A 57,671-nucleotide genomic window follows, 5' to 3' on the forward strand; every position below is an offset into this window, starting at 1 on the left:
CCGGTGATGTCTCCCAACGCCTTCAACAGCACCGGGACACATTCGCTGGCCTCCATGAACTGCCGATACCGATACTCGTGGAAGCGTTCCCGCGTGACGGACAGCAGCCTGACCAGATTCTCCGCACGCTCTCCGTACCGCCCCAGCCAGAACAGATCGGACAGCACGCGCGGTGAGCTGACCGCGTCCGATCCCACCGATCGCCCCGCGGGCAGATCCAGCGGAGCGACGGTGAGCGCGCGCTCGGTCTGATCACGATCCGGCTGTTGAACCCAAATATCCTTGGCAGCAAAGCTATTGAGCGTCGCACCCGAGTAACCGGTGGCTGCGACATAGCCGAGACCACCGATCATCGGCGCGTATCCGCCACGCTGCGCGACCGTGAACAGACGCATACCCACTGGCGCCGCGGTGAGTGCGCCGGAGCGCAGATAGGTGGGGGCCACCGACAGTTCGGGGAGTTCCTGGCCCACCCAACGCCAGGGAGCCGCCTCGATACGCGCCCGCAGTGTCTCCAAGGTCTGGACAGACTGCAATGGACCCGTGTAGACCTCTTCCCCCACTGTCGATTTCACCAGCAAGGAACCCAGGTGCGCGAGCAGATGCGAGCGCTCCGCGTCGATACCGCCCCACCAGGATTGAGCGCCGGGCAAGGCAAGTGGCTCGTCGAGCAGCCGCTGTGACAGACCCGGCAGGAAACGAGCCAATCCGGGATTTTCCAGCACTCCGCTGCCCAGCGAGTTGACGACGGTCACCGCGCCGCGACGGATCACCTCGACCAGCCCGACAACTCCCAATCGTGAGTCGGCCCGCAGGTCCAGCGGATCGGAATAGTCGGCGTCCACGCGGCGCAGCACCACGTCCACCCGGCGCAGGGTGCCCAGTGAACGCATCCAGAGCTTGCCGTCGCGTACCACCAGATCCGCGGACTCGACCAGCGGGAAACCCAGCACCGACGCCAGATAGGCCTGATCGAAGGACGTCTCCGAATGGATACCGGGGCTGAGCACCACCACCGCCGGATCCTCCACGGATTCTGGAGCGACGTCGATGAGCGCCAGCCGCAGTGTCTGCGCGAAGGATGAGGTCGGCCGCGGTGCCACCTTCTCGTACAGGTCCGGGGCGGCGTGTGCGACCACCCGCCGGTCTGCCATCGCATAGCCGGCACCGGACGGCGCCTGGGTCCAGTCCGCGTTCACCCGGAAGTCACCGGCGGCGGTGCGCCCGACATCGGACCCGAGCAAAAAGAGCTGATGCCGCCCGGGCAGCGCCATGCCGTGAGCCGCACGCAGGTATCCGGGATGGGCGAACAACAGCTGGGGCGGCAGCGCACCGGAACTGATCAGTTCCTGCGGACCGTAAAGGTCGCTGAGGATGGCGTCCAGCAGCGTGGCCCGCTGAGTGAGGCCGACCTCCAGGTGGTTCCAGTCCTCCGGGTCCAGCAGCAGTGGCAGCCCGTCCAGGCGCCAGGGCACCGGCACCGCCGGCGTGTCGGGTCCGGGCACGCCCCCCGCGACGCGCCGCGGATCCATGTAGGTGATGCCGTCGCTGTCGACGAGGGTGCGGACCCGGTCCAGCAGACGGTCCAGGCCGGGGCGGCCGCGCTGTGCGATGGCGTCAGCCAGGTCGGTCCAGCCCGGGCGGACGCTGCCGTCCGGCGCCAGGAACTCGTCATAGCCCGCCTGGGTACCCCGGCGCCCGACCTCGAACAGTGCTCCCTGGGCACGAGCACTGCGGTACTGCTCTATCAACGGGTTATCGTCCGAACCGAAGCCGGGTCCGATGGGAGCCCCCGAAGCAGGTGCTGCCACCGGCCGTACCTTCCTTCCCGTTCATGCGGTCCTACCTGCGTCCCACGGTTCTCGCACGGCGTAGATCCAGGATGCCGGGCGCCACCGCATCGGTGGACATGCGCGCTTGTTTCTCGCGCAAGTCTGACAAATCGACGCGCCCGGTGGTGTAACCGGTGGCATCGAAGCGCCGACCACGGCGTGCTTCGGCTGCCACCGCGTTGACGGGAGGGTCGTCGTAGGACCGGCCACCCGGGTGCGACACGTGGTACGTACAGCCGCCGCGAGACAGCGCGTTGGCCGTGTCGATGAGCTCGAAGCGCAGCGGTTCGTCGACGGTGATGCTCGGGTGCAGCGCGCTGGGCGGTTGCCACGCCCGGTACCGGACTCCGGCCACCTGCACATCCGGGTTGGCGGTGGAGAGCAACGGGATGGGTTCGCCATTACAGGTGACGACGTACCGAGAGCGATCGGCTCCGATCACCCGCACCTGCACGCGCTCGATCGAGGAGTCCACGTATCGCGCGGCGCCTCCCGCGGTGGCCTCCTCCCCCAGCACCCGCCACGGTTCGATGGCGCCGCGCAGTTCGATCTCGATACCGTCGAACACCGCGGTGCCGATCCGCGGGAACCGAAACTCGGTGAACGGATCGAGCCAGCTGGTCTCGAAGGCGATGCCGTGCGCGCGCAGATCGGCGGCGACCTGCGCGATGTCGTGAATAATGAAGTGCGGCAACAAGTAGCGGCCGTGCAGGTTTTCCCCGTGGCGGATCAACGGAGCACGCAAGGGCTGCTCCCAGAACCGGGCGACCAGCGCACGGACCAGTAGCGACTGCACCATCGCCATCTGGAAATGCGGCGGCATCTCGAACCCACGCAACTCGAGCAGGCCCAGACGTCCACGAGCGCTGTCCGGGCTGTAGAGCTTGTCGATGCAGAACTCGGCGCGATGGGTGTTTCCCGTGATGTCGGTAAGAAGGTGCCGCAGCGCCCGATCGACATGCCATGGTGAGGCGCCTGCGGAGCGGCCATCTTCGGATGCGTCGCCTGCGGAGCGACCATCATGATCAGGTGCCTTGGTCAATCTATCGATCTCAGCGAAGGCAATTTCCAACTCGTACAACGCCTCTTCGCGCCCTTCGTCAACGCGAGGGGCCTGCGACGTGGTGCCGACGAAGCGGCCGGAGAACAAGTACGACAACGCCGGGTGATGCTGCCAGTACGTCAGCAGGGATACCAGCAGATCGGGCCGGCGCAGCAGCGGTGACGTCGCCGGGGTACGACCCCCCAACGTGATGTGGTTGCCACCGCCTGTGCCGGTGTGGGTCCCGTCCACATCGAAAGACTCGGTGGTCAGCCGCGCTTTGCGTGCCTCTTCGTACAGCACCCGCAACTGCTCGGCCTGCTCGGCGAAGCTGGCGGTCGGGGTCACGTTCACCTCGATCACTCCCGGATCGGGGGTGATGCTCATGGTCTCCAGACGCGAATCGGGCGGTGGCCCATACCCTTCGATCACCAGCGGACAGGTGACTGCCGCCTCGATAAGTGCGATGAGATCCACGAAGTCGTCAACGTGTTCGAGCGGCGGCAGGAACAGATAGAGCAGACCGTCGCGGATCTCCGCGACCAGCGCGGTGGTGGGCGCGCCCTCGGCGGGCACCACCGCGGCCGCGGTGCCGGGGCGTTGTGCCGCGAGTTCCGCGGCGGCGCTGAGCGGGTCCGCCTCGGCCGGGTGCGGCGCCGGCTGCCAGGAGATCGCCTTCAGTGGGAGCCGCAGCCCGGCAGGAGAGTCGCCGTCTGCCAACACGATCCGGCCGCGGCGCAGTCTCCAGTCTGCGCTTTCCCAGCCGTCCTCGCCCCGATGCAGTGGCAGCACGTAGGCCGCAGGCTCGGTGACGGGCTCATCCAATCGATGCAACAGGTCCGAGCGCCGATCCGTCGCATCCTCGTGCGGCGCAAGATCATCGACCGCCGTCACCGGATCTCCCGCGGGGCGCCGGACCGATGCGGCCAGCCGACTCAGCGGGTCCTCGTATGCCGCGCGTACCTGACTGTCGGGCAGCCCGAGATCACCTGCGAGCGCGGTGAGCAGCGCGCGGTCGGCCCCTTCGGGGGTGGACCACTCGCGATCGTCGTCCCACGGGTCGGCCAGCAGCTCGGGGTCAGACCAGAGCGGTTGGCCGTCGCGACGCCAATGCAAACCGATCTGCCACCGCGGCAGGGGTTCGCCGGGATACCACTTTCCCTGACTGCGCTGCACCAAACCCCTTGGTGCCCAAACCTCTTTGAGGCGAGCAGCAAGGTCGCTGGCAAGTACCCGTTTGTGGTCCCCATCGGCCGCGGTGGTCCATTGTTCGGAGACCTGGTCGTCGATCGACACGAAGGTCGGCTCCCCACCCATCGTCAACCCGACCCCGGCCGAATCGAGCCGGGCGTCTATCTCCGCTCCCAGCGCGGTGACGGCCTCCCAAGCCGATGCGGCGTACGGCAGGGTCACGCGCGGATCTTCGTGGACACGGGTGACGGTGTTGGAGAAGTCGAGGGTGGACTCACACATATCGGTGGCGCCCGTGATCGCGGCGGACGTCGATGGGTGTGGGGTGGCCGACAGCGGTATGTGACCCTCGCCCGCGAGCAGTCCCGAGGTGGGATCCAGACCCACCCATCCGGCGCCCGGGATGTACACCTCGGCCCAGGCGTGCAGGTCGGTGAAATCGGCAACCGGCCCCGAGGGCCCATCGATTGCCGCGATATCCGAGGTCAACTGGACCAGATACCCGGACACAAAACGGGCGGCCAACCCCTTCTGCCGCAGGATGGACACCAGCAGCCAGGCGGTGTCGCGACATGAACCGATGCCTACGGCCAGCGTGGTGTCGGGGCTCTGAACCCCCGGCTCCAACCGCACTGCGTAACCGACGTCCGCACACAGCGCCTGGTTGAGCGTGACGAGATAATCGATGATGCGGGTGGAGGGTGCCATGGTGAAGTTGGCGACCCAGGCCCGAACCAATTCACCGGGCCCGGAGCCCGGATCGGATTCGTCCACCGGTTTGAGATAGGGCTCGAGATCGGCCAACAACGCGGGCGGATACCCGAATCCGATGTGCTCGGCCCATTCCTCGATGAAGAAGTCGAATGGGTTGACCGACTTCAGATCGGCGATAAGTCCGACGGTGATGGACAGCTGTCGGGTGCGGTTCGGAAATACGACGCGGGCAAGGAAATTGCCGAAGGCATCCTGTTGCCAGTTGATGAAATGATCTTCCGGAGCGATGCGTAGCGAGTACGCCTCGATGGGGGTTCGGGTATGCGGAGCTGGGCGCAACCGAATCTCGTGCGGGTGCACCTGCACGAGTCTGTCGAATGCGTAGCTGGTCCGATGCTCCAGCGCCACCTTGATGCCCATCGGCTGATCCCACCATAACCTGGGCTCACCCGCTTGGTCAGTGAATCAGGGCACGGCCCATCACCGTCCATCCGGCATGGTGCGGGGGCGACGGCATGTAGCTCGAGCGTGCGAATTCGGTCGAAAATCGGCCGAGAACCGACACCATGCGCACACTCGGTGCCACAGTTCCCGGCTAGCGGCGGCGCAGCTCGAAGATCGGGATGGCCCGGGCGGTCTTCTCCTGGTACTCCGCGAACACGGGAACCTGCTCAACCACCTTCGGATACAGCGCATCGCGCTCATCAAGCGAAAGCTCGTGCGCGGCGACGTCGTATCCGTCGGTACCAATGTCGATATGCGCATGTGGATTCGCACGCAGGTTGTGCACCCAGGCGGGGTCTTTGTCGGCGCCGCCGAAGGAACCGACAATATAGATCTTGCCGTCGATATCGAAGTAGGCCAGCGGATTTAGGCGTTTCTGCCCGCTCTTGGCGCCGGTGTTCGTCAGCAGCAAGATCGGCACGCCGGCGAACTGTCCGCCGACGTCGCCGCCATTGGCATGGAACTCCCGGGCAATCCCATCGTTGAATTCGTTGATCACGGCGGCGGGCTGCTCGTTGAAAGGTGTGTCATCGGTCACCCCACCAGAGTGCCACTGCTGCGCCGCGTTCTCAGGTTGCACTGTCAGGATGGCTGGGTGACGGTGGCCACTTCCCAGGATCGACGTTGGTTCGGTTCGACCGAAGTCCTGGTGGTGGCACTCATCTCGATGGCCCTGGCAGCGGGCTGGTTACGCGGGATCGTCGACGGCAACGAGAAGCTCGCCACCGCCGGAACCGTGTTCTGCGGGGTGTTCGTCCAGGCCGTCCCGTTCCTTGCGCTCGGCGTGATCGTGAGTGGCCTCGTCGCGACATTCGTCACCCCGGAACGACTGGCCCGGTGGCTGCCGAATCGGTCCGCCGCCGCGGTCGCGGTGGCCGGCATCAGTGGTGCCGCGCTGCCCGGTTGTGAATGCGGTTCGGTTCCCGTGGCGCGCCGGCTGTACGGACCCGGATCCGTCGGTGCGGCCGCGCTCACGTTCATGCTGTCGGCACCGGCCATCAATCCGGTGGTGTTGGTCGCCACGGCCGTGGCCTTCCCCGGTCAGCCGAAGATGGTGCTGGCACGCGCGGTGGCATCCCTGTTGACCGCGATGGTGATGGGCATGGCCTGGTCGCGCTGGGGCCGGGACAGTTGGGTGACGCGCAGGCTGCCGACCGCGCACGCCGGATCCTCTTCGCGCTGGACGACTTTCACCGAGGCGGCGCGGCACGATTTCCTGCAGGCGGCCTCGTACTTGGCCATCGGGGCAGTCGCCGCGGCGGCTTTGCATGTGCTGGTGCCCACTTGGGTGTTCGAGCATCTTGCGGGCAATCTGGTGGTCGGCGTGGTGACCATGGCTCTGCTGGCGGTGGTGCTGGCGTTGTGTTCGGAGGCCGACGCCTTCGTCGCCGCGAGCATCACGATGATGCCGCTGATTCCGAGACTGGTGTTTCTTGTGGTGGGACCGGCCGTCGACGTGAAGCTCATCGCGATGCAGTCGGGCATGTTTGGGCGGGCCTTCGCGGCCCGTTTCGCGCCGCTGACGTTCGTGGTGGCCACGCTCGTCGCCACGGGTGTCGGCGTCGCGGTGCTGGGGGCCTCATGAGACGCGATACCGAGAACACGCTGCTGATCCTGTTGGGGGTCAGCGTGGCGATGATCGCGGTGACCGGAACGTTCACCCGCTACGTCAAACCCGGGCTACTCCCGTGGCTGGCCGCGTCGGCGGTCGTCGTGATCGGTCTCGGGCTGGCCGCCGTCATCCGCGATGTCCGCAACGGCCACACCGACCACAATCACGAAGGTCACGATGGTCACGCCCACAAGCACGGCGCCACATGGTTTTTGGTGCTGCCCGTCGTTCTGCTCATCTTCATCGTGCCGCCGGCCCTCAGCGCGCGCTCCATCGCGCCGGCCAACATCACTGCGTCCGTCAACACGCCCCGGCGTGCCTTTCCCCCACTACCGCCGGGTGACGCGCCCACAGTGTCGCTGCCTGAGGTATTGATGCGCATCGCCGCCGGCTCCTCGGACACCCTGAAGGGCCGCACGATCACCGTCACCGGGTTCACGTTCAAAGAGGGTGAACGCACCGACCTCGCCAAGATCGTCATCGTCTGTTGTGCCGCGGATGCGCAGCTGGCGCGCCTGCAGATGTCTGGGCCCGCGGCGGTGTCCGCGTCTGCTCTTCCGGAGAACACCTGGGTGTCCGTGACCGGAACCGTACCGGACGGGCAGAGCTATCGCGGCCCCTCGTCGATTCCCGTCATCGAGGTCACCGGGCTAACTCGTACCGATCCGCCCAAGAGCACCTACTAGAGGGAGTCGCGTTGCGCTACAAGGCATACCTGTTCGACGTGCAGGGCACGCTGCTCGACTTCTTCGAGCCGGTGTCACACGCGGTTGCCGAGTACGCCCCCGACATTGACGCAGCGGCATTCACACGGGCCTGGCGCACAGACTATTTCGAGCGTGTCTCGAGTCTGACCCAGTCGGTCGACGACTGGACCCAGGTGCAGGATCTGTATGCGGCCGGTTTCGCCGATGTCTGCGGGACATTTGGACTGCCGCGCCCGGAGCGTGTCATCGCGAATGCGGTCGCGTCCAGCTGGCAACGGCTGGTTCCGTGGCCCGACGTGCCCGCCGGCCTGTCGGCCCTGCGGTCGCGGGCCGTCATCGCGACGTTGTCCAACACCGATATGGCCACCATGGTGAATCTGTTCAAACGCCTGGGCATTTCGTGGGACGCGGTGCTGACCGCCGAGGTGTTCGGGCACTTCAAGCCGCACCCGGTGGTGTACCGGCATGCACTGCGCTACCTGGGGGTGCAGCCCGGTGAGGCGGCGATGGTGGCGGCGCATCCTTATGACCTGCGGGCCGCACGGGACATCGGGATGGGCACCGTCTTCGTCTCACGGCCGGACGAATACGGTGACCCCGCTTTGGCTCATACCGATGCTGATGCCGAGTTCGATCAGCGAGTCACCGACATCGGCGAGATCGCCTAGCGCAGCCCTCGCGGCCGCACCAGTAGCACCAACACCCCGGCCAGGACGATGCCGAAAAGGTTGACCGCCAGCTGCAGCGCGGAAAGTCCGGCGATATCCCATTCCCCCACCGTGGCCGCCACCACCGCAAGCCCTGCCGCCGGCACTGTGGTGACCGAGATGAAAACGCCCACCAGGGCTGACGATTTCGCCGACATCAACGAGAGCATCCCCGCGGCGCCGGCCAACAACGCGACCACCAGAGAGAACGGCCCCACCTGAAACACGAAGTCGACCTGCTGCAGCTCACGCACACTCTTCAACGTGACCCACCCGGCGGCCTCGGCCGCCAACGTGCCAACGGCGGTGACCCCCATCGCCACCGGGAAACCGACAAGCAACGCCAGTAGCGACCGCCGGGCCAGCGACCATGTGCGCCGCACAATTGAAACCGCCAGCGCGGCAAGCGGGCCGAACTCGGGTCCGACCACCATGGCACCCACGATGGTGACCGGCGAATCGGTGACTACACCGACAGCGGCGATCAGGCAGGCCAGGCATAAGAAGGCCAGAAATGTCAGGTTGAGAGTGGACTCCTCGCGGGTGCGCCCGATCAGCTCGTCCCAGATGACGGCGTCGGCAGGGTCGCCTTCCGCGTCGTCCTCGGCCTCATAGGCGGTCTGCGAGATGACCGTGTCGAGCACCTCGGCGGTGATCGATCCACGCTTGTCGATATCGATCGACTTCAACCCGTCGAGCACCTCATTGGCGGTCTCGCGAGCGACATCGGCAGTGATGACGTCGCCGGCCGGGCTGATCGCAGCCTTGGGCACGCGGACGATGTGCGCGACGCCGGTGGTGGTGGACAGGAATTCCACCACCTGATCCGACAGATCGGTAGGCGCGATCACCCTGACGTGCAGCACGTGCGCTACGCGTCCGCCGGCTTATCCACCTTGTCGGCCTTGTCGGCCTTGTCGGGTTTGGCGTCGATCCCGGATTCCTTGCGCTGGGCCGCCGTGATCGGTGCCGGTGCGTCGGTCAGCGGATCCACGCCGCCACCGGACTTCGGGAAGGCGATGACCTCGCGGATCGAGGACGTACCGGCCAGCAACGCGGTCACCCGGTCCCAGCCGAAGGCGATGCCACCGTGCGGAGGCGCACCGAAAGCGAAAGCGTCCAGCAGGAACCCGAATTTCTCCTGAGCATCCTCGTTGCTGATGCCCATCACCTGGAACACCCGTTCCTGAACGTCGCGGCGGTGAATACGGATCGAACCGCCACCGATCTCGTGCCCGTTGCACACGATGTCGTAGGCGTAGGCCAGTGCCGACCCCGGATCGGTGTCAAAGGTATTCTCCGACTCCGGTTTCGGCGAGGTGAAGGCGTGGTGCACCGCGGTCCACGCGCCCGAGCCGACGGCCACGTCACCGGCGGCAGTCGCGTCACCGGCGGGTTCGAAGAGCGGAGCGTCCACCACCCAGGTGAAGGCCCAGGCGTCGGGGTCGATCAGCCCGAGGCGCTGCGCTACCTCACCACGCACCGAGCCCAACAACGCGCGCGAGGACTTGGCGGCGCCTGCCGAGAAGAAGATGCAGTCACCCGGGCTGGCGCCAACGTGCGCGGCCAGCCCGTCACGTTCCGCGTCGGACAGATTCTTGGCGACGGGTCCACCGAGGGTGCCGTCCTCGGCCACCAATACGTAAGCGAGCCCCTTGTGCCCGCGCTGCTTGGCGAACTCCTGCCAGCCGTCCAGCGTGCGGCGTGGCTGATCGGCGCCCCCGGGCATCACCACCGCGCCCACGTACGGAGCCTGGAACACCCGGAAGCTGGTCTCGGAGAAGTAGTCGGTGCACTCCACCAGCTCCAGCCCGAACCGCAGGTCCGGCTTGTCACTGCCGTATCGGCGCATCGCCTCGGCATACGTGATGCGGGCGATGGGCGTCGGCACGTGATAGCCGATCAGGTCCCACAGTGCGACGAGGATCTCCTCGGCCAGCGCGATGACATCGTCCTGGTCCACGAAGCTCATCTCGATGTCGAGCTGGGTGAACTCGGGCTGCCGGTCCGCGCGGAAATCCTCATCCCGGTAGCAGCGCGCGATCTGGTAGTACCGCTCCATGCCGGCGACCATGAGCAGCTGCTTGAACAGCTGCGGGCTCTGCGGCAGCGCGTAGAAGCTGCCCGGCTGCAGACGCGCCGGGACCAGGAAGTCGCGTGCTCCTTCCGGTGTCGAACGCGTCAGTGTCGGGGTCTCTACCTCGACGAAATCGTGGCGGGACAGCACCGTGCGTGCCGCGGCGTTCGCCTTGGAGCGCAACCTGATTGCATTGCCCGGCCCCTCGCGGCGCAGGTCTAGGTAGCGATACCGCAGACGCGCTTCTTCGCCCGCGGTCTCGTCGAGTTGGAACGGCAGCGGCGCGCTCTCGTTGAGCACCTTCAGTTCGGCGGCATTGACCTCGATCTGACCGGTGGCGATCTCGTCGTTGGCGTTGCCATCGGGCCGGACCTCCACGACACCGGTGACCTCGACGCAGAACTCGGCGCGCAACCGATGGGCCTGCTCCAGCACCGCGTCATCCCGGAACACGACCTGGGAGACCCCGGAGGCGTCACGCAGATCGATGAAGATGACGCCGCCATGGTCACGCCGTCGGGCTACCCAACCGGCAAGCGTCACTCTCTGCCCGGCGTCCGACTCCCGCAACGAACCGGCGTCATGAGTGCGCAGCACGAAACATCCCCTCTTCATGGGACCAATGGGCCTGCCCTGATGGCGAGCCCTTACGGCTACCGAGCCTAGCGGCCCGGGTCTCCAGCCCTGACGAGTGCGAGCCTCACGCGACTTTCGGACCGAATTTCCGCGCCAGGCTCGCACCCAAGCTCGAGGCTCAGTGCACCTGAGCCCAGGCGATGCGGCGCACCGAGTCCGGGTCTTCGATAGTGACATCGGATCGGGACCGGATGATCCGGGTTCGTCGACCGTCTGCGCCGTAGGTGGGCCAGTCCTGCGGCCCTGCTCCGGTGGCGAAGTCCAGCCAGGCCCGTTGCATGCGACGCCCGACAGACGGCATCATCCGCGCACCCAACGGACTCAACAACATGCCCACGAAGGATCCATAACTGTGCTGGACGTGCACGATCTCGCTGCCGTGGGTGGCGCCCAGGCCAAGGAGTTTGAGTCCCCACGCAGTGTGATCGAAGCGGTACATGTAGGTATCGACGAAGGCGCTGTAGGCATCGGCGAAAGCCCACATGGGGGCGGCGAACATGGCATCGGAGCCCACTGCGACGAGCGCCTGGCGGCTCGGATATCCCGGGTAGGAGGCGATGATCGCGTCTTGATACTCCGGGCCCACTCGGTTGAAGTAGCCGTTGACCGTCGGCTCCGTGGTGGGCAGCATCGGCGGTTTCACGCGGGCGAACATCGATGCCTCATGGCTGTTGGACCCGATGATGAGCGGCACCTGGTGCACCTCACCGCGCCGAGCCGCCTCGATCGGGTGATGCGGCAGCAGCTCGGTGCCGTGCGCGAGCCCGTATCCGAGGACCGGGGTCTCGGTCGCGCTCTCGATCTGCAGTTTGGCCGCACCGCGGCGCAGTTCGCGCTGCGGCAGGACCTTGAGCCTGCTCGGGTCGGTGACATCGAGTAGCTCAAGGTATCGATGCGCACGCCTGTCACGCAGTGCCTTGTCGGCGATCAGTGGCAGTGCCGGACTCTGCGCAATGGCACGGCCGAACAGTCCTTCCGCCGCCGGACTCGCCAGCAGCGCCAGCACCGATGTCGCCCCGGCCGACTCACCGAAGATCGTGACGTGATCGGGATCGCCGCCGAAGGCCGCGATGTTGTCCCGCACCCAGGTGAGCGCGGCGATTTGATCGCGTAGCGCCAGGTTGTCGTCGAAGCCCTCTCCCAGCGCGCTGAGCTCCAACCCGCCCAGGGCTCCGATGCGGTACGTGACATTGACGACGACGACGTTGCCGTTGGCGGCGAGCCGCGCCCCGCTGTACAACTCCAGCTGGCCGGCGCCGAACACGAAGGCACCACCGGGTATCCACACCATCACCGGGAGGCTGGCACGCACGTCCGGCGACCATACGGTGAGAGTCAGGCATTCTTCGCCGCGAATCTTCGGGTCATCGCGTCCGGCGCCCACGAACGATTTTCCTTGCGGGGGCAACGGAGCGTGCTCGATGGCATCGCGCACGCCGTCCCAAGGCTCCAACGGCACGGGTGCCAAAAATCGAAGCTGCTCGACGGGCTGCTGCGCATACGGCACCCCGCGCCAGACGGAAACCCCACCGTCGATGGTGCCGCGCAGATCCCCCAATGGCGTGCGGACGATTGTCGGTAGGGCGACGTCAACGGCCACGTATCGAATCGTAGTGCGGGTGGGGGCGAGCCGCCGGTGACGACAAGCCGAGCCGTGGGTGAAAAACTCGCCGACCCTCTAGCGACCCGAGCGTCGCTGGAGTATGCAAAGGTGGGCGGCAGCGCGAGCAACGATCGCCCCGGAACACATGGGAGTGGCAGACCAATGACCTTCAACGAAGGCATGCAGATCGACACCAGCACCACCTCGGGCGGCGGCATGGGCCGCGGCCCCAAGATGGCCATCGGCGGTGGCGTGGGCGGGTTACTGATCGCCGTGGTGGTCATGCTGCTCGGCGGCGACCCCAGCCAGGTTCTCCAGCAACAGGGCCAACAGCAGGTGGGCCCGGCCCAAGAGCAGACCCAGGATTTCACCCACTGCAAGACAGGTGCTGACGCGAACAAGGCATTGGACTGCCGCATCATCGCCACCGGCAACTCGGTGGACGCCGTCTGGACACAGATCCTCGGCCCGAAGTACCCGCGACCGAACGTCAAGCTGTTCAGTAACCAGGTGGACACCGGATGCGGTGCGGCCACCACCGAGGTGGGCCCCTTCTACTGCCCCGCCGACCGCACCGCCTACTTCGACACCAGTTTCTTTCAGGTCCTGGTTGACCAGTTCGGTTCCAGCGGAGGTCCGTTGGCACAGGAGTATGTGGTGGCTCACGAGTTCGGTCACCATGTCCAGAACCTGTTCGGCGTGCTGGGCAAGAATCATCGCTGCGCGGAGGGACAGGCCGGTGGCGGCGTCTGCACCGAGCTGCAGGCCGATTGCTACGCCGGTGTCTGGGCGAAGCACGCGTCGACCACCGTCCAGGAAGGCACCGGTGTCCCCTTCCTGAAGCCCTTGACGGATCAGGACATTCGCGACGCGCTGTCGGCGGCGTCGTCGGTCGGCGATGACCGCATCCAGAAGCGGGCGACCGGACGGGTCAACCCCGAGGCGTGGTCACATGGTTCGTCCGGGCAGCGTCAGCGGTGGTTCACACAGGGATACAGCACCGGCGATTACCGCACCTGCGACACCTTCAATGCCCAGAGCCTGAACTAGATTCAGGGACTCACTAGAACAGGGTGGGCTCCAGCACCGGCGTCGTTTTCGGTGTCCTCGCTGGAGTTTCCTCCCGGTGTGACGCCAGCCCGTATTTGTTCACCAGCGGCGCCACTCGCTCACGCAGCCATGCCCGATACTCCGCGGGTACGTATGCACCCTTGCGGTACAGCTCGCGATATCGGCTGACAAGCTCGGGGTGGGAATCCGATATCCAGGACATGAACCAGCCGCGTGTCGTCCCGCGTAAATGCAGAGGAAAGACCGTCACACCCGCCGCGCCCGCATCCGCGATGCGGCTCAACAGATCATCGAGATGTTCCACGGTGTCGGTGAGAAACGGAAGCACCGGCGCCACCATTACATGCGGTTCGAACCCGGCCTCGCGTGTCGCGGCGATCAGCGACAGTCGCGCTTGCGGCGAGGGCACCCCCGACTCGACTTCCTGATGTAGTACCTCATCGCCTATCGCCAGTGATATCCCCAGACTCACCGGTACCTGCTGGGCCGCCCCGGCCAGCAGCGGTAGGTCCCTGCGCAGCAGGGTGCCTTTGGTCAGAATGGATATGGGCGTGCCCGAATCTGCCAGCGCCGCAATGACTCCTGGCATCAGCTGATAGCGTCCTTCAGCCCTCTGGTACGGATCGGTGTTGGTACCGAGCGCGACCGTCTCACGGCCCCATGACTTGCGGCCCAGCTCTTTCCTCAGCACCGCAACCAGATTGGTCTTCACGACGATCTGGTTGTCGAAATCAGCTCCGCTGTCGAATTCCAGGTACTCGTGCGTCGGCCGGGCGAAACAATAGCGGCAGGCATGCGCACAACCGCGAAACGCATTGACCGTGAACCGAAACGGTAGCATCGACACGGCAGGAACCTTGTTGAGCGCAGACTTGCACAGCACCTCATGGAATGTGATGCCCTCGAATTCGGGTGTGCGCACACTGCGCACCAGACCGATGCGCTCCAAGCCAGGGAGCGCGCCATCCTCAGCGCCCAATGTCTGGCCGTCCCACCGCATGTCTCTATGCGAACATATGTTCGATGTCCTGTCAATCCCCCGCGTCATGTCAGAACACGAATCTAGGCTTGGTGTCATGAAGCAGCAGTTGCACTTTGGCACCATCGCCGCAACGGATCTGGATGCCACCCGCGATTTCTGTGGTGCGCTGGGCTAGGCCCCGTTACTGGATGTCGAGGGTGAAATCATCTTCTACCAACGCGCGCCGGGACAATTGCTGGGCTTCTTCCTCGCGGACAAGTTCAACGAGGACCTCGCCACGCCCGGCGACCATGCACAAGTCTCGGGAATCACGCTGGCGCACGACGTCGATTCCGCGGCAGATGTGAGCGCGTTGGCCGGCACCATGGCTGCCGCGGGCGGCACGATCCGCAAAGCGCCGCAGCCCGGGCAGTTCGGCGGCTGACACCATATGCGTCCCCGACGGCGGCCTGATTGACTTAGGGTGTGACGGATACCGCGACCGAACTCCTGTTTTCCTACGGCACCCTGCAACAGCCCGACGTGCAGCGCACCACCTTCGGGCAGGAGCTCGACGGGCATACCGATGCCATCGTGGGATTCGATCTGGACTACGTGACCATCACCGACCCGCATGTCATCGCGACCAGTGGCAGCGATCGCCATCCCATCCTGCGCCCGTCGGCCGATGCCGCGGCGGAGGTTCCCGGGACGGTTTTCTCCATCACTGCCGAACAGCTCGCCGCTGCCGACGAGTACGAAGTCGAGGACTACCGGCGCATTTCGGTGCCGCTGCGCTCCGGCGCGACGGCCTGGGTCTACGTATTCGCCGGCTGATCGAACATGATCACCTGACGGATGGCCAGCCCGTCGGCACGCTGATCCATTGCCTCGTTGATGTGTCCGAGTTCCATCCCGGGGCGAAATAAGTTTCTCCACAGACAATTTCCCCGCTCGCCACAGTTGCGCACAGCCCGAAATTTTCCGGGACGGCACAGCCGTCCCCTGGTGGCTCCCCACCACGGTGCGCGCTTCCACAGTCGGCGTCAGCGCACAGACGTACCCGCGCCGCCGGGACGGGCAGCCGGTCACCGCACTTCCCGTGTAGGCCCTTGCCCGCCCGGATTATTCAAGTATGGCGGCAGTGACCTTCATCGAGGTCACCGATTCCGTGCCAATGACTCGAATGCTTCATCGATGTCGGCGTCGGTGTGTGCGGCACTGAGGAACCAGTTGTCGTGCTCAAAGCCAGGGGTGCGACAGAGATTTCGAGTCGGGAACTAGTGAGTCACCACTTGCGCAGTGAACAGGTGACCGCGGTCTCCCCATCAGCCTGGGTGGCGAGAGTGCCGTCCACGTAGACCTCGCAGTGGAAGACGGGCGCGCCGGTAACGGCCTTGGCCGCCGCGCTGGCGCTCACGTATGCCCATTGCGTCGGGTCGTTCAGCGAGGTCTCGACAACGAAGGGCGCGTCGGGTGCGATGCGGGTCGAGTTGCGCACCAGGTACTTGCTCGACTCCGAGTCGTACGCAGCCTTGTTCGGCGGCTCGTTCTGCAGGACCAGGGTCTGCGACAGGAAGTCACGATCGGAGCTGATGACGTATTTCACCTGGTGCGGGGCTGCCTCCGCCATCGGGGCCATGGCCATCGACGACAGCGTCAGGGTTGCGGTACTTGCGGTGGCGAGCAGTGCTCCTGTGATACGTCCCATGCCTGTCATATCCGCGATGCTAGCCGCGCCGTTACTTCGCCGACAATCGAACCGATCGACACGGGCTGCTGCACGCCGTCGGCCAGCGTCTTGAGCTCAATGTTTCCCTCAGCGATTTCCCGATCCCCCGCGACGAGTGCAATCGAGGCACCCGAACGGTCCGCACCGCGCATCGCACCCTTGAGTCCGCGGTCTCCGTACGCGATATCGGTGCGAATCCCCGCACTCCGCAGCTGTGCCGCCACCTTCACCAGTACCGATTTGGCATCCTGCCCCAGGGGGACACAGAACACTTCGCAGCGCCCGCCATCTCCCACCGTGACACCCTCGGCGCGCAACGCGAGCAGAGTTCTGTCCACACCGAGCCCAAACCCGATACCCGACAACGACTGTCCGCCGAGCTGCGCCATCAGTCCGTCGTAGCGCCCACCGCCACCGATACCGGATTGGGCGCCCAGCCCGTCGTGCACGAACTCGAAGGTGGTCTTGGTGTAGTAGTCCAGGCCGCGTACCAGACGCGGGCTCACCACGTACTGCACCCCCAGCGCGTCCAAATGACCGAGGACCTGGTCGAAATGGGCCTTGGCTTCCTCGGAGAGGTGGTCGAGCATGAGCGGCGCGTTGGCCGTCATCTCGCGTACCTCGGGTCGCTTGTCGTCGAGCACCCGAATGGGGTTGATACGGGCGCGTTCCCGCGTTGCCTCATCGAGGTCCAGGCCGAAGAGGAATTCTTGCAACAGCTCTCGGTATTGCGGCCGGCAGGAGGCGTCGCCCAACGAGCTGATCTCCAGGCGAAAGCCCGTCAGGCCCAGGGAGCGGTACCCGGCATCGGCAATCGCGATCACCTCGGCGTCCAGCGCCGGATCGTCGACTCCGATGGCCTCCACCCCCACCTGCTGCAGCTGGCGGTAGCGGCCTGCTTGCGGACGCTCATACCGGAAAAAGGGCCCGGCGTAACGAAGTTTCGCCGGAAGCTGGCCGCGGTCCAGTCCGTGCTCGATGACGGCGCGCATCACCGACGCCGTGCCCTCGGGACGCAGCGTCACTGACCGATCACCACGGTCGGCGAAGGTGTACATCTCCTTGCTGACCACATCGGTGGACTCGCCCACACCGCGGGCGAACAGTCCGGTGTCCTCGAAGATCGGCAGCTCGATGTAGCCGTATCCGGCCAGCCGTGCCTGCTCCAGCAGTCCGTCGCGGACGGCCAGGAACTGCGCCGAATCGGGCGGTGTGTAATCCGGAATGCCCTTGGGGGCACTAAAGGTCTTTTCGCTCACTGGATTTCCTCGAGGAATGGGTTGGCGCGCCGCTCATCGCCGATGCTCGTGGCGTTGCCATGGCCTGGCAGCACGACAGTGGAGTCGTCGCGGGTCAGCAGTTTGGCTGCGATCGAGTCGAGCAGCTGCTGGTGGTTTCCGCCGGGTAGATCGGTGCGCCCGATCGACATCTGGAAGAGCGTGTCGCCGCTGAACACCACGTCGATGGGTCCGTTGTCGCTGTCCACTTCGATACCGAAGACGACGGAGCCGCGAGTGTGCCCCGGCGTGTGATCGACGGTGAGCGTGATCCCGGCGAGCTCGAGTTTGTCGCCGTCACCGATCTCGACGAGCTCCTTGGGCTCGGTGAATTCCTGGCCTTGAATGAACTGGCCCAGCCCCGGGCCGATCCCGGCGAGCGGGTCGGCGAGCATCGCTCGGTCGTCGGGATGGATGTAGACGGGAATCCCGTATTCGTCGGCAAGCGGCTGCGCCGTCCAGGTGTGATCCAGATGCCCGTGCGTCAGCAGCACGGCCGCGGGAGTGAGGTCGCGTTCGGCGAGGATCTCCTTGACGCCGGGGATGGCGTCCTGGCCTGGGTCGACAATGACGGCAGGGCCGCCCTCATGAGGCGCCACGATGTAGCAGTTCGTGGCGAACATGCCCGCGGGAAATCCGGTGATCAGCACCCGACCAGCTTAGGCGGCGGGTCCTGCACCTTCTCTCAGGTGTGGCTGGCACACTCTCTGGCGACCTAGATTCTTCATTGATTCTTCAACGGAAGCCCTAGAAGGAGAGACGGTGCCGACCAACGAGCAGCGACGTCAGACTGCCAAGCGCAAGCTGGAGCGACAGCTGGAAAACCGTGCCGAACGCGCCCGCAAGCAGCGGATCTGGGCGATCAGCGGTGTCGCGGTCGTCGCCGTCGTAGCCGCGGTAGCCATTACCGCGTGGTTCGCCGTCAACAAGGGCGATAAGCCGACCGCCCAGGCTGCGCCTGCCCCGTCGGCCGGCGAGGTCGAATGCACGTATCCGGCCGCCGGTTCGGCCGCAAAGAAGGTGGACCCGCCGCGCTCGGGCAAGATCCCCAACACCCCCGCGCAGATCAGCATGAGCATGAAGACCAACCAGGGCAACATCGGTCTGGAACTGGATAACGCGCGGGCCACCTGCACCGTCAACAGCTTCGTCAGCCTGGCCCAGAAGGGGTTCTTCGACAACACCACCTGTCATCGCATCACCGGCGGCGGCCAGCTTTCGGTCCTGCAGTGCGGTGATCCCACCGGGACCGGCACAGGCGGCCCCGGCTACCAGTTCACTGACGAGTACCCGGTGACACCGGGCGATTCGAGCAGCAGCCCCATCGACTATCCGGCCGGCACGCTGGCCATGGCCAACTCGGGGCCCAATACCAACGGCAGTCAGTTCTTCATGGTGTACGCCGACTCGAAGTTGCCGCCGAACTACACCAAATTCGGCACCATCGACAAGACCGGCCTGGACACCCTGGCCAAGATCGCCAAGAACGGCATCAAGCCGGGCGCACGTGGCTCGAGCGACGGCGAGCCTGCCCAGGAAGTGAAGATCATCGACCTGCAGCTCGACTGACATGATCTCGCGTCGCGCGGTGCTCGTCGGTGGTCTCTCGGCAGTCGGTGTGGCGGCCGTCGGTTGTTCACGCGCCGACGACCGCCAACAGAAATCGACCGAACTGGCCTCGCTGGAAAAAGATTTCGGTGGGCGCCTCGGCGTGCACGCATTGGACACCGGGTCCGGTGACACGCTGAGCCACCGGACCAATGAACGTTTCATCATGTGCTCGACGGTGAAGACGTTCATCGTGTCGGCCATCTTGCACCGTCGCCTCAGCGAACCGGGCCTGTTGGACAAGCGAATTCAGTACACGCAGGCCGACATCATGGAGTGGGCGCCCATCGCTTCCCAGCACGTTGGCGAGGGCATGACTATTGCGGAGTTGTGCGATGCGACGATCCGCTACAGCGACAACACCGGCGCCAATCTGCTGATCGCCGAGCTCGGCGGCCCGAAGGAGACGGAGAAATACGTCCGAAGCTTGGGCGACAACGTTTCTCGCATGGATCGCCTCGAGGAGGATTTGAACATCCCCGACGGCGATTTGGACACCTCGACGCCATTGCAGCTGGCGACCAATCTGCGCAGGCTGGCCCTCGACGAAGGGTTGGATGCGCAGGGGCGCGATCTGCTCACCGACTGGTTGAAGCGCAACACGACCGGTGACCAGTCGGTCCGCGCCGGAGTTCCCGCCGGATGGACTGTCGGCGACAAGACCGGCGGCGGGTTCAAGGGTGAAACCAACGACATCGCGGTGATCTGGCCGCCGGGACGTGCGCCGATTGTCGTTGCGGTGCTGGCGATTCCTGACGATCCGAAGTCTACGAAAGGTAAGCCGACCATCGCCGCGGCCACCCGGATCGCGCTCAAGGCATTCAACGCCTAACCGCGCGGTTAGGCGGCGCTGGTCACCCGGTACACGTCGTAGACACCCTCGACATTGCGCACCACGTTGAGGACATGGCCGAGATGCTTGGGGTCGCCCATCTCAAAGGTGAACCGGCTGATGGCAACTCGATCGTTTGAGGTGGTCACCGAGGCCGACAAGATGTTCACTCGTTCATCGGCCAAGGCCCGGGTCACATCGGAGAGCAGCCGGTGCCGGTCCAGCGCCTCGACCTGGATGGCCACCAAGAACACAGAGGACGCCGATGGCGCCCAGTGCACCTCGATGATCCGTTCCGACTGCTGCTGCAGCGATTCGGCATTGGTGCAGTCGGTGCGGTGCACACTGACCCCCCCGCCGCGGGTGACGAACCCGAGAATCTGGTCCCCCGGTACCGGGGTGCAGCACTTGGCAAGCTTGGTCAACACGCCCGGCGCCCCGGGCACCGCCACCCCGACATCCTCGGAACGCCGCTGCCGGATAGGCATGGTCGACGGGGTGGAGCGTTCCGCCAGCTCCTCCTCGGCGCTGTCCACGCCACCGAGCTGCGCGACAAGACGCTGTACCACGTGCCGGGCCGAGACATGTCCCTCGCCGACCGCGGTGTAGAGCTGTGACGTGTCCTGGTAGCGCAGCTCTCGGGCCAACGAGGCCATGCCCTCGCCATTGACCAAGCGCTGCAACGGAAGACCACCGCGGCGCACCTCACGCGCGATGGCATCCTTACCGGCCTCGAGCGCCTCTTCGCGGCGTTCCTTGGCGAACCACTGGCGGATCTTGGCCTTGGCGCGCGGCGACACCACAAAGGTCTGCCAGTCCCGCGAAGGTCCGGCGTTGGCGGCCTTGGAGGTGAAAACCTCCACCACTTCCCCGTTTTCGAGCTTGCGTTCCAGTGCCACCAACCGGCCGTTGACACGTGCACCGATGCAACGGTGACCCACCTCGGTGTGCACCGCGTAGGCGAAGTCCACCGGTGTCGATCCGGCGGGCAGGGTGATGACGTCGCCCTTGGGTGTGAATACGAAGATCTCCTGCACCGCCAGGTCGTAGCGCAGCGACTCCAGGAACTCGCCGGGGTCGGCCGCCTCACGCTGCCAGTCGAGCAGCTGACGCATCCACGCCATGTCGTCGATCTCGGCGGCGGCATGGGTGGGCGGAACCGCGTTGCGGCCCTTGGCCTCCTTGTATCGCCAGTGCGCGGCGATGCCGTATTCGGCAGTGCGGTGCATATCCCGAGTGCGGATCTGCACTTCCAGAGGCTTGCCCTCCGGACCGACCACCGTGGTGTGCAAGGACTGGTAGACGCCGAACCGTGGTTGGGCGATGTAGTCCTTGAATCGGCCCGCCATGGGCTGCCACAGCGAGTGCACCACGCCGACAGCGGCGTAACAGTCGCGAATCTCGTCGCACAAGATGCGCACACCCACCAAGTCGTGGATATCGTCGAAGTCGCGACCCTTGACTATCATCTTCTGGTAGATCGACCAATAATGCTTGGGACGCCCCTCAACGGTGGCGCTGATGCGCGAACCATTGAGGGTCGCAACGATTTCCGCACGCACCTTGGCCAGATAGGTATCGCGCGACGGTGCCCGGTCTGCCACCAGGCGCACGATCTCTTCGTACTTCTTGGGGTGCAGGATCGCGAAGGACAGGTCTTCGAGCTCCCACTTGACGGTGGCCATACCCAGCCGGTGCGCCAGCGGGGCAATCACTTCCAGCGTCTCGCGGGCCTTGCGGGCCTGTTTCTCGGGCGGCAGGAACCGCATGGTGCGCATGTTGTGCAGCCGATCGGCCACCTTGATGACGAGCACCCGCGGATCGCGCGCCATGGCGATGATCATCTTGCGAATGGTTTCGCCTTCGGCGGCGTTGCCCAGCACCACCTTGTCGAGCTTGGTCACACCGTCCACGAGGTGGGCCACCTCGGTGCCGAATTCGACGGTCAGCTGCTCCAGGCTGTAGCCGGTGTCTTCGACGGTGTCGTGCAGGATCGCGGCTACCAGCGTGGTGGTATCCATGCCCAGCTCGGCCAGGATGTTCGCCACGGCGACCGGATGGGTGATGTAGGGATCACCCGACTTGCGGAATTGTTCGGCGTGCCGGCTTTCTGCCACCTCGTAGGCACGCTGCAGCACCGCCCGGTCGGCCTTGGGGTAGAACTCACGATGGACGGAGATGAGCGGTTCGAGGACCGGGCTGACTCCGCTGCGCTGCGCGGTCATCCGCCGTGCCAGCCGCGCCCGCACCCGGCGCGATGCGCTCATGGTGCCGCTTGCCCGCAGAGACTCGGTTACCGGACCGGGATCGTTCAGGGCAGGCAGGGATTCGACCGCGACCTGATTCTCGCTGGGCACGTGCTCGTCAGCCACGGTTCACCTCCTACCGCAATAGATTATCTCTCAGATCGCGCGCAGCGCAGTTAATGGCAGCGGCGCCACGGCCGCACGGCCACCCAGATCCGACAATTCCAGCACCACACCCGCACTGATCACTTCGGCTCCGGCCGTGCTCAGCAGCCTCGCGGTTGCCGCCAGCGTTCCCCCGGTGGCCAGCACATCGTCGATGATCGCCACCCGATGGCCGGCGAGTTGCACCCCGTCAGCGGGGATCTCCAGCGCCGCGGAGCCGTACTCAAGCTTGTAGGTCTGCGAATGCACCGGCGGTGGCAACTTCCCAGCCTTGCGCACTGCCAGCACGCCCACGCCGAGCCGGATCGCCACGGCGGCCCCGAGCAGAAAGCCACGCGCATCGATCCCGGCGATGAGCGTGGCGCCCGACGCCGCCTCCGCCAATGCGTCGGTGACGCGCGACAGTCCGTCGGCGTCCGCGAACAGCGGCGTCAGGTCCTTGAACTGCACCCCGGGTTCGGGGAAGTCGGCGACCTTCCGGGTGAGCCTGTCGATGAGCGCCGTGACGGCGTCCGCAGATGTCATGCGGGAAGCACCCAACGATCCATGTTCCAGCCCGCACCCCATCGGGTGACGCTCGGTGTGGCGGCGTACATCGACTTCGGCGCAATCAACACACGCGGCTGCCGGTACAACGGCAGCGTCGGCAGGTCGTTCCACAGGATCGCCGAGGCGTCACCGAGCAGCCGGCTCTGGTCCTTGGCATTGGTGGTCACCGCCAGCGCGGCAATGATGCCGTCGATCTGACCGTTGGCGTAGTTCGCCGGGTTCTTTCCTTCGCGTGAACGCAGCGCATACGCATCCATGAGCCATGAACCGGTCGACCCGCTTCCGGGAGCACCACCGATCGAGCTGAGCAACGCATCAACCTGGTTGTCCCGCAACGAGTGTGGCCCGATCTCGGGAGAGCTGACGTCCTGCACGGTGATCCCGGCGGGTTCGCAGGCCTGCGCCATGGCGGACACGATCGCCGCGCGACGCGGATTGGGCGCCTGATATCCCACGCGGAGTATCAACGGGTGGTTGGCGGCGGCGGCACGGGCCGCGATCGGGTCCGAGTGCATGAACCGTCCCGCCTCGGCGGCTGCCTCCACCGATGCGAACGAGTCCCCGATACTGCTATCCAGCCGCGCGTTCATCACCGGCACTCCGGCGATTCCCGCGATGGCATCGCGCGGCGTGCACAAGGCGACGGCGCGGCGCAGATCGGGAGCTCCGACCGATCCGCCGGCACCGAAGATGAGCTGCTCCACACCCGAACCGGGCTCCTCGGTGCGTACGAAGCCATCGGGGGCGGTGAGGGTCCCGGCCGATCCGGCGGCGACGTCGACCACCTCCAGATCACCGTCGGACAGCCGCTTTTGCACGTCGATCCCGCTCGGCCACACGGTGACCCGCTTGGTCACCGGCGGGTTGCCCCACCACTTGTCATTGGCGACGAGCACCACGGATCCGTCGTCGTTGTACCCGTCGAGTTTGTAGGGACCCGACGACGGGAACTTCGCCAGGTCCAGATCGGACCCGAGGTTCCACTGGTTGTTCCAGAAATCGGCGATCTTCTGCAGCGTCGGCACATCGTTGGCGGCGATGGCACCGATCAGATCGATGTTCCCACCCAGCTTGTCGGCGATCACGTGCCACGGCAACATCGTTGTGGCAGTGAACAACTGCGTCCAGTCGGTGAAGGCGCGATCGGGCGCGAAGGTGACCCGGGCGGTCTTCTGCCCTGGCTTGCAGTCAACCGTGGAGATATCGGCGTATCCCGCCGTGCTCGCGGCATCGAAATCAGGCAGCCTGCCGGATTGCGCGAACCAGGACAGCACCATGTCTTCGCAGGTCACTGGCTTGCCGTCAGAGTAGACGGCCTTTTCGTTGATGGTGTAGTCGAGCACCAGCGGTATCCGGCCCACGACCTCGACGGAGCCGAAGTCGTGGTCGGCGATCACCTGACCGTCCGGTCCATGGAAGCCGAAACCGGTGAGCACACGGTTGAACGCCTGCGCTCCGGCCGAGGCGTTACCCGCGACGCTATTGACGTTGTACGTGGTGAGGCGACCGTCGACGGCGTAGTCCAGCGTTTTCGCCGCCGAGGTCCAACAGGAGGTCAATAGTCCCGTCGCGAGCAGCACCGTGGTCGCGATGGCGCCGATACGCGCGATTCGTCTTGCCCCGGCCCGTGCTGGAACCCGTGAATCCATCAGTGCCGCCGTGCGTTTCGCTTACCTTGAGGGCGGGCACCAGGCCTGGGTTTGGCGGGACGCACTGCGGTGGTGGCGGCATCGGATGTCGCCGACGTCGCCACTGTGGCGGCCTTGCGTGCCGAACCCGTGTCGGCCAGAGGTGCGGCGTCGGGCCTGCGGCGGCTGAGCACCTTCTTGGTGTGGCCCGCAACCAGATCCGTGCGCTCACGCAGCGCCACCAGTAGCGGTGTCGCGAAGAAGATCGACGAATACGTGCCCACCAGGATGCCGACCAGCTGAACCAGTGCCAGGTCTTTCAGCGTGCCGACACCCAGCAGCCAGATGGCGACCACGATGAGCGAGAGCACCGGGATGGCCGAGATGAGGCTGGTGTTGATGGAACGCATGAAGGTCTGGTTCACGGCCAGGTTGGCGTGTTCGGCGAACGTGCGCCGCGAGGTGTGCTGGAAGCCGTGGGTGTTCTCCTCCACCTTGTCGAACACGATCACGGTGTCGTACAAGGAGAATCCAAGAATGGTCAGCAGACCGATCACCGTCGCCGGGGTAACCTCGAAGCCCACCAGCGAGTACACACCCGCGGTGACCAGTAGATCGAAAACCAGCGCGGCCAGCGCGGCCAGCGACATGTAACGCTCATAGCGCACGGCGATGTAGATGCCGGCGAGCACCAGGAACACGCCCAGTGCCCAGAGCGCCTTGTTGGTGATCTGGCTGCCCCAGGTCCCGGACACCGTGGAATCGCTGATGGCGTTGATGGACGGCTTACCGTCCGGCCCCTTCGGCGCGAACTTGTCGAAAAGCGCCTTGTGAAGCTTGGCGGATTCGTCGTTGTCGAGTGTCTCCGTGCGGATCTGAATCGAGGCGGTGGCCCCGCTGCCGGTGATGACCACCGATTCGGCGTCGCGACCCAGCGCCTGGCTGAAAACGTCCTCGGCCTGCTGGACGGTGGCCTCGCCCTTCGGGAACGACACCTTGGTGCCGCCCTTGAAGTCGATGCCGAACGCAAACCAGTTGATGGCGATCGACACAATCGCGATGACCATGAAGGCACCACTGATGCCGAACCACAGCTTGCGCTTACCGACGACGTCAACGGCGCCGGTACCGGTGTACAGGCGATACAGGAAGCCGTGTTCCGGTGCGGGGCTGCCGGTTTCAACCGCAGTCGACGTGGGTTCTTTCGCGGTGCTTTCCGCGGCTTCGGTGGTGTCGTCCACGACGTCCTTGTCGGTGCCGTTTCCGTTGCTCACTGTGCCGTTGCTAGTGCTCATGCGTGTGCTGCCGCCTTACGTTCGCGGGCAATCTGCTGGACCGCGCCGAGCCCGTTGTACGCGGGCTTGGACAGGGTCGCGGACTTCGAGGACAGATAGACAAGCGGCCACGTCACCAGGAAGACCACCACGACATCCAGGATGGTGGTGAGCCCCAGGGTGAAGGCGAAGCCCTTCACCTGTCCGATGGCCAAGACGTAGAGCACCACGGCAGCCAACAGGGTCACCGCGTTGCCCGACAGGATGGTCTTACGGGCACGCGCCCAACCGCGCGGCACCGCCGAACGGTAGGAACGGCCTTCTCGTATCTCGTCTTTGATGCGTTCGAAGAACACCACGAACGAGTCGGCGGTGGTACCGATACCGATGATCAGACCGGCGATACCCGCGAGATCGAGGGTGTACGAGATGTATCTGCCCAGCAGAACCAGGATCGCGAAGACCATGGCCCCGGACGCCACCAGGGACAGTGCGGTCAGCAGGCCCAGCACCCGGTAGTAGATCAGCGAGTACAGCAGCACGATCGCCAATCCGATGCCACCGGCGATCAAACCGGCCTTGAGCGAGGTTAATCCGAGTGTGGCCGAAACGGTTTCGGCATCGGATGACTCGAACGAGAGCGGCAATGAGCCGTACTTGAGTGCGGCGGCGAGTTGCTTGGCCGAAGCCGACGTGAACTGGCCACTGATCTCGGTCTTGCCACCGGGGATGGGCTCACGAATCGCCGGCGCACTGATCACCTTGGAGTCCAACGTGAATGCGGTTTGGGTGCCCTGCTGCCAGTGCGCGGAGGTGTAGTCGGCCCAGACCTTCGCACCGGTGGGCTTGAATTCCATGCTCACCACGTAGATGCCGCGCTGCTGATCCAGACCCGAGCTGGCGTCCTTGATCTCCTCGCCGCTGATGATCGACTTGTCCAGCAGGTAGGCGGCTTTTCCGCCCTGGCTGTCGTCACCGCAGGTGACCAGCGGCAAGTTCGGGTCGTCGTTACCGGCGAGGGGGTCGTCGGGGTCGTAGCAGCGTGAGGACTGCACCTGAAGAGCCAGCATCTGAATCCGCGGGTCCTCGCTCTGCCTGATCTGCTTCTCAAAGTCGATCAGCTGCTTGCGTTCCTCACCGCTGCCCGGCTTCGGCGGCAGATCGGCGGGAGGAGCGGGAGCCGCTGTGGCATTCGGCGTCGCCGGCTGCGTCGCCGGAGGAGGTGGCGGCGGCGTTGGCGGCGTGGTCGTCTGCGCCGGATAAGGCCGTGGCTGCGGTTTCGGCGACGGTGGCGCGGCAGGCGGAGTGGACTTTCCTGCGCCGGGTCCCGGCGGCGTTGCCTCGGTCCCCGGAGCCGGCTGACGTCCCTGAGGCGCGCCTGCGCCCGCACCGGGCCCTGCCGGGCTTTCCTTGGGCTGCGCCGGCACTGCCTGCACCACGGGCCGGATGTAGAGCTTGGCGGTCTGACCGAGGTTGCGGGCCTCGCTGCCGTCGTTGCCGGGCACGGTGATGACGAGGTTGTCACCGTCGATGATGACCTCGGACCCGGATACACCGAGACCGTTGACGCGCGCGTTGATGATCTGCTGCGCCTGCGTCAACGCTTCCTTGGTCGGCTTGGAACCGTCAGGGGTGCGGGCGGTGAGGGTGACGCGGGTTCCGCCCTGCAGATCGATACCGAGCTTGGGTTTGGGCTGCTTGTCGCCGGTCAGGAACACCAGCAGGTAGGCGCCGATGAGCAGCACCAGGAAGGCAGCCAGGTAGCGCATGGGATGCACAGGGGCCGATGGCGAGGCCACGTCTCCGGTCTCCTTGCTTGTCGAGGGCGGGTCGGGGGGCTTTCAGGAATTGAGGAGCACAGGCGAAAGCCGCTACTCCTTGGTCAGCTCGACCCCGCTGCTCTCGACCTCGCGTGAGGTCTCCTCGTCGGCGTCTGTACCGTCTTCGACCTGGTCCACGATCTTGTCGCGGATGGCGAGCTTCATCCAGCGGGTCACAACACCCGGCGCGATCTCCAGATCCACCGTGTCGTCATTGACGTCGGTGATGGTGCCCTGCAGGCCAGAGGTGGTGTGCACCCGGTCGCCGATCGTCAAAGACTCATGCAACTCGATGGTGGCGTCGAGAGCCTTGCGCTGCCGCCGGTTCGCGAAGAAGAGGAATGCGCCCATAACGAGGATGAGCGGCAAGAAGACGATGATCGATTCCATGGCGGCTTTCGGGGTTCTTTCCGTTTGGTTCTTCACGAGGTGGAGCGCGGTCAGCGTGAAATGAGCACGCGACAAGTCACCAGTGTGCCATCCGACTCTGTGGAATCGACGCGAACCCCGTGCCCGCCGGGGCTCTAGTGGCCCGTCATTCGAACAGCCCGGCCTGCCCGAGCAGCTGCGGCGGCGGGGTCAGACCCAGGTGGGTCCACGCCAACGGTGTCGCCACTCGTCCGCGTGGTGTGCGCGCAAGCATCCCGGCGCGCACCAGGAACGGCTCACACACCTCTTCCACGGTGGTCGACTCCTCCCCGACCGCCACCGCCAACGTCGACAGGCCGACCGGGCCGCCGCCGAAACTACGGGTCAGTGCCGAGAGAACCGCCCGGTCCAGGCGGTCCAGTCCCAGCTCATCGACGTCGTACACGGCCAGGGCGGACTTGGCGACGTCCACGGTGATCACACCGTCCGCGCGCACTTCTGCGTAATCACGGACCCGGCGCAGCAACCGGTTGGCAATACGCGGTGTGCCGCGTGACCGCCGCGCGATCTCCGTTCCGGCGTCGGCTCCCAGCTCGATACCGAGGATGCCCGCCGAACGAGCCAACACGAGTTCGAGCTCGTCGGGCTCGTAGAAGTCCATGTGGGCGGTAAAACCGAACCGGTCGCGCAGTGGCCCGGTCAGCGATCCCGATCGTGTTGTGGCACCCACCAGCGTGAACGGCGCCACGTCCAACGGGATGGAGGTCGCGCCGGGCCCCTTGCCGACGACGACGTCGACCCGGAAGTCCTCCATGGCCAGATACAGCATTTCCTCGGCGGGTCGGGCGATGCGGTGGATCTCGTCGATGAACAGCACGTCGTGTTCAACCAGGTTGCTCAGCATCGCCGCCAGGTCGCCGGCCCGTTCCAAGGCCGGACCGGAGGTGACCCGCAGCGAGGAGCCCAGTTCGGCGGCGATGATCATGGCCAGGGAGGTCTTTCCCAATCCGGGCGGGCCCGACAACAGGATGTGATCCGGGGTGCCGCCGCGATTCTTGGCGCCGGAGAGCACCAGGTCCAGCTGCTCCCGTACGCGCGGCTGACCGATGAACTCGCGCAGCGATTTCGGGCGCAGCCCCGCGTCCACGTCGTTCTCCCCGACGGTGAGGGCACCGGACATGGGGGCGTCGTCGAAACCGTCGTCCTCGCCACTGTCGAGGTCGCCGAACTCGTCGTAAGAACTCATCGTGTCTTACCCAGCAGCCCCAACGCCGATCGCAGCACGCCGGAAACATCCGTGGACGCTTCGCCCCGATCATCTTGGGCCAGAACGGTATCGGTGGCTTGCTCGGCTTGTTTGGCAGCGAACCCGAGACCGATGAGCGCCTCGATGACCTGGGTGCGCACCAGCGACGCGGTGCCGCGGCCCAGCTCGGTGGATCCGCCGGGCGCAACTGCCACCTTCTCACGCAACTCCAGCACCAGGCGCTCGGCGCCGCGCTTACCGATGCCGGGCACACGGGTCAGCGCGGCGACATCCCCGTCGGCCAACGCCTGCCGCAGGGTGGGCGCGTCGTAGACCGCAAGGGTGGCCATGGCGATCTTGGGCCCCACGCCGGAGACACCGAGCAGCGTCAGGAACAGGTCGCGGGCGTCGGTGTCGGTGAAGCCATAGAGCGTCATCGAATCTTCTCGGACGATCATCGCGGTGATCAGCCGCATCTGGGTGCCGCGCCGCAACGTCGAGAGCGTCGCAGGGGTGGCGTTGACGCGGTATCCCACCCCGGCAGCCTCGATCACCACGTGATCGAGCGCGATGTCGATGACCTCGCCGTTGACCGATGCAATCACGCCGCACTCCGTTCTTCGCGCCGGCCGGCCATCACCGAACCGCCGCTTTCATCCGCGCCGCGAAGGCCTTCCGTTGCGCTTCCGCCGCCGCTTCCGCTTTGGCCATTCTCGCCAGCATGGGCGCACGCCAGCAGTGACAGATTGCCAGGGCCAGTGCATCGGCGGCGTCGGCGGGCTTCGGTGCAGTCTGCAGGTTGAGGATGCGGGTGACCATTGCGGTCACTTGGGATTTATCTGCCCGCCCGTTGCCGGTGACTGCCGCCTTGACCTCCGACGGCGTGTGGAAATACACCTCGATCCCCCGTTTGGCGGCACAGAGCGCGATCACCCCGCCGGCTTGAGCGGTGCCCATCACAGTGGACACGTTCTGCTGAGCGAAGACGCGCTCGATGGCGATCACATCGGGGCGATGGGTATCCATCCAGTGTTCGACGACCTCGCTGATCGCTAGAAGCCGTTGCGGCAGAGCTTGATTGGCGGGGGTGCGCACGACATCGACATCCAGAGCCACCACCTTGCGGCCCGAAGATGCCTCAACCATGGACAGACCGCACCGAGTAAGACCCGGGTCGACTCCCATTACTCGCACGTGCTAGCCCTCTCGCTGTAGAACAGTTGTTCGATCAGCATATCGAGGTGCCCGAGCCATCGGGCGAGCAACACGCGAGGGCACTGCAAATGTCAACACTCGTTGGCCTAAGCTCAGCGCATGCCCCCCGAACCTCGGCGATCGGACGCCACCCGCGCGGCCATCCTCGAGGCTGCTCAGGAGCAGTTCGCCAGCGTCGGCTACGAGAAGGCCACCATCCGAGCCATCGCGGCAACCGCCGGCATCGACCCATCACTGGTCATGCGGTACTACGGCAACAAGGGCAAGTTGTTCGCGGCCGCCGCCAACTTCGATCTATGCCTCCCCGAACTGGGCGACGTACCCCACAAGGAACTGGGCACAGTCATTGTTCAGCACTTCCTGGAGCGCTGGGAGGTGGACGACACCATGGTGGCGCTGCTGCGCGCCGCGGTATCCAACGAAGAGGCCAGACTGCGCATGGTCGAGATCTTCACCGACCAGTCGCTCCCCGCATTCGAAGCGCTCTTGGCCGATCACGCCGCGGAGCGGGCCGCGCTGATCGGCGCACAGATGATCGGATTTGCCGTCTGCCGCTACATTCTGCGGCTCAGCCCCGTCATCGACATGACGCACCAGGACATCGTGAATTGGATGGCGCCGATCATTCAGCACTACGTCGACACTCCGGCGCCCTAGCACGCGCTCAGCGCGGTCAGGACCGAACCTTCAACGCCCCGTGCTCGTCGACCACCGCGAAGTAGAGGGCGCTCATCACCACAAACACCGCGGTCCAGATCAGCAGGCCCACCGAGTTCACGGCGAACGCCTCGCCCAGCAGGATGGCGACGACGCCGGTGACCAGTGGGCTGCGCACATGTCGACTGCCCGGCTGATCGAAGAGTGCGACGGTGCGGGTCACCAGGAACAAGCCCGCGCCGATCAGCAGGGTGCCGATCACGGTTGCCGTCATCGACATCTGATCCGACATCCAGGAGGGCACTTCGACGCCCACTCCATAGAGGATGACCAGTGGAACCAGGACCGCCACGGTGAACGGCAGTGCGAGAACGGCGCGCGTGGTGCGCCATAGGGTTGTCGATTCAGGCGCCGGGGCGACGGTTTGTGTGGCCATGACGGGCCTCCCCTCACTTTTGTGGATCTCTTAGATGTACGCCTGCCTGACATACGCTGTCAACACTTGTTGACCAACAGTCGTTGACATCACAGTAACGACGCTCAGTGACGTTTGATTCCCGTCGGCCGGCACGATTCGGGGTCTACGTCTGCCGCCGATTACTGTCGTCGGAGTGTCTGCCGGAAAACTGCCCAGCGAGAAAACGATTCAGTGGTGGCCGCCCCTTGGCGTCATCGCGATGCTGGTGCTCGGATTCTCCGTCGGGAAGGGTTCAACACCTTTCGACACGCGGTTTTTCGATGTGACCCAGGTCGTATTCGGGGTGCAGCCGCGCTGGCTGCTGTTCTTCACCGACTGGGAGTTTCTTGTTCCGGTGCTCGTGGTGTGCCTCGGGTTCGAGCTGTATCGACGGCACTGGCGGGTCGCCGCTGTCGTGCTCGCATGCCCGTTCGTGGCGAATTGGACCACTCAAGGCACCAAAATGCTGGTTGGCCGCGAGAAGGGCAGCGGTTACCTCGCCTACCCCAGCGGCCACACCACCTTCGTCGTGGCCGTCATGGGGATGCTGGTGCTCGTCGCCGGCGGAGCTCTATGGGCATACATCGTCGCCGGGATCATCAGCACACTCGGACTGCTCGGACAGGTCGCCTGCGGGTACCACTACGTCACCGACACCATTGGTGCGGTGCTCGTCACCACCGCCGTGGTGGTGTTGGCGTTCTGGGCCGCCGGGGTAACGGAGACGAAGACGCCCGTCGGCGTGGACTAGCGCGCCAACGCGATTGGTCGGCGAGCACGGTCAGTCTTCGTCGAGCGCCGCCAGCACCTCGTCAGACAAGTCCACGTTGGTGTAGACGTTCTGCACGTCGTCGCTGTCCTCCAGCGCGTCGACGAGCTTGAACACCTTGCGCGCGGTGTCGACGTCGGCCGGAACGGTCACCGACGGCTGGAAGCTGGCTTCCGCCGAGTCGTAATCGATGCCGGCATCCTGCAGCGCCTGACGCACCGCGACCAGGTCGGTGGGCTCGGAGACGACTTCGAAGCTCTCGCCGAGGTCGTTGACCTCCTCGGCACCCGCCTCCAGCACGGCCGTCAGCACGTCGTCCTCCGACAGGCTCCCCTTCTCCAGGGTGACCATGCCCTTGCGCGAGAACAGGTAGGACACCGAACCCGGGTCGGCCATGCTGCCGCCGTTGCGGGTCATCGCGACGCGGACCTCACCGGCGGCGCGGTTGCGGTTATCGGTCAAGCATTCGACAAGCACCGCAACACCATTGGGGCCATAGCCTTCGTACATGATGGTCTGCCAGTCGGCACCACCGGCCTCTTCACCGGCGCCGCGCTTGCGGGCCCGCTCGATGTTGTCGTTGGGCACCGAGGTCTTCTTGGCCTTCTGGATGGCGTCGTAGAGCGTCGGGTTACCAGCCGGATCTCCGCCGCCGGTACGTGCGGCGACCTCGATGTTCTTGATCAGCTTGGCGAACTCTTTGCCACGGCGCGCGTCTTTGACGGCCTTCTGATGCTTGGTGGTGGCCCACTTGGAATGGCCGCTCATGTACCCCTGTACCTCTTTCGTCGTCCTTTGCGCTGCCCGAGTGTACTCGCGAGTGCCGGACGGCCAGTGCTTCCGGGAGTGCCAACTCCGAAATTGACGACGTTTTTCGGCCGCAAACCGTCGCGCGACTCAGCCTGGGCAGCAGGTCGGCGGCAGGAACATAGGGTGAACTGCATGACCGTACTGGTGGAAGACCCGATCATCGACACGGTGCTGGACCGCTACGCGGCCATGATCGGCGACAGCCTCACCGATTACCGCAATCATCTCTATCGGGGCATGAACTACCAGCTGCGGCTTCTCGGCATGACCGAGGCTCCGCCCGAGATCGCGTTGGCGTGGGCGACGCACGATATCGGCATCTGGACCGCCGGAACCTGGGACTATCTGGATCCGTCGGTCACGCTGGCCGAGCAGTTGGCACCCGAATTCGGGATTACCGACGCCAGTCGGGTCAAGGCGATGGTGGCCGACCACCACAAGCTGAGGTCGGCCGAGGACCTATGGGTCGAGATGTTTCGGTTGGGCGACCGGGTCGATGCGTTCCACGGGCTGTACGCCTGGACCGGACTGGAGCGTTCGGATGTACGCGAGGTCGTAGAGGCGTTGCCGTACGGCGGATTTCACGGATTCTTGTTGCGGACGGCCGGAAAGTGGACGCTCAAGCACCCGCTGCGACCGATGCCCATGCTGCGCTGGTGATGTACAGCGTGTCGGATCTTCCGGCGCCTCATCTGCCGACGCGTCAAGATCGCCGATCAGCTGGAAGACACCACCCACCAGTGCCCACCTCTATGCGACAAAACACCGTACGCCCAGTTTGTCGCATAGAGGTGGGCACTCGCCGCAACTATCAGGACGCGCGCACCATGTCGACGAACAGCTCGTGCACCCGACGGTCGCCGGTCACCTCGGGGTGAAACGCCGTCGCCAGCGCGCTCCCCTGCCTTACCGCAACCGGGTGCCCCTGAGCGCTGGCCAGCACCTCGACATCGTCACCGACGCGTTCCACCCACGGCGCCCGGATGAACACCGCATGCATCGCATCGCCAAGCCCGGCAAAATCCAGATCACCTTCGAAAGAATCCACCTGGCGCCCGAATGCGTTGCGCCGCACCGTCATATCGATGGCACCGAGCGCGACCGCGTCCGGGCGGGTATCCAATATCTCGCTGGCCAGCAGGATCATGCCGGCACACGAGCCGTAGACCGGCAGCCCATCACGCAGGCGTTCGGTTAGCGGGTCCAACAGTTCGAACACGCGCAGCAAATTGCTCATCGTGGTCGACTCGCCGCCGGGAATGACCAGCCCGTCCACCTTCCCGAGTTCCTCGGGACGGCGCACACCCAATACGCCTGCGCCCGAATCTTTCAGGGCAGCAACATGTTCCCTGACATCGCCCTGCAACGCCAGCACACCAACGAGAGGGCTCACGCCATATTCCCTCGGGCTACCGACGCCTCTTCGGGGTTGCGCTCGATGCGGGTAAGTCCCTCCTGCACCACCGCAGCCACCATGGTTCGGTCGCGATTGAAGATGCGGCCCTGCGTCAGCGCCCGACCGAACCCGGCCGACGGCGACGTCTCGTCGTACAGCATCCACTCGTCGGCACGGAAGGGCCGCAGGAACCACAGCGCATGATCCAGCGATGCGGTCTGCAGCACCGTATCCCGGTGCGGCACCTTCGACGAGCTCAGCAGCGTCAGGTCGCTCATGTACGCCAGCGCGCAGATGTGCAGCACCGGGTCATCGGGCAGATGCTTGCGGCAGCGGAACCACACCCTCTGCTGGGCGGCCAGCCGCGGGTTCCTGTCCATGAGCTCGTCGGGCACGATCCGGATGTCCCACTCGGCGAACTGCCGGAACAGGTCACGGTTGAACGAGTCCTGGTCCTGCGCATCCGGCAGATCCTCGGGATCGGGCACCGGCGGCATCAGGTCCTGATGTTCGATACCGCTATCGAGCGTCTGGAACGACGCCGACATGCTGAAAATCGCTTGTCCGTCCTGGATTGCGGTGACGCGCCGGGTGCAGAACGACCTGCCATCGCGGACCCGGTCCACAAGAAACACGGTGGGCTCGTTGGGATTTCCGGGCCGCAGGAAGTATCCGTGCAACGAGTGAACGAGATACTGCGGTTCCACGGTACGAACCGCTGAGACCAGCGACTGCCCGGCGACCTGTCCACCGAAAGTCCGACGAAGATTGCTGGGGGTCACATTGCCCCGGAAGATGTCCTTCTCGAGCTGTTCGAGAGTGAGGATCTCCTCGATATCGGCCATCAGATGGTTTTACCAGCCGCGCTCGGCGAGCCGGTGTGGCTGCGCGATGTCCTCCACGTTGATACCGACCATCGCCTCACCCAAACCACGCGACACCTTGGCCAACACGTCCGGATCGTCGTAGAAGGTGGTGGCCTTCACGATCGCCGCGGCGCGCTGCTCGGGATTACCGGACTTGAAGATGCCCGATCCCACGAACACACCCTCAGCACCAAGCTGCATCATCATCGCCGCATCAGCCGGAGTCGCGATACCACCAGCGGTGAACAGCGTGACCGGCAACTTACCGGCACGGGCCACCTCGACCACAAGCTCATACGGTGCCTGCAGTTCCTTTGCCGCAACATACAACTCGTCCTCGGACAACGACGTCAGCCGACGGATCTCGCCACCGATCTTGCGCATATGCGTGGTCGCGTTGGACACATCACCGGTGCCGGCCTCGCCCTTGGAACGGATCATCGCCGCACCCTCGGTGATACGGCGCAGCGCCTCACCCAAGTTGGTGGCACCGCACACGAACGGCACCGTGAACTTCCACTTGTCGATGTGATTGGTGTAGTCGGCGGGAGTGAGCACCTCGGACTCGTCGATGTAGTCCACACCCAGGCTCTGCAGGATCTGCGCCTCCACGAAATGCCCAATACGCGCCTTGGCCATCACCGGGATGCTGACGGTGTTGATGATGCCGTCGATCATGTCCGGGTCGCTCATCCGCGACACCCCACCCTGGGCACGGATATCGGCAGGCACCCGCTCCAGCGCCATCACCGCCACCGCGCCGGCATCCTCGGCGATCTTTGCCTGCTCGGGCGTGACGACGTCCATGATGACGCCCCCCTTGAGCATCTCGGCCATACCGCGCTTCACGCGAGCGGTACCGGTGCCGGTCTCGGGGGACGTTCCATTGGTCGTGCTAGTCAACTGGGGGCTCCTGAATCTCGGGGTCTGCAACCAGTCTAATGCGCCCACACCAGCGATTTTGTGGCGGGAGGGGCGGTGACCAGACTCACCCGATTTGGATTGGCTCGCGCCGAGCGCCGGTGGCAACCGCATCGGCGGCAGCGGCGGCCTCACCGAGCAGTTCTCCCAGCTGATTCGGGTAAACCTGCTCGCCGGAAGCGGTGAGGGCGGCGATCTCCTCCGCATCGCACCAGCGGTGTCCGGTGATATAGCGCTGCTCCAGATTGGTGCGGCCATCGGTGGCCGGTTCGAACCGTTTGGTGCGGTGCACGAAGAACAGTTCCTCGGACCGGATGGTGGTGCCGTTGAAGTCGAAGACGGCCACCCGACGCCAGAGCGGGCCCACCAGACGCCCGGAGGGAACGGACAGTCCTGTTTCCTCGACCAGCTCGCGTACCGCACCGTCGGCCAGCTTCTCCCCCGGCAGCGTTTGTCCGCCGACGGTGAACCACCAATGCACCGCCGGGGTGGGTGCCGCGGGGTCGAAGCCACGCAGCAGCAACACCCGACCGTCCTCGTCGAGCAGGATGATGCGCGCCGAGGTGCGGAAGTTGGCCCGTGCCGGATCTTCGGTGCCCGCACCCGTTCGATCGACGATTTCGAAATACGTTGGCATCGGCGCGGTTCCACCCAAGCGCAACCACCGCACCGGGCGGCGCACGCGCAGCGCCAGGGTGTCGCGCACGGCGTCATTGTGAAAGCGTCGCGCGATGAGCACGCGCGTCTCGGCATCGGCGAGCTCGGCCACCAGGGCGGGGCGCAGCCGCTCCGGATCGACGGTGGACAGCGCGGCGGCCAGTTGGTTCTCGGCATATTCGCGCCGGTTACGTTCGGCACGTTCGGCTTTCGCCGCGAGCTTGATCAGTTGGTCGTCCTTGAGTGCGTCCCCTATCGCGCGCGCGACGACGGCACGACGGGCCAGGGCCGCGTCGAGCGCCTGCCAGGACAGGTCGCTGCGCACGTGCAACCGGTCGAGGCGGTTGGCGACCAGATAGGCCCACAGCAGACCAAACGCGAGGAGCGTGCCGAGGATGGCGATGACGATGACGGTCAACGCCGAGAACGTCACCAATGAGCACTCCGATGCGATAGGTGCGAATTACAGGTCAGATCCTAACGAGAAGCAATCTATGCGACCCAACACCGGAACGTGCACAGCTTGCGGATACGGGACTTCACTGCGAACTGGACTGTTGCGTGCAACTATCCAAATGTGGTTAGTCAGCCCAGGACACCTCCCCGACCCGTCGATGTAACTGCGTTTATTCCTGAACTGGCTGAACTGACGCGGGCTACCACTCGGCTACATCCGAGACGTGGCGCACCGAGGGCTCATCAAAGTTCGATTGGTGGGCCGTTGTACTGGCCTGAGAATGAGGCGTGGCCGACGTGCGTCACACCGTGGTACTCGGGGAACGGCCCGACCGGCTGGCAGCCCCATAGCGCGCCGAACCCATTGGTCCCAGTCCTCCAGCTCTTCGCCGCAGATGCACCGACGATTTGTTTCCCGGTGGGATCGGATCTGCTACAGCTGCTTTGGTGTCCAGTCATTCATCGAGACCTCCCCGGACAGCGAGATGCGTATGCACCTTCGGTAAAGGTGATCTGGCGTAACTCAATGGACGTACGGGTCGCATCTAGTGCTCCCCCGAACCCAATCGACTTTGAGGACGAGTCGATTCCGGTCCCCTGTTCACTGCATCCTGAGAAAATTGTTGAATACAGCCAGGAACTCCACAACACACTCTGGGATAAAGTCCGCGACCTCGATGAACTCGGGTGGAACGGAACCAATCTGTGCTATCAGTACGACTTGTCGGTCGCACCGGGTACCAAAGTGGGTGGCTGGCCTCGATGGCACGCCCTGGACCCATACCCAATGCCATGCACAGACTGCGGACGAGAGCTTGAGCTGCTCGTTTCCTTCGACACTGGCGAGCGCGACGAGGGCGCCGGCCACTGGAACGCCATTGACCCCTCAGAACGTGACGTTGACCTGAGAGATATCACCGGTCTCACACTAGGTCGCGGTGGCGATCTACAGATCTTCGGCTGCCGAACGAACCCTCACCATCAGCACCACGTTTTGGTGCAGGGATAAAGCTCACCAACTGTCGACCTTCACGCGTGCGCCGGAGGCCGTGACGGTTTCGTAAACGAGCATGATCTGCTGGGCGACCACCGACCAGTCGTACCGCTGCACCGCATCGGTGCCGGCCGCGACCAGCTGGGCCCTGCCCTCGTCGTCACCGAGTACGTCGATGAGGGTTGCCGCCAAGGCATCCGGGTCGCCTGTCGGCGTCAACCGGCCCGCCGTGCCATCCAAGAGCACCCGGCGGAAGGCATCCAGTGAACTCGCGACGACGGCCGTGCCTGCCGCCATTGCCTCCACCAACACGATGCCGAAGCTCTCGCCACCGATATTGGGAGCGCAGTAGACATCGGCGCTGCGCATCGCCGAGGCCTTGGTGGCATCGTCGACCTGGCCGAGGAACCGTAGATGCTTGGCCAATGGTCCTGCCTGCGTGCGCAATTCGGCGTCATCTCCGCGGCCGACGATCAAGATCTCCACATCGGGGAAGCTGGTCGCGATCTTCGGCAACGCGCCCATCAACACGTCCATGCCCTTGCGCGGCTCGTCGTAGCGGCCCAGGAACAGCACCGTCTTACCCGCTCTCGGATAGCCCTCGAGGACAGGTGCGGCGGCGAAGGATCGAACGTCGACACCGTTGGGAATCTCGACCGCGTCGGACCCGAGCGCCTCCATCTGCCAGCGCCGGGCCAGCTCCGAGACCGCGATCCGCCCGACGATCTTCTCGTGCCAGGGACGCAGCACCGCCTGAAAGACGCTCAGCGTCAACGACTTCGTGGTGGAGGTGTGGAAGGTGGCGACAATAGGACCCTCTGCCACCATCAGCGCCAGCATCGACAGACTCGGCGCGTTCGGCTCATGCAGGTGCAGCACGTCGAAGTCACCGTCGACGAGCCAGCGCCTGGTCTTGGCATAGGTCGCCGGGCCGAATCGCAGCCGCGCCACCGATCCGTTGTAAGGAATCGGAACAGCCTTGCCGCCCGAGACCACGAATTCGGGCAGCTCGAGATCCGATGAGGACGGTGCGAGCAGGCTGACGTGGTGGCCGCGATCACGCATGACCTCTGCCAGTTGCACCACATGGGACTGGACGCCGCCCGGTACGTCAAACGAGTACGGGCAGACCATCCCGATGCGCATTACGCCTGCCCACCAACAGGATCAGTCTCCCGAGGGGCCGCACAATCATCAGTTTCAGCCTCGCCGGACGGCGCAGCCGGCTGCGACGGCGACGTACGCAGCCGGGTGCGGCGCTCCTCGGACAGGTCGTCGAGCCATAGCGGCTGCAGCATGTGCCAGTCCGCCGGGCGCTCGGCGATATTGACGGCGAACGCGTCGGCCAGCGCCTGGGTGGCCAAGGCGACATCGCCCGCCGACGTGTCGATCGGCGACTGAATCCGTACTCCCCATTGTTCGTGCGCTTCGAACCAACAGTGCGCAGGCAGTAGGCGCGCGCCGGTGTCGATGGCCAAACGTGCGGGCCCTGCGGGCATTCGGGCTTCTGCACCGAAGAAGTCGACGGGGACTCCGCTGCGACTCAGGTCGCGATCGGCCATGAGACAGACGACCCGGTTCTCCCGCAGCCGCGTCGCCAGCTTCTCGTACGGCCCGGTGGAGTCACCGCTCGACGCAAGCACTTCGAAGCCAAGAGTCTCCCGGTAGTCCAGGAAACGCCGGTACAGTGACTCGGGTTTCAGACGCTCGGCGACGGTGGTGAAGGTGCCATAGGTTTGTGCCAGCCATAACCCGGCCATGTCCCAGTTTCCACTGTGCGGCAGCGCGATAATCGTTCCGCGCCCCTCGGCCTGGGACGCATCGAGGTTTCGGCGACCGAACAAACAACTGTCCAGGCGGGCGGCAAGACGCTCCATGTTCTGCGAAGGTAACCGGAACGCTTCACGCCAGTACCGCGCGTAGGAACGCATCGAATCGATCATCAGACGGTCGGGCACCTCACGGGGATGCACACCGAGCACCCGCGCCAGGTTCTTGCGCAGCTGTTCGGGTCCGCCCTTACGAGCACCGACCATGGCACCCACATCAAATATGGCCCGGGCAAGCAGATCCGGCGTAGCCTGCGTCACATTCCAACCAGCGGCATAGCCCCAGTCGGCAGCGCGTTCACCCCACACACTCATGACTGATTCTTCTCCGCAGTGTCCTGTCCGGCATCGGAATTGGGCAGCAGCTCAAGCGCTCCGGGCGACGTGCGGACGGCGTGCATCCGTTGAGCTACCGTGACCAGACTCGCAATGGCCAGCACCCACATCGCGGTGTGCAACGGCCACTGCACCGCGAATCCCCCACTGAATATCGCCCCGGCGAGCACGATGATGAGCCGTTCGGGACGTTCGATCAGCCCACCGTCGGCGCGAAGCCCGGAAGCCTCGGCACGTGCCTTCACATACGAGATCACCTGCGAGGTGATCATGCAGATCAGCGTGGCCACCACCAGAGAGGTTGATCCCCAACCGAATGCGGCCCACCAGACCAAGCCGGCGAATACCGCGCCGTCGGCGACCCGATCGCACGTCGCGTCCAGCACCGCACCAAACCTGGTTCCGCCGCCGCGTGCACGGGCCATCGCCCCGTCGAGCATGTCGAACATCGCGAACAGCCATACCGCCATGCCACCCCAGAAGAGATGCCCTGTCGGGAAGAGGGTCAGCGCCGCGACAACCGACGCCGCGGTCCCGAAGATCGTGACCGTGTCCGGGGTAAACCCGGCGCGCAGTAGCGCATTGGCCACCGGGTTGATGATCTTCGCGAACGTCTCCCGCGACAGCAGGCCGCTCACGGCAATTGCTCCCACGCGTCGGCCAGCAGTTTGCGGGTGTCCCGCAACAGCTGCGGCAATACCTTGGAGTCACCAATGATGGTGATGAAGTTCGCGTCGCCGCCCCAGCGCGGCACCACATGCTGATGCAAGTGCTCGGCCAGGGACCCGCCGGCGGCGGCGCCGAGATTGAGCCCCACGTTGAAACCGTGCGGCCGGGAGACCTTCTTGATCACCCGGAGCGCCTTCTGCGTGAAGGCCATCAGTTCGCGACTCTCCCCCTCGGTGAGGTCTTCGAGCTCGGCGACTTGGCGATACGGCACCACCATGAGATGACCTGGGTTGTACGGGTAAAGATTCAGGACCGCGTAGACATGCTCGCCGCGGGCCACGACCAAACCGTCCTCATCAGCCATCTCCGGGATCTCGGTGAAGGGAGCCGAATCCGGGCTGGGCGCCTTCACCGCTTCGGCGATGTAACTCATCCGGTGGGGGCTCCACAGCCGCTGCAGGTGATCCGGGTCGCCCACGCCGCGGTCGATGATGGTCGAGTCCTCGTCAGTCACTGGCACCCAACTTCAGCAGTTCGGCCGTCGGCGATACATTCTCTCGTCTGTTCACCCAGTCGACGATGGCAGCAACGGCCTCGTCGCGGGGAACCCCGTTGACCTGGGTGCGGTCGCGGAACCGGAAGCTCACCGCACCCGCCTCGACGTCACGGTCACCGGCGAGCAGCAAGAACGGCACCCGCTGGTTGGTGTGATTGACGATCTTCTTGTTCATGCGGTCGTCGCTGGTGTCGACCTCGGCCCGGATGCCCTGCGATTTAAGCTGGGACACAATGTCGTTCAGGTACGGCGCGTGTGCGTCGGCGATCGGGATGCCGACGGCCTGCACCGGCGACAGCCAAGCCGGGAAGGCTCCCGCGTAATGCTCGGTGAGCACGCCGAAGAAGCGCTCGATGGACCCGAAGAGAGCGCGATGGATCAACACCGGCTGCTTACGAGTGCCGTCGGCGGCGGTGTACTCGAGGTTGAACCGCTCGGGCATGTTGAAATCGAGCTGGATCGTCGACATCTGCCAGGACCGGCCCAGCGCGTCCTTGGCCTGCACCGAGATCTTGGGACCGTAGAAGGCCGCACCGCCCGGATCCGGCACCAGCTGCAGCCCGGAATCGAGCGCCACCTGTTCCAGGGTGTTGGTCGCTTCCTCCCAGTCCTCATCGGAACCAACGAATTTCGTCTCGTCCTTGGTGGACAGCTCCAGGTAGAAGTCGTCCAGGCCGTAGTCGGACAGCAGGTCGAGCACGAACCGCAGCAGCGAGGTCAGCTCCTCGTGCATCTGCTCACGGGTGGTGTAGATGTGTGCGTCGTCCTGCGTCATACCGCGCACCCGGGTCAGACCGTGCACCACGCCGGACTTCTCGTACCGGTACACCGAGCCGAATTCAAAGAGCCGCAGGGGCAATTCACGGTATGAGCGGCCCCGCGCCCGGTAAATCAGGTGGTGCATCGGGCAGTTCATGGGCTTGAGGTAGTAGTTCTGCCCCGGCTTGCGCACGGTGCCGTCCTCGTTGAGTTCGGCGTCGATCTGCATCGGGGGGAACATGCCGTCGGAGTACCAGTCCAAATGCCCCGAGGTTTGGTACAGGTTTTCCTTGGTGATGTGCGGGGTGTTGACGAACTCGTATCCGGCTGCGGTGTGCTTGGCCCGCGAGTAGTCCTCCAGCTCCTTGCGGATGATGCCGCCCTTGGGATGGAAAACCGGTAGACCGGAACCGATTTCGTCGGGGAAGCTGAACAGGTCCAGCTCCACACCGAGCTTGCGGTGGTCACGCCGCTGCGCCTCTTCCAACAGTTCGAGGTGCTTGTCGAGGGCTTCCTGGGACTCCCAGGCGGTGCCGTAGACGCGTTGCATGCTGGCATTGGCCTGGTTGCCGCGCCAATAGGCGGCCGAGCTACGAGTGAGCCGGAAGGCCGGGATGTGCTTGGTGGTAGGAATGTGCGGGCCGCGACACAGGTCGAACCATTCCCGTTCCCCGGTACGGGGATTCAGGTTGTCGTAGGCGGAAAGCTCGTCGCCGCCAACCTCCATGACCTCCGGATCATCGGCACCCGACTTGTCGGAGACCAGTTCCAGCTTGAACGGCTCACTGGCCAACTCGGCCTGCGCTTCTTCCACCGACGCATATACCCGGCGCGAAAAGCGTTGTCCCTCTTTGATGATCTGCTTCATCTTCTTCTCGAGGGCGGTCAGGTCCTCGGGAGTGAAGGCGTAGTCGATACCGAAGTCGTAGTAGAAGCCGTCGGTGATCGGCGGGCCGATGCCAAGCTTGGCCTTCGGGAACAGTTCCTGCACGGCCTGCGCCAGCACGTGGGCGGCCGAGTGCCGGATGACACTGCGACCATCCTCGGTGTTGGCCGCGACCGGCTCCACCTCGGTGTCGACCTCCGGGGTCCAGGACAGATCCTTCAGCGCGCCGTCCACGCGTACGACGACGACGGCGTCCTCACCCTTGCCCGGCAGGCCGGCCTCGCGGACCGCGGTCCCCGCCGTCGTCCCGGCCGGCACCCGGATAGGGGCCACAAGGGAAGACGGGTTCGGCGCAGTCATCGGCAGTTCTCCAATTCAGAGACGGGGGGTTTGCGAACTCATGCTATCGGTCCACACCAGCCACTTCCCAGCCCGATGGGCACCGTGAGCACTCAGGCCGATCGCGCGCGGAATGTGTTCCGATACGCCAGCGGCGAGACCCCGGTGAGCCGGCGGAACTGCTCCCGGAAATTCGCAGGTGAACCGAACCCCACCTCGCGCCCGATCCGCTCCACCGAATCCACCGAACATTCCAGCAGCTGCTGGGCGTGGCGGACCCTCACTCCCGTCAGCCATTGCATGGGCGTCTGCCCGGTTTCGGCCCGAAACCGCCGGTTGAGGCTCCGCGCACTGGTCGACGCCTGGGCCGCGAGGTCCTCCAGAGACAGTTCGCGATGGGCGTTGCACTCGATCCACGCCAGCATCTCACCGAGGCCGGCCTCGGTGCGTCGGCGGTTCCGGACGACGTACTGCGCCTGCCCGCCGTCGCGGTGTAACGGCGCCACAGCCACCCGCGCCGCCTCCGCGGCTACCGCTGCACCGTGATCGCGCGCCACGATGTGCAGACACAGATCGAGCCCGGCGGATGCGCCGGCCGAGGTGAGCACCTGACCCTCGTCGACGTAGAGCACGTCGGCGTCCAGGCGCACCGCCGGGAACATCTCCCGGAACAGATCGGCAGCCAGCCAATGCGTGGTGGCCCGCTTGCCGTCCAGAATTCCCGCCTCCGCGAGCGTGAAGGCGCCGGCACAGATGGAGGCGATGCGGGCACCACGCTCATGGGCGGCCTGTAGCGCCGCGATGACACCCTCGGGCAGGGGGTCGGTGAGGTTGTCGCGTGCCGGCACCACGATGGTGTCGGCCTCCGAAAGCGCCTCAAGCCCAAGATCTGTCGCAATGCCGAACGGTCCCGCGGAGACAACCGGCTCGGTTCCGCACACCTGCACACGGTAGGGCCGAGTGCCATCGGCGAGATAGACGCGCCGGAACACCTCGACCGCGGTGGCCAGATCGAACCCGACGGTTTCGGGAAGCGCCAAAACGACGACGGAGTGAGGCTGGGCCGAACGACCCCTGGGCACGGAGTGAGGCTGGGCCGAACGACCCCTGGGCACGGAGTGAGGCTGGGCCGAACGACCCATGGGTACCGAATGCACGCGACCAGCCTAGCTCCCGATTGGCAATATCTCGTTGGATGCTGGCTATCTGGCCACTTCTGCGAAGGTGGCCGCTGCGCAACCATGGCGTTCATGCAGATAGCGATCCTCACCTACCCGGGTATGACGGCACTGGACGCGATCGGCCCGTATGAGGTGCTCAGGGGGCTCTCCGATGCCGAATTTCGATTCGTCTGGCACGAATCCGGCCCGGTACTGACTGACAGCGGGGTGCTGGCGCTCGGCGCTACCCACTCTTTCGCCGAGACGCCGTCGCCCGACATCGTCCTGGTCGGCGGCTCGATACCGGCCACCATGAGCACCGCCGCCGACGAGGGTGTACTGAATTGGCTCCGGCAGGCGCATCAGACCACGATGTGGACGACATCCGTCTGCAGCGGGTCGCTCATTCTCGGCGCCGCCGGGATCCTGCAGGGCAAGGACGCCACCTGTCACTGGGCCGGACAACGGGTGCTCGCCACCTTCGGTGCGAATCCCCAGCGGGACAAGCGGATCGTCCGTGACGGCAAGGTGATCACCGCCGCCGGAGTCTCCGCAGGGCTCGATCTCGGACTATGGCTTGTGGGCGAGATCGCCGGGCGGCCACGGGCCGAGGCGACGCAACTGTGCATCGAATACGACCCGCAGCCACCGTTCGATACGGGCCACATGAGCAAGGCCTCCACCCGAAACAAGGCCGATGCCGCACGCATGATGAAGGGCATGATCTCGGCACGCGCGGCCAGCGCAGAACTCACGGCAGGCTCAAAAGTGTTGTGGACCAGTGTTATCGACCGTGTGCGGAGAAAGTCAGCCGCCAGTTCCTAGAGCTTCGGTCACGGCTGGCCGGGGTTGAGCTTGACGAAGAGCGCCTCCGCCTCGGCGAGCACATCATCCCCGTCGAGCAGTCGGCCGGTCATGAACACCTTGCGCCCTTCCACGCGATCCAAGGTGCAGTCGTACTGCAGTTCCTTCTCGATGGGCGTGATCTTGCGGTAGTTGATGTTCAGGTAGGCGGTGCGCAACTTACGTAGATCGGTCAGTAGCAGCGAGCCAGTACCGAAGATGGTGTCGAAGAGCAGCCCGAGGCAGCCGCCGTGCACCGCACCATTGCGCCCTAGGTGGTAGCGACTGAAAGTGGCTGTGCCGGCGAGAACTCCGTTATCGAAGCTGTCGATGGTCATCGGCACCAGCAAGATGTTGCCGCGCAGCGGCAGATCGGTGCGCCGGCCCGAGGGCGAGTCCCATTCCGAGACCTCATAGGGAGCCAACAGCGCGTTCATGGCTTCGAGCTGGCCGGCCAACTCGGTGATCACCTCGTCGGGAGGCAGCGCGGCGCGGGCACGGTCCTGCAGGGTCCGCAGTGCGTCGATGAAACGGCCGTAGTCAGGGCCGCCCTTAAGGGTGGGATCGGGTGGGTTGAACCCGCCGCCCTCATGCGCAGTTAGTGCTTCCTCGGTGGTCATGCTCCCCTACGTTATTGGGGTGGATATTGCACGGCTGAGCCAGCTCCCGTTCACCTACCCGGAGATCGGTGCGACGGCCGGTGAACTGCCGGCCAGATATCACCATGTGCGGGAATCTCGGCAGATCGGGACGGGTAAGGCCCGGTTCGAGGAAGCCGCGGCAAGCCTGATGCGATTTGGCATTCAACGCGGGATCGGGCTGCGAGTTCTGACGTCGGCACCCGAGGCCTCCGTGGGCGTGAACGTGGCGACGCGGCTATGGCCGTTCTGGGCGTTGTGCCGCATCGTGTACGTGGTCGATGAGCCGAACCGGCGCGGTTTTGCATACGGCACGCTTCACGGACACCCGGAAACCGGCGAGGAGGCGTTCATCGTGCGCTTCGACCCGTCCAATGACGTTGTTTCCGTAGAGATTACGGCTTTCTCGAAGCCGTCATTCTGGTGGGTCAGAGCGGGCAACGTAGTAGTCAAGCAACTGCAGCGAGTGGTAACTCAGCGGTATCTGAGCGCACTCTGATTCCTACCGCGTCACAATTCGTCGGCAGAACCCTCCCCCGGTAACCTACGAGTTAGCTGCGCGTCGCCTCTAGCTATGTTCTGGCGTGTCGCCACATTGAGCGATTCTCTGCATTTTTGCCATTTAAATTACGTCATGCGCCTTTGACAGCAAAAATTTCAGGGCTTCAAATCGTTATGATGTGTAACCTGTTGTTCAACTTCGATTCATGCATTGTTAGGAGCTCTGAACCTCATGGTTTCACTGCCCACTCGCATCGCGTTGTTCGCCGGGGCCCTGAGTGCCTCGGCCGCGATGTACGTGGCCCCGGTCGCAGCTGCACAGCCGCCGGTACCGCCCATCTGCGGTTCAGGGGAAGCCCCCTATACCCATAACTGCCGCACCGCATGCTCCGGCGGCGCCCCGCGCGTGGGTGGATCCTGCTCTCAACCTGGTACCGATCTCTACGACCGCGGTTTCCACGAGCCCACCCATGAGGGCGCAAACCCGCGCACTCCGCTGGGAACCAACCCGCAGGTGCCATACGGCACCAACACCACAACCGTTCTGCAGTAACGCATGACGACGCGGTGCTGGAGCAGCTAGCTTCCTGTCGAAGACTTCGAGGCCGCGCCTCTGCGCGCGTCCGTCGCTCGCATCTTTCCGAAGCAATGGCCGCGAATTCCCATACGGGAATGAAAACGGGCGCCGCGGGGTAGAACTCCCACATGGAACTCAACGACGCTGCGCGTGCCCTCATCGGAGCGGGCGCTGATGCCACGCTCGTCACCATCAACCCCGACGGCAGCCCTCAGGTGTCCGTGGTGTGGGTCGCCCTGCAATCCACACCAGACGGCGACGAGCTGGTAGCTGCCCATCTGTCGGGCGACTACAAGAAGTTGCGCAACATCCGGCGCGATCCTCACGTCGCCGTGACGATCCTTGGCCCGAGCCAGCTCGGGCAACAGCGCGAGTATCTGGCTGTCACCGGCTCGGCGCGCGTGGTCGAAGGAGGGGCACCGGAGCTGCTCAAACAGTTGGCTACCGCGCTGCTGGGATCCGATGAGCATTTCCCGCCACCCAATGCTCCTGACGGTTACCTGACCCGGATTCGCGTCGAATCAATCGGCGGCAACGGGGCCTGGGTCTGATCTCAGTCGCGGATGAAACCCTTGGTGCGCATCAGGAAATCCGCGAGGAATCCATCATGGGGGATTTCGGGGGCCGCGTATGAGGTGGGGTGCCTACCGCTGTAGACGTTGGACACCGTCGGATCGTCGACGAGGGCGTCGATAAGCTCCCCGTCACTCGTGATCGCGTTGATCACCAGCGAATGCCGCAGCGGTGCAAGGCCGTCGGCGCGCGCCCACGGCGCGACCCATACGCAGGGGAATGCCAACTCGGTGTTGAGCTTGTCGACGTCGGGCCGTTTAAGCAGATGTACGGCCGGACGTAGCGCGGCCGAACCATCTCCGAGGTCTGCAACCACCTGATCGGCACCCAACAGCGCCGTAGCGCCTAGAGATTTCGCCGCCAGGTACTCGGCAACCCGTCTGGCCGCGTCGAGCGGCTGGACCGGCAGGACGGCGCGTTCGTCGGAAATCGGCAGGGGCGTGATCGCCTCAAGCCTGGCCACGATGGCTTCCGCCAACGGTCGCGGATCGCCTTCGTACAGAACGGCTGTGGTGTTGGTGCACGCCATCCCGCCCTGCCCGCTGATGGACTCGACAATGACATCCAGATAGTCACGCCAGTCCTGTTCAGCGGTGATCAGGATCTTGGTGCGTCCTGGCCCGTTCACCATCACCGTCGGATCGCCCGCGTACTTGTCCACGATGTCCTGCCCGCCGTAGACGACAGCGAGATCGGCCGCGGCGATGATCTCGGCCGCGCCCGCATGGTCGGTGGGCAGGTACAAAGCATCTTCGGGCCGAAATCCCGCCTGACGCAAGGCGTTGACGAGCCGGTGACCCGTGAAGGGTTCGCGCCGCGACGGCCGGATGGCCACGCGATACCCCAGCGCCAATGCCTGCACCCACCCGCCGTGCACACCCGGACTGTTCCCCGACGCGTGCACAGCCAGCACCTCACCCCGCCGGGTCCAGACCGCGCTCCCCCGGCGGGTGCGCTCATCGCGCCAGTCCAGGGTCGCGCCCACCGGCCGGGCCGGTGTCACCGCGTCAATCGCGTGGCGAACAGCTTCGGCGACGCCTATCGCGCTGGCGCGCGCCACGGCGATGGGCAGTCCTGAGACCCGGCTGACCACGTCGACGTACTGATCAAAGCCGTAGCCCGCGATCTCGGCGTCGGAGAAGATCTCGGCAGCACCGGCCAGTGCAGCTTCCCGGCGGGTGGCCGGCAACGCCGCAACATTGCGTTGGGCGCGAATGCTGCGGCTGACATACAGCGGCGGCACGATGCTCAAGTCAGCGACCGGTGTCCCCGCGATATCGGTGATCACCTCGCGCGTGCGGGTCCGGTACGCACCGGCGGGGCCCAACGCATCAAGGGAAATAGCTGTCCCACTGACGTTTTCGGGCAGCGCAGACGTCATCTCAGTAGACGCCCTCGATAACGGCTTCACCCTCGAACGTTGCGACCGGAGCGACCTCGCTGACCGAGTCGCCGATCTGGCCGTCGGGCCCCTGTCTACGGATCGCGCTATCACGTTCGAGGTTGTTGGGGATGAACATGCCCTTGCTGATGTGGTTCATTACCACCTGACCGCGGTGGCCATGCGGCACCCGCTCCCCCGTCTCGGGGTCGATGACCCAGAACACGACATAGGGCGTGCGGGGGTCGAAGACATAGATGTCGCCGTCGACGCGGGTCTTGGCCTGGGACAAGATCATTGTGCTGCCGAACGCCATCGCGATGGTCGTCGCCGGGAAAATTTCGCGGAGCAGGTCCAGGGTGTCCAGGTCCACATGAGCACCGCTGAGCAGTATGTAGCGGATCTTCTGGTTCACCAGGTCTGCCATGGTGTCATCGCGCGCAATCGCACCCAACAGCGGCGGGCTGGTATGCAGATTCGCCACATTTTGGGTTTGCAGCACGAACCTTGCCTGCTCCAGCACGTGCTCCACATATGCGGACACCTCCGCGGTGGCGCCCCGCGCCGCGATCTTCTTGACCCACCGCGGGTCCAGGTCCACCGGATAGAACACCGAACCCAGCCGTTCGCTCACCGCGCGGGAAAAATGGCCCACCCCATGTGGACCGCTGGGCATCAGGAACAGCAGGCCCTGGCCGTCCACGAAGCCGCCCGCGGTGAAGTCCTCGATCTGCCACAGGGTGATCTGCTCAACCCAGTCGGGCAACTGCGCGGTGCGTTTGGGCGCTCCGGTGGTGCCGCCCGATTCGAACACCTTCGGCACGGGCGCCGGCGATCCGTAACCGCGCGGAATGAGGTCCTCGACGGGCGCGTTCCGTAGCTCGTTGACCAGGTTGGGAAAACGCCGCAGGTCGTCGAAACCATGCACGTCGGTCAGCGGGTTGAAATCCAGGCCTCGCGCCGTCCGCAACCAAAAGGGCGAGCCGGTGTCCGCACCGAAATGCCACGCAATCGCGGCACGCAGATACGCCTCCGGGTCGACGTCAGGTCCAGCGCGCGGAACATCCAACAGCGAGAAGTCGATCTCGGCCATCTCGCCATCCTGACGCAGTGACCGCGAGGACGTAAGTGAACTCTTGGTGGCGCCGAAGATGATCGGGCTGCGCGGTGGCACCAACCTGCCCGGTAGCGTCCCCAGCGGAACCGGGAACGCTACCGATCGGGTGTGTTGCTATTCGGGTGTTAACGGCGCCAGTCGTCGCCGCGGTGGTCCCCGCGATTGTCACCTCGGTGGTCGCCGCGATCGTCACGATGGTCACCGCGATCATCGTGGCGATCGCCATCGCGCCAATCCCGCTGCCGCCCGTCGCGTCCCCAGCCGTTTCGGTCCCAGCCGTCACGGTCGCGGCCGTCACGGTCGAATCCGTCTCGATCCCAGCCGCTGTCGCGCCAGTTGTCGTCGTGGCATTCGCGATCAAACCAGTTGAACCCCCAGATCGGGTTCCAGAACTCGCCTGGGCACCAGTGATAGCTCGGCGCCGGGAAGGCCGGAGCAGGGGCTGCGTTGGCGGTGGCCGCAAGGCCCAAACCGCTGGCGGCAATCGCTGCTGATGCTGCAATACCTACGAGAATCTTCACAATCACAGATCGAATCAAAGGACTCAATCGTTACGTGCGCTAAATACTGAGCCGATACAGGTTCGACATACAACCGTGCCCAAATGGGGTCGGCACCGGCTCCGAGCAGGTCTGTTAGGGCGTAAATGCCGGTTATCCAGGCCGGCGTTGCGAAATACTGACTGCGTGAAGGTCAATGTGCAGGCATTGCGCTTGTGAGCGATGTGTACCGGGATGACACCGTGCATCCGGACACCATCAGGGTGTTCGAGATCGCCTATGCACGCATGGGGGTCGGTTTCGTCAGACGCGCAATGCTTTTCTGTCAGTTCGCTCTTGCGCTGCTGTTCGCGATCGTCGGGACGATGCTGGCCCGATTGTTCGTACCTGGGTTGACACTCCGGGACGTCGCCGTGCTCATCGCCCTCGGATTCACCATTTTCCTGGTCGACGGGTTTCTGGCGTTCCGCACCATCGCACCGCGGCTACGGATAATCGAGGATTGGGCACGAAACCGGGACCCCATCATCGCGGTTCAGGTGTGGCAGGTGGGCGCCCAGATTCCCCTGGCACCGTTGCAGTGGGACCGGCTGCTGTTCGTCGCGGTTCTGAATCTGGGCTGGATCGGCATGCTGGGATGGCTGCAGTCGATCCCGATCCTCACGCTGGTGCTGTTCATTCCCGGCACGCTGTTGACCAGGCTGTACTGGATGGGGATGCGTGCCATGCTCTCCGAGCAGATGCTGCGTCCGGTGCTGGCCGACCTCAGCACCGCCGCCGGCGACCAGAGGATTCCCGTTCGGGTACGAATTCCCTTGACCCAGAGGATGTTCGTCGTCACCCTGGCCATCGCCGTCGTCGCCGGAACCGTCGTGGCGGGAATCGTCGGCCCCCACACCGTGGCCAGCCTCGCGATTGCGGTGGGAGTCTCGATCGCGGTGGCGGTCAGCATTGCCGGCGTTCTCGTGCTGCTGCTCACCCGGTCCGTCACCGAACCGGTGCGCGATCTGAGGGCCGCCGCCGATCGAGTGGGCCGCGGCGACCTCGACACCTGGGTTCCAGTAACCGCCACGGACGACCTCGGCGTACTTGCCCAGTCGTTCAACACCATGATCAGTGGCCTTCGAGAACGCGACCGCATCCGCGCGGCGTTCGGAACGTATTTGGACCCTGCCATCGCCGATCTCATTCTGACCAGCGGAAACGAGGCGCTGGCTCTCGGTCAGGAGGTCGAGATCACTGCCCTGTTCCTGGACGTCCGCGGATTCACCGGCTACTCAGAGCACCGCCCGGCCAGTGAGGTCGTCGCGATGCTCAATGATCTGTTCGGCATCGTCGTGCCCATCATCGGCAAGCATGGCGGCCACGTGGACAAATTCGTCGGTGACGGGCTTCTCGCCGTGTTCGGCGCCCCGCAGCCGCACCGCGACCACGCCGACAGGGCGTTGGCGGCAGCCCTGGAGATCGCACGGACCCTGGCCGCGCGCCCCGACGAGCCGCAAGTGGGTATCGGGCTGAACTCGGGTCCTGTTGTCGCCGGAAATATCGGTGGCGCAGGGCGATTCGACTTCACCGTAATTGGCGACACCGTCAATGTGGCCGCGCGAGTCGAATCGGCCACCCGGCTGACCGGGGATGCCATTCTGCTGAGCGAACAGACCCTGCAACGGCTTGACAACACCGACGTCGCCATCTTCGCTGCGCGGCCGACGATTCCGCTGCGGGGCAAGACGGATGCGGTGGCGCTGTACGCGGCCACCGTGGACGCAGAATCGACGTCGGAATCGGGCTGAGCATCTCACTAAGCCAAAGACGGGACTCGGCTTGCCCAAGTAACGTTCGTCAACGTTCAGTTCTCCCGCTGCGCAGTTGCCGCTCCCCGTCACCAACAACGCGACGACTGGACTACGTCGGGCCCTGCGGCCAATGCACCCATGTGTCATGCATGCCACAAACCGTTGTACGTCGACCGGTCTACTGAAAGGCTTTTGGTGAACCAACCGATGAGCCGGGCAGTGACAACAAGAATGAGGGCGCGAACTACTTATGGTCTCGATTCCGGTGTCGGCGAGAAACTTGTTCTCCATTACTTTCGGCGACGGTGTTCGCCCACCCCGGCCGACCAGCCACGTTGTGCTGTTCGACGAACCGCATCGCCAGTTGCGTCGTTATGGCACTGACGATCCGCGCGACTCCAGCGCCATCCCGGTCCTCTTGGTTCCCCCGTTGGCCGCGTCGGCGACATGCTACGACCTTGCCCCGGGTCAGTCGCTGGTGGCGCACCTGCTCGAGGAAGGCCGCACACCTTACGTCGTTGACTATGGTGAGATCGGTTGGGCGGATAGATATCTGGGCCTTGAGTCCTTCTTCGCCGATATCATTCCGCAGGCCATCGAGCGGGTACTCATCGATTCCGGACAGCCGCAGCTCGACCTGATCGGATGGAGCCTCGGCGGCACCCTGAGCCTTTTGACGGCCGCAGCCGACCGAGGATTACCAATCCGCTCGATCGTTGCTATCGGTACCCCGTTGGACTACGGACAAATCCCGGGATATCCCGAGGCGCGCCGAATCACCAAGCCCACCAACGGCTATGCCGTCACCACGGTGTTGCGGGCACTCGGCGGTATTCCTGCTCCGGTGGTACAGGCCGCCTACCGCGCCACCTCGTGGGACCGTGAAATCAAACGCCCCTGGTTTCTCCTGAACAATCTGGACAACACCGAAGCTTTGGCCAAGGCTGAGGTGATCGACCGCTTTCAGGACGCCTTCCCGGGCTATCCGGGGCGGGCGGTGTCGCAGATGTGGGGCCGATTTATCTATCACGACGAGATCGCCGCTGGCGTCGTCAATGTCGCGGGTTACACCCTCGATCTGACGGCGCTGACACTGCCGATCCGGCTATTCGGCAGCCACCGTGATGCCATCGCGCCCTGGCAGTGCGTGCACAACGGCGTCGCAATGCTCAAGTCGGCGGACGTTCGGTTCACCACGGTGGAGGCGAGCCATCTCGGGCTGGTGGCATTGTCGGCCGGTGTCAACGAGACGTGGCCGGCCATCGACAACTTTCTGGCCGAGCTGGACCGGCGCTAGTTTGGCGGCATCCAACACGACTCTTCATCTGCTCAGATCAGGTTCACCGCCGGGGCCGATGCTCTGGGACCCAGTCAGTCCGGCCGCGTGAGAATGCGACGCAGACCATCAGAACCGGGCCAAGTACCGACCGCTGAGCCGGCTGCCAGCGGTGCGGATAGCGTCCGGAGTGGGCACTGACGTCCGGAGCCGCCGGCTTGGGCGTAACTTCTCCGCGGCGTACAGAGTTGAAGATCTCTTCTGCCTGTCCTATATCGGGCCCTCAAAACGTCGAACTGCCAGAAGGTTTGAGAACGAATCCATGCTCGCCACCAATGGTGTCGAGGCAAGCCACCGTCCTATTGGTATCAACCGCACACGTGCCGTGGCCGTACGATACCTTCTGCCCCACAGCCAGTAGGGATCCCCTGTTGGTTGGCCCGGTGACTTACCGTCACAGCCTCCGTAGAAGTAATGCGACAGTTGATGCGTCGTCCCGGCACTGCCGTGGCTGGGCTCCACCTCGCCGACCACACAATCGCCAGACTTCGGGGTCGCCACTTCGCGATTCACCGCGGACTACTCCGTGGCTATTCCGGGAGTGGCTGATCGTCGACCTTCACACGGAAGTCGACCTTGTCGCCCTCTACTTTTGTGACAGTGAGGGTCAGACCGGCTTTCTGACCGGCTTCGCTCATCACGCATCGTTGGGTAGCGCCCACGGTCGCGTCAAGCGGCCCATCGCATATGACCGAATCCACCTTGCCCCCGAATTGAGCGTCGAGACGCTGTGCCGCGATCTTGGCAGCCTGTTCTTTCGGAACCTGTCGTACCGATGAAATCGGTGGCGTGCCTACCGATGAGTTCGCTGTTGTTTCAGGCGTTATCGTTCCAGCATGCCATGTCGACGTGACTGAACACCCTGATGCAATAAGAGCTGCCAAAATAAGAGTCGCCGCCATTGGTGCGCTTTGCATTCTGCTGCCTACTCGCTTTCTTGCACGACGATTGAATCGAATAGCTCGTTTGGAGCATGTAGCACTCGTCGACGGTAGACATTCTGGGCCGCAACCGGGGCATCGCCAGTCACAGACAAATAACCCCCTTCAACACGCGATTCTGGAGCCTACGGCCGGTTTGGCGAACCGAATCCGTAACCGCACCGCCGATCCACATACCTGCGGGTGGAGAACATCTCGTTGCTGCTGCTCTTACTGTCGGGTATGACCGTTTATATCGGGGACGCCGCCCGCATGTCTGGGTTGACCATCGATACCATCCGTTATTACGAGTCATTAGGTCTGATAACGGACAGCACACGAGACGGCGTCGGCCGGCGCGTCTTCACGGCCGATGACCTGCTCTGGCTGGTTTTTCTGCGCCGGATGCGTGAAACGAATATGCCCATCGTCCAGCTTCAGGAATACCTGCGGTGCCGTGGTCGCGGTGTCGACGGTATCGCGGGAATCCTGAGGGTCCTGAAAGACCATCACCATGCCATGGGGCAGCAGCAAGCCGCCCTGAACGAATGCATCGCGCTGATCGAGGCCAAGATCGCCAAATACGAAGGGCTCGCAGCCGCAGGGCTCCCGCCCGGAACTCCGGAGGTTGACCTGGAGTGAGGTCGAGCTCCTACCGTGTGCTGATGACCGACAAGCACGGTCGAACCTCACCGAAGGAGTACCCATCGTGATTGTTGTCCGCCACCATCCCGACAGCCGCCGCGCTCCAGCCGAAAACTTCACCGGCATCGTCTTTGTCGACGAGCTCGCGATAGCACAAGCCCCCTCGCGGCTACGCGCATTCAGCGTGCATTTCACCCCCGCTGCCCGTTCTGCGTGGCATCAGCATCCATTCGGCCAGATACTGCATGTCACTGAAGGGGTTGGCCGAATCCAGGCCAAAGGTGGACCAATACACGAGATCCGCGCTGGCGACACGATCGTTACCCGACCCGGGGAATGGCACTGGCATGGCGCCGCACCCACAACATTTATGACACACACCGCGATCCAGGAAGCCGACGACGACCACTGCGACGCCTACTGGGGCCAGCATGTCACCGACGACGAATACAACGCACCCGCTACACCAGCCACCTAAGCCAGCAGCACCGCCGTCAAATAGTGAATTCAGCGTGAACTAACGGTTGACGGCACGGTTGATTTGACTCACCCTTACGTCATGTCCGGCATAAGCGAGCAGACATCGCTAGCCGCGGTGCAGCAGCGCCTAGCGAGCAAGTACTCGTGGCTATCGCCTGAACACATTGCGTCTGTGGTCCAGTGTGTCTACGCGCGTTTCGCCGAATGCAGAGTCCGCGAGTTCGTACCTCTACTGGTTGAACGGCGTTCTTGCGCCGAGCTCGCCACAGTCAGTGCTTGAGAATCTCCAAATGTTGCGCGCCGCGCGTAGCTGGATACCGGTGATGCAGGCCGTCGATGAGACGGTGCGCCTCGTATAGCTCCTTGCGCATCGCCGCCATGCGACGGCGATGATGTCGTTGAGTGGTGTTGTGAGCGGGCGTATGTCGGATGAGAAGTTCAGTTTTGCGGACTGTCTGCGACAGTTGGCGCACATGCTCCTACAACGATGCCAGCAGTGTCCGAGCCTGTGCCACAGACGCATCCTCCATCACGTGCGGATCGTCGCACCCGCGCAACCGTCATGCACAGCAACCGATCAGGTTGCGTAAAAGGCGGGACGGGCCCACGCGCCCCTAAACGACGAAAACCCAGCTACGCTGGAGTTTTCATGCAGTGGACATAATTGTCCCAACGACATGTTCAGACTCGTTTGGCCATACGCGCAGGTCAGGTTGGAGCTGCCGCACACTAAAGCCTGTCGTGAGGCTGCCCTGGCAACGGTGCCGCCCTTGCGCACACTGCCGCAATAACCACCCCGACGGCATTCGCAGGCAGTCGTGCGCCAATTCACCGGATTGCGCGCGTCGTGGGCCCTGCCTCACGTGGGGCGATCCATCTGCGCGCTAGGTTCGAATACACCTTCAACCGATATGCGGAGAGATCATTGCTTGAGATCCCGGCCCTTGACTCGACCAATCTCGATCAGTTTCACGCATGGGATGGCGCCAATGGCCTGTTCTGGTCTGATCGGGCTGAAAGATTTGATCAGGGCATGGCCGCGTACCACAACGGGCTCTTGGACGCTGCGGGCATTATGAAAGATTCGGCTGTCCTCGACATTGGCTGTGGGGCCGGTCAGGTCACTTGCGACGCCGCACGGATCGCACAGCAAGGTTCGGTGCTCGGGATCGACCTGTCATCAACGCTGTTGGAAGTCGCGGGCACACGTGCCCTAACAGAAGAGTTGA

56 protein-coding genes and 1 pseudogene (2 of these 57 only partly in view) are annotated in these 57,671 nt (G+C 64.6%); 21 read left to right on the forward strand and 36 right to left on the reverse strand.

Features of this window, described 5'->3' with window-relative positions; genetic code table 11:
* The 3 genes from B4393_RS19740 to B4393_RS19750 form a co-directional block, all read right to left on the reverse strand.
* Positions 1-1,751: the 5' portion of a circularly permuted type 2 ATP-grasp protein gene (locus B4393_RS19740; protein WP_078335569.1), read on the reverse strand. It extends 853 nt beyond the left edge of the window; the window shows 1,751 of its 2,604 coding nt (coding positions 1-1,751); its start codon is at positions 1,749-1,751; the stop codon falls past the left edge of the window.
* Between the two features lie 91 nt (positions 1,752-1,842).
* Positions 1,843-5,199 carry a transglutaminase family protein gene (locus B4393_RS19745; RefSeq protein WP_078335516.1) on the reverse strand — a complete coding sequence of 1,119 codons (3,357 nt, stop codon included), beginning with the start codon at positions 5,197-5,199 and terminating at the stop codon, positions 1,843-1,845.
* Positions 5,200-5,374: 175 nt separating this feature from the next.
* Positions 5,375-5,821, reverse strand: a complete 447-nt coding sequence (locus B4393_RS19750) for a nitroreductase family deazaflavin-dependent oxidoreductase (protein ID WP_078335517.1) — start codon at positions 5,819-5,821, stop codon at positions 5,375-5,377.
* Between the two features lie 57 nt (positions 5,822-5,878).
* Between B4393_RS19750 and B4393_RS19755 the strand changes: the two genes are divergently transcribed.
* From B4393_RS19755 to B4393_RS19765, 3 genes are read left to right on the forward strand one after another with little or no spacing between them, the layout of a single operon-like run.
* Positions 5,879-6,868 carry a permease gene (locus tag B4393_RS19755; RefSeq protein ID WP_078335570.1) on the forward strand — a complete coding sequence of 330 codons (990 nt, stop codon included), beginning with the start codon at positions 5,879-5,881 and terminating at the stop codon, positions 6,866-6,868.
* Positions 6,865-7,581 carry a TIGR03943 family putative permease subunit gene (locus B4393_RS19760; RefSeq protein ID WP_078335518.1) on the forward strand — a complete coding sequence of 239 codons (717 nt, stop codon included), beginning with the start codon at positions 6,865-6,867 and terminating at the stop codon, positions 7,579-7,581. The genes B4393_RS19755 and B4393_RS19760 overlap by 4 nt, the downstream gene beginning before the upstream one ends.
* 11 nt (positions 7,582-7,592) lie before the next feature.
* Positions 7,593-8,270, forward strand: coding sequence for a haloacid dehalogenase type II (locus B4393_RS19765; RefSeq protein ID WP_078335519.1), 678 nt, complete (start codon positions 7,593-7,595; stop codon positions 8,268-8,270).
* Here B4393_RS19765 and B4393_RS19770 read toward each other — a convergent pair.
* The 3 genes from B4393_RS19770 to B4393_RS19780 all read right to left on the reverse strand — a co-directional run bounded on the left by B4393_RS19770 (position 8,267) and on the right by B4393_RS19780 (position 12,631).
* Positions 8,267-9,175, reverse strand: coding sequence for a DUF389 domain-containing protein (locus tag B4393_RS19770; RefSeq protein ID WP_078335520.1), 909 nt, complete (start codon positions 9,173-9,175; stop codon positions 8,267-8,269). The genes B4393_RS19765 and B4393_RS19770 overlap by 4 nt on opposite strands.
* A 5-nt stretch (positions 9,176-9,180) precedes the next feature.
* Entirely contained in the window at positions 9,181-10,983 is a 1,803-nt protein-coding gene (gene aspS / locus B4393_RS19775; protein WP_078335521.1) for an aspartate--tRNA ligase, read from the reverse strand.
* A 157-nt stretch (positions 10,984-11,140) separates the two neighbouring features.
* Positions 11,141-12,631 (reverse strand): carboxylesterase/lipase family protein, encoded by a 1,491-nt coding sequence (locus tag B4393_RS19780; protein WP_413816158.1) that lies wholly within the window; start codon positions 12,629-12,631, stop codon positions 11,141-11,143.
* A gap of 156 nt (positions 12,632-12,787) precedes the next feature.
* Between B4393_RS19780 and ypfJ the strand changes: the two genes are divergently transcribed.
* A complete protein-coding gene (gene ypfJ / locus B4393_RS19785) occupies positions 12,788-13,675 on the forward strand; it encodes a KPN_02809 family neutral zinc metallopeptidase (RefSeq protein WP_078335523.1) in 888 nt (295 codons plus the stop codon).
* Between the two features lie 13 nt (positions 13,676-13,688).
* Here the strand turns inward: ypfJ and B4393_RS19790 are convergent, their stop codons facing one another.
* Positions 13,689-14,696: an Rv2578c family radical SAM protein gene (locus B4393_RS19790; RefSeq protein ID WP_078335524.1), complete on the reverse strand. Its 1,008-nt coding sequence runs from the start codon at positions 14,694-14,696 to the stop codon at positions 13,689-13,691.
* A gap of 76 nt (positions 14,697-14,772) precedes the next feature.
* On the opposite strand from B4393_RS19790, the pseudogene B4393_RS19795 reads away from it, so the two are divergent.
* A pseudogene (locus B4393_RS19795) lies at positions 14,773-15,099 on the forward strand (VOC family protein); the annotation flags it as partial.
* A 44-nt stretch (positions 15,100-15,143) separates the two neighbouring features.
* On the forward strand, positions 15,144-15,494 hold the full coding sequence (locus tag B4393_RS19800) for a gamma-glutamylcyclotransferase family protein (RefSeq protein ID WP_078335525.1): 351 nt from the start codon (positions 15,144-15,146) through the stop codon (positions 15,492-15,494).
* A gap of 451 nt (positions 15,495-15,945) precedes the next feature.
* On the opposite strand, the gene B4393_RS19805 is transcribed toward B4393_RS19800, so the two are convergent.
* Genes B4393_RS19805 through B4393_RS19815 form a run of 3 tightly spaced genes read right to left on the reverse strand, consistent with a single transcriptional unit; the run spans position 15,946 to position 18,316 of the window.
* A complete protein-coding gene (locus tag B4393_RS19805; RefSeq protein ID WP_078335571.1) occupies positions 15,946-16,368 on the reverse strand; it encodes a hypothetical protein in 423 nt (140 codons plus the stop codon).
* A gap of 5 nt (positions 16,369-16,373) precedes the next feature.
* A complete protein-coding gene (gene hisS, locus B4393_RS19810; protein ID WP_078335526.1) occupies positions 16,374-17,648 on the reverse strand; it encodes a histidine--tRNA ligase in 1,275 nt (424 codons plus the stop codon).
* Positions 17,645-18,316 carry an MBL fold metallo-hydrolase gene (locus tag B4393_RS19815; RefSeq protein ID WP_078277959.1) on the reverse strand — a complete coding sequence of 224 codons (672 nt, stop codon included), beginning with the start codon at positions 18,314-18,316 and terminating at the stop codon, positions 17,645-17,647. Before B4393_RS19815 ends, hisS begins: the two co-directional genes overlap by 4 nt.
* Positions 18,317-18,428: 112 nt before the next feature.
* On the opposite strand from B4393_RS19815, the gene B4393_RS19820 reads away from it, so the two are divergent.
* Positions 18,429-19,235 carry a peptidylprolyl isomerase gene (locus B4393_RS19820; RefSeq protein WP_078335527.1) on the forward strand — a complete coding sequence of 269 codons (807 nt, stop codon included), beginning with the start codon at positions 18,429-18,431 and terminating at the stop codon, positions 19,233-19,235.
* A gap of 1 nt (position 19,236) precedes the next feature.
* Positions 19,237-20,106, forward strand: a complete 870-nt coding sequence (gene blaMAB / locus B4393_RS19825; protein ID WP_078335528.1) for an MAB family class A beta-lactamase — start codon at positions 19,237-19,239, stop codon at positions 20,104-20,106.
* Positions 20,107-20,114: 8 nt separating this feature from the next.
* Here the strand turns inward: blaMAB and B4393_RS19830 are convergent, their stop codons facing one another.
* From B4393_RS19830 to ruvC, 9 genes are all read right to left on the reverse strand, one after another.
* On the reverse strand, positions 20,115-22,478 hold the full coding sequence (locus B4393_RS19830; protein WP_078277962.1) for a RelA/SpoT family protein: 2,364 nt from the start codon (positions 22,476-22,478) through the stop codon (positions 20,115-20,117).
* A gap of 30 nt (positions 22,479-22,508) precedes the next feature.
* Positions 22,509-23,042: an adenine phosphoribosyltransferase gene (locus B4393_RS19835; RefSeq protein WP_070939489.1), complete on the reverse strand. Its 534-nt coding sequence runs from the start codon at positions 23,040-23,042 to the stop codon at positions 22,509-22,511.
* The gene (locus tag B4393_RS19840; protein ID WP_078335529.1) at positions 23,039-24,715 is read right to left on the reverse strand and encodes an ABC transporter substrate-binding protein; all 1,677 of its coding nucleotides are present in this window, start codon (positions 24,713-24,715) and stop codon (positions 23,039-23,041) included. Before B4393_RS19840 ends, B4393_RS19835 begins: the two co-directional genes overlap by 4 nt.
* Positions 24,715-25,968 (reverse strand): protein translocase subunit SecF, encoded by a 1,254-nt coding sequence (gene secF / locus B4393_RS19845; RefSeq protein WP_078335572.1) that lies wholly within the window; start codon positions 25,966-25,968, stop codon positions 24,715-24,717. The genes B4393_RS19840 and secF overlap by 1 nt, the downstream gene beginning before the upstream one ends.
* 17 nt (positions 25,969-25,985) lie before the next feature.
* On the reverse strand, positions 25,986-27,767 hold the full coding sequence (gene secD, locus B4393_RS19850; RefSeq protein ID WP_078335530.1) for a protein translocase subunit SecD: 1,782 nt from the start codon (positions 27,765-27,767) through the stop codon (positions 25,986-25,988).
* A gap of 72 nt (positions 27,768-27,839) precedes the next feature.
* Entirely contained in the window at positions 27,840-28,178 is a 339-nt protein-coding gene (yajC, locus tag B4393_RS19855) for a preprotein translocase subunit YajC (protein WP_078335573.1), read from the reverse strand.
* Positions 28,179-28,323: 145 nt separating this feature from the next.
* Positions 28,324-29,337, reverse strand: a complete 1,014-nt coding sequence (gene ruvB, locus B4393_RS19860) for a Holliday junction branch migration DNA helicase RuvB (RefSeq protein ID WP_165758493.1) — start codon at positions 29,335-29,337, stop codon at positions 28,324-28,326.
* Positions 29,338-29,399: 62 nt separating this feature from the next.
* Positions 29,400-30,008, reverse strand: a complete 609-nt coding sequence (gene ruvA, locus B4393_RS19865) for a Holliday junction branch migration protein RuvA (RefSeq protein WP_078277966.1) — start codon at positions 30,006-30,008, stop codon at positions 29,400-29,402.
* Between the two features lie 31 nt (positions 30,009-30,039).
* Positions 30,040-30,597, reverse strand: coding sequence for a crossover junction endodeoxyribonuclease RuvC (ruvC, locus tag B4393_RS19870; RefSeq protein WP_070939484.1), 558 nt, complete (start codon positions 30,595-30,597; stop codon positions 30,040-30,042).
* 120 nt (positions 30,598-30,717) lie between these two features.
* On the opposite strand from ruvC, the gene B4393_RS19875 reads away from it, so the two are divergent.
* Positions 30,718-31,275, forward strand: coding sequence for a TetR/AcrR family transcriptional regulator (locus B4393_RS19875; RefSeq protein WP_078335531.1), 558 nt, complete (start codon positions 30,718-30,720; stop codon positions 31,273-31,275).
* 16 nt (positions 31,276-31,291) lie between these two features.
* On the opposite strand, the gene B4393_RS19880 is transcribed toward B4393_RS19875, so the two are convergent.
* Positions 31,292-31,711, reverse strand: a complete 420-nt coding sequence (locus tag B4393_RS19880; RefSeq protein ID WP_078277968.1) for a hypothetical protein — start codon at positions 31,709-31,711, stop codon at positions 31,292-31,294.
* A 175-nt stretch (positions 31,712-31,886) separates the two neighbouring features.
* Between B4393_RS19880 and B4393_RS19885 the strand changes: the two genes are divergently transcribed.
* A complete protein-coding gene (locus tag B4393_RS19885) occupies positions 31,887-32,483 on the forward strand; it encodes a phosphatase PAP2 family protein (RefSeq protein ID WP_109551261.1) in 597 nt (198 codons plus the stop codon).
* A 30-nt stretch (positions 32,484-32,513) separates the two neighbouring features.
* Here B4393_RS19885 and B4393_RS19890 read toward each other — a convergent pair whose 3' ends face one another.
* On the reverse strand, positions 32,514-33,269 hold the full coding sequence (locus tag B4393_RS19890; protein WP_070939480.1) for a YebC/PmpR family DNA-binding transcriptional regulator: 756 nt from the start codon (positions 33,267-33,269) through the stop codon (positions 32,514-32,516).
* A gap of 174 nt (positions 33,270-33,443) precedes the next feature.
* Between B4393_RS19890 and B4393_RS19895 the strand changes: the two genes are divergently transcribed.
* Positions 33,444-33,971, forward strand: a complete 528-nt coding sequence (locus tag B4393_RS19895) for a hypothetical protein (RefSeq protein ID WP_078335532.1) — start codon at positions 33,444-33,446, stop codon at positions 33,969-33,971.
* 151 nt (positions 33,972-34,122) lie between these two features.
* Here B4393_RS19895 and pdxT read toward each other — a convergent pair whose 3' ends face one another.
* The 10 genes from pdxT to B4393_RS19950 all read right to left on the reverse strand — a co-directional run bounded on the left by pdxT (position 34,123) and on the right by B4393_RS19950 (position 45,117).
* Positions 34,123-34,704 (reverse strand): pyridoxal 5'-phosphate synthase glutaminase subunit PdxT, encoded by a 582-nt coding sequence (gene pdxT / locus B4393_RS19900; protein WP_078335533.1) that lies wholly within the window; start codon positions 34,702-34,704, stop codon positions 34,123-34,125.
* Complete coding sequence (locus B4393_RS19905; RefSeq protein WP_078335534.1) at positions 34,701-35,552, reverse strand: acyl-CoA thioesterase; 852 nt, start codon at positions 35,550-35,552, stop codon at positions 34,701-34,703. Before B4393_RS19905 ends, pdxT begins: the two co-directional genes overlap by 4 nt.
* A gap of 9 nt (positions 35,553-35,561) precedes the next feature.
* Entirely contained in the window at positions 35,562-36,476 is a 915-nt protein-coding gene (gene pdxS, locus B4393_RS19910; RefSeq protein WP_078277973.1) for a pyridoxal 5'-phosphate synthase lyase subunit PdxS, read from the reverse strand.
* A gap of 85 nt (positions 36,477-36,561) precedes the next feature.
* Positions 36,562-37,584 (reverse strand): NUDIX hydrolase, encoded by a 1,023-nt coding sequence (locus tag B4393_RS19915; RefSeq protein ID WP_078335535.1) that lies wholly within the window; start codon positions 37,582-37,584, stop codon positions 36,562-36,564.
* Between the two features lie 1,035 nt (positions 37,585-38,619).
* A complete protein-coding gene (locus tag B4393_RS19925; RefSeq protein WP_078335537.1) occupies positions 38,620-39,747 on the reverse strand; it encodes a glycosyltransferase family 4 protein in 1,128 nt (375 codons plus the stop codon).
* On the reverse strand, positions 39,747-40,745 hold the full coding sequence (locus B4393_RS19930; protein WP_078335538.1) for a phosphatidylinositol mannoside acyltransferase: 999 nt from the start codon (positions 40,743-40,745) through the stop codon (positions 39,747-39,749). Before B4393_RS19930 ends, B4393_RS19925 begins: the two co-directional genes overlap by 1 nt.
* On the reverse strand, positions 40,742-41,404 hold the full coding sequence (gene pgsA, locus B4393_RS19935; RefSeq protein WP_078335539.1) for a phosphatidylinositol phosphate synthase: 663 nt from the start codon (positions 41,402-41,404) through the stop codon (positions 40,742-40,744). Before pgsA ends, B4393_RS19930 begins: the two co-directional genes overlap by 4 nt.
* Positions 41,401-41,949: an ATP adenylyltransferase gene (locus B4393_RS19940; RefSeq protein ID WP_070939471.1), complete on the reverse strand. Its 549-nt coding sequence runs from the start codon at positions 41,947-41,949 to the stop codon at positions 41,401-41,403. The genes pgsA and B4393_RS19940 overlap by 4 nt, the downstream gene beginning before the upstream one ends.
* Positions 41,942-43,996 carry a threonine--tRNA ligase gene (gene thrS / locus B4393_RS19945; protein WP_078277978.1) on the reverse strand — a complete coding sequence of 685 codons (2,055 nt, stop codon included), beginning with the start codon at positions 43,994-43,996 and terminating at the stop codon, positions 41,942-41,944. The genes B4393_RS19940 and thrS overlap by 8 nt, the downstream gene beginning before the upstream one ends.
* A gap of 92 nt (positions 43,997-44,088) precedes the next feature.
* Positions 44,089-45,117: a GlxA family transcriptional regulator gene (locus B4393_RS19950; protein ID WP_236743197.1), complete on the reverse strand. Its 1,029-nt coding sequence runs from the start codon at positions 45,115-45,117 to the stop codon at positions 44,089-44,091.
* A gap of 108 nt (positions 45,118-45,225) precedes the next feature.
* Here B4393_RS19950 and B4393_RS19955 point away from each other — a divergent pair, with 108 nt between their 5' ends.
* On the forward strand, positions 45,226-45,960 hold the full coding sequence (locus tag B4393_RS19955; protein ID WP_078335574.1) for a DJ-1/PfpI family protein: 735 nt from the start codon (positions 45,226-45,228) through the stop codon (positions 45,958-45,960).
* Positions 45,961-45,968: 8 nt separating this feature from the next.
* Here B4393_RS19955 and B4393_RS19960 read toward each other — a convergent pair whose 3' ends face one another.
* Positions 45,969-46,598: a PaaI family thioesterase gene (locus B4393_RS19960; RefSeq protein ID WP_078335541.1), complete on the reverse strand. Its 630-nt coding sequence runs from the start codon at positions 46,596-46,598 to the stop codon at positions 45,969-45,971.
* Positions 46,599-46,617: 19 nt separating this feature from the next.
* Here B4393_RS19960 and B4393_RS19965 point away from each other — a divergent pair, with 19 nt between their 5' ends.
* The 3 genes from B4393_RS19965 (at position 46,618) to B4393_RS19975 (ending at position 48,245) form a co-directional block, all read left to right on the forward strand.
* On the forward strand, positions 46,618-47,115 hold the full coding sequence (locus B4393_RS19965; protein WP_078335575.1) for a DUF1990 family protein: 498 nt from the start codon (positions 46,618-46,620) through the stop codon (positions 47,113-47,115).
* 234 nt (positions 47,116-47,349) lie between these two features.
* Positions 47,350-47,670 carry a hypothetical protein gene (locus tag B4393_RS19970; RefSeq protein ID WP_078277981.1) on the forward strand — a complete coding sequence of 107 codons (321 nt, stop codon included), beginning with the start codon at positions 47,350-47,352 and terminating at the stop codon, positions 47,668-47,670.
* Between the two features lie 152 nt (positions 47,671-47,822).
* Entirely contained in the window at positions 47,823-48,245 is a 423-nt protein-coding gene (locus B4393_RS19975) for a PPOX class F420-dependent oxidoreductase (RefSeq protein ID WP_078335542.1), read from the forward strand.
* Positions 48,246-48,247: 2 nt separating this feature from the next.
* On the opposite strand, the gene B4393_RS19980 is transcribed toward B4393_RS19975, so the two are convergent.
* The 3 genes from B4393_RS19980 to B4393_RS19990 all read right to left on the reverse strand — a co-directional run bounded on the left by B4393_RS19980 (position 48,248) and on the right by B4393_RS19990 (position 51,286).
* Positions 48,248-49,648 (reverse strand): aldehyde dehydrogenase family protein, encoded by a 1,401-nt coding sequence (locus B4393_RS19980; protein WP_078335543.1) that lies wholly within the window; start codon positions 49,646-49,648, stop codon positions 48,248-48,250.
* Position 49,649: 1 nt separating this feature from the next.
* Complete coding sequence (locus B4393_RS19985; RefSeq protein WP_078335576.1) at positions 49,650-50,741, reverse strand: acyl-CoA synthetase family protein; 1,092 nt, start codon at positions 50,739-50,741, stop codon at positions 49,650-49,652.
* Positions 50,742-50,890: 149 nt separating this feature from the next.
* Positions 50,891-51,286, reverse strand: coding sequence for a hypothetical protein (locus tag B4393_RS19990; RefSeq protein WP_070939997.1), 396 nt, complete (start codon positions 51,284-51,286; stop codon positions 50,891-50,893).
* Positions 51,287-51,480: 194 nt separating this feature from the next.
* Between B4393_RS19990 and B4393_RS19995 the strand changes: the two genes are divergently transcribed.
* Together B4393_RS19995 and B4393_RS20000 are read left to right on the forward strand one after the other, a co-directional pair.
* Complete coding sequence (locus tag B4393_RS19995) at positions 51,481-53,058, forward strand: adenylate/guanylate cyclase domain-containing protein (RefSeq protein ID WP_078335544.1); 1,578 nt, start codon at positions 51,481-51,483, stop codon at positions 53,056-53,058.
* 253 nt (positions 53,059-53,311) lie between these two features.
* Positions 53,312-54,358: an alpha/beta fold hydrolase gene (locus B4393_RS20000; RefSeq protein WP_078335545.1), complete on the forward strand. Its 1,047-nt coding sequence runs from the start codon at positions 53,312-53,314 to the stop codon at positions 54,356-54,358.
* A 569-nt stretch (positions 54,359-54,927) separates the two neighbouring features.
* Here the strand turns inward: B4393_RS20000 and B4393_RS20010 are convergent.
* On the reverse strand, positions 54,928-55,299 hold the full coding sequence (locus tag B4393_RS20010) for a DUF4333 domain-containing protein (RefSeq protein WP_078335577.1): 372 nt from the start codon (positions 55,297-55,299) through the stop codon (positions 54,928-54,930).
* A 222-nt stretch (positions 55,300-55,521) separates the two neighbouring features.
* On the opposite strand from B4393_RS20010, the gene B4393_RS20015 reads away from it, so the two are divergent.
* The 4 genes from B4393_RS20015 to B4393_RS20035 form a co-directional block, all read left to right on the forward strand.
* A complete protein-coding gene (locus B4393_RS20015) occupies positions 55,522-55,959 on the forward strand; it encodes a MerR family transcriptional regulator (protein WP_078335546.1) in 438 nt (145 codons plus the stop codon).
* Between the two features lie 67 nt (positions 55,960-56,026).
* Positions 56,027-56,440, forward strand: coding sequence for a (R)-mandelonitrile lyase (locus tag B4393_RS20020; protein WP_078335547.1), 414 nt, complete (start codon positions 56,027-56,029; stop codon positions 56,438-56,440).
* An 81-nt stretch (positions 56,441-56,521) separates the two neighbouring features.
* Positions 56,522-56,722, forward strand: a complete 201-nt coding sequence (locus B4393_RS28465; protein WP_078335548.1) for a three-helix bundle dimerization domain-containing protein — start codon at positions 56,522-56,524, stop codon at positions 56,720-56,722.
* Positions 56,723-57,367: 645 nt separating this feature from the next.
* Positions 57,368-57,671 carry the start of a class I SAM-dependent methyltransferase gene (locus B4393_RS20035; protein WP_191988872.1) on the forward strand. It continues 548 nt past the right edge of the window, so 304 of the gene's 852 nt are visible here — the first part of the coding sequence; it begins with the start codon at positions 57,368-57,370; the stop codon falls past the right edge of the window.

Origin of the sequence: Mycobacteroides franklinii (assembly GCF_002013895.1) — a bacterium.
Taxonomy (GTDB): domain Bacteria; phylum Actinomycetota; class Actinomycetes; order Mycobacteriales; family Mycobacteriaceae; genus Mycobacterium; species Mycobacterium franklinii.

What these genes read in the sequence shown, in the direction of transcription:
- B4393_RS19745 (WP_078335516.1), bottom strand. Translation starts at nt 5,199, where the DNA reads ATGGGCATCAAGGTGGCGCTGGAGCATCGGACCAGCTACGCATTCGAC.
- B4393_RS19760 (WP_078335518.1), top strand. Translation starts at nt 6,865, where the DNA reads ATGAGACGCGATACCGAGAACACGCTGCTGATCCTGTTGGGGGTCAGC.
- ypfJ (WP_078335523.1), top strand. Translation starts at nt 12,788, where the DNA reads ATGACCTTCAACGAAGGCATGCAGATCGACACCAGCACCACCTCGGGC.
- B4393_RS19790 (WP_078335524.1), bottom strand. Translation starts at nt 14,696, where the DNA reads ATGCGGTGGGACGGCCAGACATTGGGCGCTGAGGATGGCGCGCTCCCT.
- B4393_RS19805 (WP_078335571.1), bottom strand. Translation starts at nt 16,368, where the DNA reads ATGGGACGTATCACAGGAGCACTGCTCGCCACCGCAAGTACCGCAACC.
- blaMAB (WP_078335528.1), top strand. Translation starts at nt 19,237, where the DNA reads ATGATCTCGCGTCGCGCGGTGCTCGTCGGTGGTCTCTCGGCAGTCGGT.
- B4393_RS19835 (WP_070939489.1), bottom strand. Translation starts at nt 23,042, where the DNA reads ATGACATCTGCGGACGCCGTCACGGCGCTCATCGACAGGCTCACCCGG.
- B4393_RS19840 (WP_078335529.1), bottom strand. Translation starts at nt 24,715, where the DNA reads ATGGATTCACGGGTTCCAGCACGGGCCGGGGCAAGACGAATCGCGCGT.
- yajC (WP_078335573.1), bottom strand. Translation starts at nt 28,178, where the DNA reads ATGGAATCGATCATCGTCTTCTTGCCGCTCATCCTCGTTATGGGCGCA.
- ruvB (WP_165758493.1), bottom strand. Translation starts at nt 29,337, where the DNA reads ATGTCCGGTGCCCTCACCGTCGGGGAGAACGACGTGGACGCGGGGCTG.
- B4393_RS19875 (WP_078335531.1), top strand. Translation starts at nt 30,718, where the DNA reads ATGCCCCCCGAACCTCGGCGATCGGACGCCACCCGCGCGGCCATCCTC.
- B4393_RS19880 (WP_078277968.1), bottom strand. Translation starts at nt 31,711, where the DNA reads ATGGCCACACAAACCGTCGCCCCGGCGCCTGAATCGACAACCCTATGG.
- B4393_RS19890 (WP_070939480.1), bottom strand. Translation starts at nt 33,269, where the DNA reads ATGAGCGGCCATTCCAAGTGGGCCACCACCAAGCATCAGAAGGCCGTC.
- B4393_RS19895 (WP_078335532.1), top strand. Translation starts at nt 33,444, where the DNA reads ATGACCGTACTGGTGGAAGACCCGATCATCGACACGGTGCTGGACCGC.
- B4393_RS19905 (WP_078335534.1), bottom strand. Translation starts at nt 35,552, where the DNA reads ATGGCCGATATCGAGGAGATCCTCACTCTCGAACAGCTCGAGAAGGAC.
- B4393_RS19925 (WP_078335537.1), bottom strand. Translation starts at nt 39,747, where the DNA reads ATGCGCATCGGGATGGTCTGCCCGTACTCGTTTGACGTACCGGGCGGC.
- B4393_RS19930 (WP_078335538.1), bottom strand. Translation starts at nt 40,745, where the DNA reads ATGAGTGTGTGGGGTGAACGCGCTGCCGACTGGGGCTATGCCGCTGGT.
- thrS (WP_078277978.1), bottom strand. Translation starts at nt 43,996, where the DNA reads ATGACTGCGCCGAACCCGTCTTCCCTTGTGGCCCCTATCCGGGTGCCG.
- B4393_RS19950 (WP_236743197.1), bottom strand. Translation starts at nt 45,117, where the DNA reads ATGGGTCGTTCGGCCCAGCCTCACTCCGTGCCCAGGGGTCGTTCGGCC.
- B4393_RS19955 (WP_078335574.1), top strand. Translation starts at nt 45,226, where the DNA reads ATGCAGATAGCGATCCTCACCTACCCGGGTATGACGGCACTGGACGCG.
- B4393_RS19960 (WP_078335541.1), bottom strand. Translation starts at nt 46,598, where the DNA reads ATGACCACCGAGGAAGCACTAACTGCGCATGAGGGCGGCGGGTTCAAC.
- B4393_RS19970 (WP_078277981.1), top strand. Translation starts at nt 47,350, where the DNA reads ATGGTTTCACTGCCCACTCGCATCGCGTTGTTCGCCGGGGCCCTGAGT.
- B4393_RS19975 (WP_078335542.1), top strand. Translation starts at nt 47,823, where the DNA reads ATGGAACTCAACGACGCTGCGCGTGCCCTCATCGGAGCGGGCGCTGAT.
- B4393_RS19980 (WP_078335543.1), bottom strand. Translation starts at nt 49,648, where the DNA reads ATGACGTCTGCGCTGCCCGAAAACGTCAGTGGGACAGCTATTTCCCTT.
- B4393_RS19985 (WP_078335576.1), bottom strand. Translation starts at nt 50,741, where the DNA reads ATGGCCGAGATCGACTTCTCGCTGTTGGATGTTCCGCGCGCTGGACCT.
- B4393_RS20000 (WP_078335545.1), top strand. Translation starts at nt 53,312, where the DNA reads ATGGTCTCGATTCCGGTGTCGGCGAGAAACTTGTTCTCCATTACTTTC.
- B4393_RS20010 (WP_078335577.1), bottom strand. Translation starts at nt 55,299, where the DNA reads ATGGCGGCGACTCTTATTTTGGCAGCTCTTATTGCATCAGGGTGTTCA.
- B4393_RS28465 (WP_078335548.1), top strand. Translation starts at nt 56,522, where the DNA reads ATGTCCGGCATAAGCGAGCAGACATCGCTAGCCGCGGTGCAGCAGCGC.